Origin of the sequence: Methylobacterium sp. Leaf466, from assembly GCF_001425565.1 — a bacterium.
GTDB lineage: Bacteria > Pseudomonadota > Alphaproteobacteria > Rhizobiales > Beijerinckiaceae > Methylobacterium.
On record NZ_LMRC01000023.1, the window covers coordinates 170,974 to 226,377 of the forward strand.

General features: G+C 70.5%; 54 protein-coding genes (2 of these 54 cut by a window edge). 26 read left to right on the top strand and 28 right to left on the bottom strand.

What is annotated here, in order from left to right; genetic code table 11:
- The 3 genes from ASG59_RS10345 to ASG59_RS10355 all read left to right on the top strand — a co-directional run.
- On the top strand, positions 1-629 hold the 3' portion of the coding sequence (locus ASG59_RS10345) for a transglutaminase family protein (RefSeq protein WP_056408749.1). 292 nt of this gene lie to the left of the window's left edge; 629 of the gene's 921 nt are visible here — the last part of the coding sequence; its start codon lies off the left edge, out of view; it ends in the stop codon at positions 627-629.
- A gap of 75 nt (positions 630-704) precedes the next feature.
- On the top strand, positions 705-1,511 hold the full coding sequence (locus tag ASG59_RS10350) for a transglutaminase family protein (RefSeq protein ID WP_055879639.1): 807 nt from the start codon (positions 705-707) through the stop codon (positions 1,509-1,511).
- A 182-nt stretch (positions 1,512-1,693) separates the two neighbouring features.
- Positions 1,694-3,205: an aspartate ammonia-lyase gene (locus ASG59_RS10355; protein WP_082494291.1), complete on the top strand. Its 1,512-nt coding sequence runs from the start codon at positions 1,694-1,696 to the stop codon at positions 3,203-3,205.
- A gap of 49 nt (positions 3,206-3,254) precedes the next feature.
- On the opposite strand, the gene ASG59_RS10360 is transcribed toward ASG59_RS10355, so the two are convergent.
- Complete coding sequence (locus ASG59_RS10360) at positions 3,255-5,582, bottom strand: glycogen debranching N-terminal domain-containing protein (protein WP_056408751.1); 2,328 nt, start codon at positions 5,580-5,582, stop codon at positions 3,255-3,257.
- A 210-nt stretch (positions 5,583-5,792) separates the two neighbouring features.
- Entirely contained in the window at positions 5,793-6,932 is a 1,140-nt protein-coding gene (locus ASG59_RS10365; RefSeq protein WP_055879644.1) for a glycosyltransferase family 4 protein, read from the bottom strand.
- Between the two features lie 374 nt (positions 6,933-7,306).
- On the opposite strand from ASG59_RS10365, the gene rpmI reads away from it, so the two are divergent.
- The 7 genes from rpmI (at position 7,307) to ASG59_RS10400 (ending at position 13,316) form a co-directional block, all read left to right on the top strand.
- Positions 7,307-7,507, top strand: coding sequence for a 50S ribosomal protein L35 (rpmI, locus tag ASG59_RS10370; RefSeq protein ID WP_055879647.1), 201 nt, complete (start codon positions 7,307-7,309; stop codon positions 7,505-7,507).
- A 45-nt stretch (positions 7,508-7,552) separates the two neighbouring features.
- Positions 7,553-7,936 (top strand): 50S ribosomal protein L20, encoded by a 384-nt coding sequence (rplT, locus tag ASG59_RS10375; protein ID WP_055879650.1) that lies wholly within the window; start codon positions 7,553-7,555, stop codon positions 7,934-7,936.
- 148 nt (positions 7,937-8,084) lie between these two features.
- A complete protein-coding gene (gene pheS / locus ASG59_RS10380) occupies positions 8,085-9,167 on the top strand; it encodes a phenylalanine--tRNA ligase subunit alpha (protein WP_055879653.1) in 1,083 nt (360 codons plus the stop codon).
- A 112-nt stretch (positions 9,168-9,279) separates the two neighbouring features.
- Positions 9,280-9,564, top strand: coding sequence for a hypothetical protein (locus tag ASG59_RS10385; RefSeq protein ID WP_156387506.1), 285 nt, complete (start codon positions 9,280-9,282; stop codon positions 9,562-9,564).
- A gap of 4 nt (positions 9,565-9,568) precedes the next feature.
- Complete coding sequence (locus ASG59_RS10390; RefSeq protein WP_055879661.1) at positions 9,569-10,042, top strand: hypothetical protein; 474 nt, start codon at positions 9,569-9,571, stop codon at positions 10,040-10,042.
- Positions 10,039-12,459 carry a phenylalanine--tRNA ligase subunit beta gene (gene pheT / locus ASG59_RS10395; RefSeq protein ID WP_056408753.1) on the top strand — a complete coding sequence of 807 codons (2,421 nt, stop codon included), beginning with the start codon at positions 10,039-10,041 and terminating at the stop codon, positions 12,457-12,459. Before ASG59_RS10390 ends, pheT begins: the two co-directional genes overlap by 4 nt.
- Before the next feature lie 14 nt (positions 12,460-12,473).
- Positions 12,474-13,316, top strand: a complete 843-nt coding sequence (locus ASG59_RS10400; protein WP_055881113.1) for a DUF1186 domain-containing protein — start codon at positions 12,474-12,476, stop codon at positions 13,314-13,316.
- Between the two features lie 7 nt (positions 13,317-13,323).
- Here ASG59_RS10400 and ASG59_RS10405 read toward each other — a convergent pair whose 3' ends face one another.
- Both ASG59_RS10405 and moeB read right to left on the bottom strand, forming a co-directional pair.
- The gene (locus tag ASG59_RS10405; RefSeq protein ID WP_056408755.1) at positions 13,324-14,637 is read right to left on the bottom strand and encodes a leucine-rich repeat-containing protein kinase family protein; all 1,314 of its coding nucleotides are present in this window, start codon (positions 14,635-14,637) and stop codon (positions 13,324-13,326) included.
- Complete coding sequence (gene moeB, locus ASG59_RS10410) at positions 14,634-15,410, bottom strand: molybdopterin-synthase adenylyltransferase MoeB (RefSeq protein ID WP_055879672.1); 777 nt, start codon at positions 15,408-15,410, stop codon at positions 14,634-14,636. The genes ASG59_RS10405 and moeB overlap by 4 nt, the downstream gene beginning before the upstream one ends.
- A gap of 68 nt (positions 15,411-15,478) precedes the next feature.
- Here moeB and dapE point away from each other — a divergent pair, with 68 nt between their 5' ends.
- The gene (dapE, locus tag ASG59_RS10415; RefSeq protein ID WP_056408756.1) at positions 15,479-16,699 is read left to right on the top strand and encodes a succinyl-diaminopimelate desuccinylase; all 1,221 of its coding nucleotides are present in this window, start codon (positions 15,479-15,481) and stop codon (positions 16,697-16,699) included.
- On the opposite strand, the gene truA is transcribed toward dapE, so the two are convergent.
- The 7 genes from truA to ASG59_RS10450 all read right to left on the bottom strand — a co-directional run bounded on the left by truA (position 16,672) and on the right by ASG59_RS10450 (position 24,060).
- Positions 16,672-17,442, bottom strand: coding sequence for a tRNA pseudouridine(38-40) synthase TruA (gene truA / locus ASG59_RS10420; protein WP_056281115.1), 771 nt, complete (start codon positions 17,440-17,442; stop codon positions 16,672-16,674). The two genes, dapE and truA, sit on opposite strands and share 28 nt — an antisense overlap.
- Before the next feature lie 34 nt (positions 17,443-17,476).
- Positions 17,477-18,391 carry a methionyl-tRNA formyltransferase gene (fmt, locus tag ASG59_RS10425; RefSeq protein WP_200945954.1) on the bottom strand — a complete coding sequence of 305 codons (915 nt, stop codon included), beginning with the start codon at positions 18,389-18,391 and terminating at the stop codon, positions 17,477-17,479.
- 46 nt (positions 18,392-18,437) lie between these two features.
- Positions 18,438-18,956, bottom strand: coding sequence for a peptide deformylase (def, locus tag ASG59_RS10430; RefSeq protein WP_056408759.1), 519 nt, complete (start codon positions 18,954-18,956; stop codon positions 18,438-18,440).
- A gap of 232 nt (positions 18,957-19,188) precedes the next feature.
- Positions 19,189-19,902: an ABC transporter ATP-binding protein gene (locus ASG59_RS10435; RefSeq protein WP_055879688.1), complete on the bottom strand. Its 714-nt coding sequence runs from the start codon at positions 19,900-19,902 to the stop codon at positions 19,189-19,191.
- 123 nt (positions 19,903-20,025) lie between these two features.
- Positions 20,026-21,330 (bottom strand): lipoprotein-releasing ABC transporter permease subunit, encoded by a 1,305-nt coding sequence (locus tag ASG59_RS10440; protein WP_082494292.1) that lies wholly within the window; start codon positions 21,328-21,330, stop codon positions 20,026-20,028.
- 121 nt (positions 21,331-21,451) lie between these two features.
- Positions 21,452-22,777, bottom strand: a complete 1,326-nt coding sequence (gene proS / locus ASG59_RS10445) for a proline--tRNA ligase (protein ID WP_056408761.1) — start codon at positions 22,775-22,777, stop codon at positions 21,452-21,454.
- Between the two features lie 416 nt (positions 22,778-23,193).
- A complete protein-coding gene (locus ASG59_RS10450) occupies positions 23,194-24,060 on the bottom strand; it encodes a formyltransferase family protein (RefSeq protein ID WP_055879696.1) in 867 nt (288 codons plus the stop codon).
- A 132-nt stretch (positions 24,061-24,192) separates the two neighbouring features.
- On the opposite strand from ASG59_RS10450, the gene ASG59_RS10455 reads away from it, so the two are divergent.
- The gene (locus tag ASG59_RS10455; protein ID WP_056408764.1) at positions 24,193-24,927 is read left to right on the top strand and encodes an SDR family oxidoreductase; all 735 of its coding nucleotides are present in this window, start codon (positions 24,193-24,195) and stop codon (positions 24,925-24,927) included.
- Positions 24,928-24,931: 4 nt separating this feature from the next.
- Entirely contained in the window at positions 24,932-26,539 is a 1,608-nt protein-coding gene (locus tag ASG59_RS10460) for a cryptochrome/photolyase family protein (protein WP_156399205.1), read from the top strand.
- Here the strand turns inward: ASG59_RS10460 and bcsS are convergent.
- Positions 26,475-27,224: a cellulose biosynthesis protein BcsS gene (gene bcsS, locus ASG59_RS10465; protein ID WP_244475691.1), complete on the bottom strand. Its 750-nt coding sequence runs from the start codon at positions 27,222-27,224 to the stop codon at positions 26,475-26,477. The genes ASG59_RS10460 and bcsS overlap by 65 nt on opposite strands.
- Positions 27,225-27,555: 331 nt before the next feature.
- On the opposite strand from bcsS, the gene ASG59_RS10470 reads away from it, so the two are divergent.
- Positions 27,556-28,158, top strand: coding sequence for an exopolysaccharide biosynthesis protein (locus ASG59_RS10470; protein ID WP_055879706.1), 603 nt, complete (start codon positions 27,556-27,558; stop codon positions 28,156-28,158).
- An 18-nt stretch (positions 28,159-28,176) separates the two neighbouring features.
- Here the strand turns inward: ASG59_RS10470 and ASG59_RS10475 are convergent, their stop codons facing one another.
- From ASG59_RS10475 to ASG59_RS21430, 3 genes are read right to left on the bottom strand one after another with little or no spacing between them, the layout of a single operon-like run.
- Positions 28,177-29,001, bottom strand: a complete 825-nt coding sequence (locus tag ASG59_RS10475; RefSeq protein WP_156387543.1) for a metal ABC transporter permease — start codon at positions 28,999-29,001, stop codon at positions 28,177-28,179.
- 38 nt (positions 29,002-29,039) lie between these two features.
- Positions 29,040-29,921 carry an ABC transporter ATP-binding protein gene (locus ASG59_RS10480; protein ID WP_056408902.1) on the bottom strand — a complete coding sequence of 294 codons (882 nt, stop codon included), beginning with the start codon at positions 29,919-29,921 and terminating at the stop codon, positions 29,040-29,042.
- A 26-nt stretch (positions 29,922-29,947) separates the two neighbouring features.
- Positions 29,948-30,079, bottom strand: coding sequence for a hypothetical protein (locus ASG59_RS21430; RefSeq protein ID WP_274533812.1), 132 nt, complete (start codon positions 30,077-30,079; stop codon positions 29,948-29,950).
- Positions 30,080-30,302: 223 nt separating this feature from the next.
- Between ASG59_RS21430 and ASG59_RS10485 the strand changes: the two genes are divergently transcribed.
- The 5 genes from ASG59_RS10485 (at position 30,303) to hslU (ending at position 35,815) form a co-directional block, all read left to right on the top strand.
- The gene (locus ASG59_RS10485; RefSeq protein ID WP_082523848.1) at positions 30,303-30,797 is read left to right on the top strand and encodes a Fur family transcriptional regulator; all 495 of its coding nucleotides are present in this window, start codon (positions 30,303-30,305) and stop codon (positions 30,795-30,797) included.
- Between the two features lie 155 nt (positions 30,798-30,952).
- Positions 30,953-31,489 (top strand): ATP-dependent protease subunit HslV, encoded by a 537-nt coding sequence (hslV, locus tag ASG59_RS10490; RefSeq protein ID WP_055879714.1) that lies wholly within the window; start codon positions 30,953-30,955, stop codon positions 31,487-31,489.
- Between the two features lie 82 nt (positions 31,490-31,571).
- Entirely contained in the window at positions 31,572-33,242 is a 1,671-nt protein-coding gene (locus tag ASG59_RS10495; RefSeq protein WP_056408765.1) for a HAMP domain-containing methyl-accepting chemotaxis protein, read from the top strand.
- 165 nt (positions 33,243-33,407) lie between these two features.
- Positions 33,408-34,505 carry a hypothetical protein gene (locus ASG59_RS10500; RefSeq protein WP_056408767.1) on the top strand — a complete coding sequence of 366 codons (1,098 nt, stop codon included), beginning with the start codon at positions 33,408-33,410 and terminating at the stop codon, positions 34,503-34,505.
- Positions 34,502-35,815: an ATP-dependent protease ATPase subunit HslU gene (gene hslU / locus ASG59_RS10505; RefSeq protein WP_056408770.1), complete on the top strand. Its 1,314-nt coding sequence runs from the start codon at positions 34,502-34,504 to the stop codon at positions 35,813-35,815. Before ASG59_RS10500 ends, hslU begins: the two co-directional genes overlap by 4 nt.
- A gap of 21 nt (positions 35,816-35,836) precedes the next feature.
- On the opposite strand, the gene ASG59_RS10510 is transcribed toward hslU, so the two are convergent.
- The 3 genes from ASG59_RS10510 to ASG59_RS10520 are packed head-to-tail and all read right to left on the bottom strand — an operon-like array spanning position 35,837 to position 38,519.
- A complete protein-coding gene (locus ASG59_RS10510; RefSeq protein WP_056280738.1) occupies positions 35,837-37,282 on the bottom strand; it encodes a pilus assembly protein TadG-related protein in 1,446 nt (481 codons plus the stop codon).
- A complete protein-coding gene (locus ASG59_RS10515) occupies positions 37,276-37,926 on the bottom strand; it encodes a TadE family protein (protein WP_244472233.1) in 651 nt (216 codons plus the stop codon). Before ASG59_RS10515 ends, ASG59_RS10510 begins: the two co-directional genes overlap by 7 nt.
- A 50-nt stretch (positions 37,927-37,976) precedes the next feature.
- Positions 37,977-38,519, bottom strand: coding sequence for a TadE/TadG family type IV pilus assembly protein (locus ASG59_RS10520; RefSeq protein WP_056280740.1), 543 nt, complete (start codon positions 38,517-38,519; stop codon positions 37,977-37,979).
- 417 nt (positions 38,520-38,936) lie between these two features.
- On the opposite strand from ASG59_RS10520, the gene ASG59_RS10525 reads away from it, so the two are divergent.
- Complete coding sequence (locus tag ASG59_RS10525) at positions 38,937-40,367, top strand: NAD-dependent succinate-semialdehyde dehydrogenase (RefSeq protein WP_056280743.1); 1,431 nt, start codon at positions 38,937-38,939, stop codon at positions 40,365-40,367.
- 55 nt (positions 40,368-40,422) lie between these two features.
- Here the strand turns inward: ASG59_RS10525 and ASG59_RS10530 are convergent, their stop codons facing one another.
- Both ASG59_RS10530 and ASG59_RS10535 read right to left on the bottom strand, forming a co-directional pair.
- The gene (locus ASG59_RS10530) at positions 40,423-40,626 is read right to left on the bottom strand and encodes a SlyX family protein (RefSeq protein ID WP_082494328.1); all 204 of its coding nucleotides are present in this window, start codon (positions 40,624-40,626) and stop codon (positions 40,423-40,425) included.
- A gap of 20 nt (positions 40,627-40,646) precedes the next feature.
- The gene (locus tag ASG59_RS10535) at positions 40,647-41,399 is read right to left on the bottom strand and encodes a rhodanese-like domain-containing protein (RefSeq protein ID WP_056408772.1); all 753 of its coding nucleotides are present in this window, start codon (positions 41,397-41,399) and stop codon (positions 40,647-40,649) included.
- Between the two features lie 159 nt (positions 41,400-41,558).
- Between ASG59_RS10535 and ASG59_RS10540 the strand changes: the two genes are divergently transcribed.
- A complete protein-coding gene (locus ASG59_RS10540) occupies positions 41,559-43,967 on the top strand; it encodes an EAL domain-containing protein (protein WP_347379689.1) in 2,409 nt (802 codons plus the stop codon).
- Between the two features lie 69 nt (positions 43,968-44,036).
- On the opposite strand, the gene ASG59_RS10545 is transcribed toward ASG59_RS10540, so the two are convergent.
- Positions 44,037-44,759 (bottom strand): DUF4142 domain-containing protein, encoded by a 723-nt coding sequence (locus ASG59_RS10545; protein WP_056408774.1) that lies wholly within the window; start codon positions 44,757-44,759, stop codon positions 44,037-44,039.
- Between the two features lie 264 nt (positions 44,760-45,023).
- Here ASG59_RS10545 and ASG59_RS10550 point away from each other — a divergent pair, with 264 nt between their 5' ends.
- Together ASG59_RS10550 and ASG59_RS10555 are read left to right on the top strand one after the other, a co-directional pair.
- Positions 45,024-45,803 carry an ABC transporter ATP-binding protein gene (locus tag ASG59_RS10550; protein ID WP_055879747.1) on the top strand — a complete coding sequence of 260 codons (780 nt, stop codon included), beginning with the start codon at positions 45,024-45,026 and terminating at the stop codon, positions 45,801-45,803.
- An 87-nt stretch (positions 45,804-45,890) separates the two neighbouring features.
- Positions 45,891-46,400 (top strand): OsmC family protein, encoded by a 510-nt coding sequence (locus ASG59_RS10555; RefSeq protein ID WP_055879750.1) that lies wholly within the window; start codon positions 45,891-45,893, stop codon positions 46,398-46,400.
- Between the two features lie 188 nt (positions 46,401-46,588).
- Here the strand turns inward: ASG59_RS10555 and ASG59_RS10560 are convergent, their stop codons facing one another.
- The 3 genes from ASG59_RS10560 to ASG59_RS10570 all read right to left on the bottom strand — a co-directional run bounded on the left by ASG59_RS10560 (position 46,589) and on the right by ASG59_RS10570 (position 49,571).
- Entirely contained in the window at positions 46,589-48,055 is a 1,467-nt protein-coding gene (locus tag ASG59_RS10560) for a hypothetical protein (protein ID WP_056408907.1), read from the bottom strand.
- Between the two features lie 139 nt (positions 48,056-48,194).
- Entirely contained in the window at positions 48,195-49,145 is a 951-nt protein-coding gene (gene gshB / locus ASG59_RS10565) for a glutathione synthase (protein ID WP_055879752.1), read from the bottom strand.
- Positions 49,146-49,250: 105 nt separating this feature from the next.
- Positions 49,251-49,571 carry a hypothetical protein gene (locus tag ASG59_RS10570; protein WP_055879755.1) on the bottom strand — a complete coding sequence of 107 codons (321 nt, stop codon included), beginning with the start codon at positions 49,569-49,571 and terminating at the stop codon, positions 49,251-49,253.
- Between the two features lie 558 nt (positions 49,572-50,129).
- Here ASG59_RS10570 and ASG59_RS20495 point away from each other — a divergent pair.
- Both ASG59_RS20495 and ASG59_RS10575 read left to right on the top strand, forming a co-directional pair.
- Complete coding sequence (locus tag ASG59_RS20495) at positions 50,130-50,369, top strand: hypothetical protein (protein ID WP_156399206.1); 240 nt, start codon at positions 50,130-50,132, stop codon at positions 50,367-50,369.
- Between the two features lie 152 nt (positions 50,370-50,521).
- Entirely contained in the window at positions 50,522-51,295 is a 774-nt protein-coding gene (locus ASG59_RS10575; RefSeq protein ID WP_156399215.1) for a hypothetical protein, read from the top strand.
- A 220-nt stretch (positions 51,296-51,515) separates the two neighbouring features.
- Here the strand turns inward: ASG59_RS10575 and secB are convergent, their stop codons facing one another.
- Together secB and ASG59_RS10585 are read right to left on the bottom strand one after the other, a co-directional pair.
- A complete protein-coding gene (secB, locus tag ASG59_RS10580) occupies positions 51,516-52,028 on the bottom strand; it encodes a protein-export chaperone SecB (RefSeq protein WP_055879758.1) in 513 nt (170 codons plus the stop codon).
- Between the two features lie 288 nt (positions 52,029-52,316).
- A complete protein-coding gene (locus ASG59_RS10585; RefSeq protein ID WP_056408776.1) occupies positions 52,317-53,252 on the bottom strand; it encodes a ring-cleaving dioxygenase in 936 nt (311 codons plus the stop codon).
- 325 nt (positions 53,253-53,577) lie between these two features.
- On the opposite strand from ASG59_RS10585, the gene ASG59_RS10590 reads away from it, so the two are divergent.
- A complete protein-coding gene (locus tag ASG59_RS10590; RefSeq protein WP_056280751.1) occupies positions 53,578-54,201 on the top strand; it encodes an NAD(P)H-dependent oxidoreductase in 624 nt (207 codons plus the stop codon).
- 114 nt (positions 54,202-54,315) lie between these two features.
- On the opposite strand, the gene ASG59_RS10595 is transcribed toward ASG59_RS10590, so the two are convergent.
- Both ASG59_RS10595 and ASG59_RS10600 read right to left on the bottom strand, forming a co-directional pair.
- The gene (locus ASG59_RS10595) at positions 54,316-54,906 is read right to left on the bottom strand and encodes a HupE/UreJ family protein (RefSeq protein WP_056280753.1); all 591 of its coding nucleotides are present in this window, start codon (positions 54,904-54,906) and stop codon (positions 54,316-54,318) included.
- 101 nt (positions 54,907-55,007) lie between these two features.
- Positions 55,008-55,404: the 3' end of a pitrilysin family protein gene (locus ASG59_RS10600; protein WP_056280755.1), read on the bottom strand. 896 nt of this gene lie beyond the right edge of the window; the window shows 397 of its 1,293 coding nt (coding positions 897-1,293); its start codon lies off the right edge, out of view — the gene reads right to left on this strand; its stop codon occupies positions 55,008-55,010.

The following is a 55,404-nucleotide window of genomic DNA, read 5'->3' on the forward strand; positions in this document are numbered from 1 at the left end:
CCGCGTTCTATCCGTTCGGCTACGGCGTCGACGACATGCCCGATCTCAGCCGCTCGATCGAGCGCCAGCACCCCGACCCGCGCAACGAGGTCGATGCCTGGGCCCGCAGCTTCGTGCCCCCGGAAGGCCGGATCGCGACGCAGGACCTCCTGGCCAACATGACCCGCAGCGTGCGCCGGAACTTCGCCTACCTCGCGCGCTCGGAAAAGGGCGTCCAGGACCCGGTGACCACCCTGCGGCTCAAGCGCGGGAGCTGCCGCGACTTCGCGGTGCTGATGATCGAGGCGGTCCGGGCGCTCGGCATGGCGGCGCGGTTCGTCTCCGGCTACCTCTACAACCCGCGCGACGACCGCGACCGGCACGTCGGCGGCGGCTCCACCCATGCCTGGGTGCAGGTCTACCTCCCCGGCGCCGGCTGGGTCGAGTTCGATCCCACCAACGGCATCGTCGGCAACCGCGACCTCATCCGCGTGGCCGTCGCCCGCGATCCGCGCCAGGCGGTGCCCCTGCACGGCTCCTTCTTCGGATTTCCCGCCGACGACCTCGGCATGACCGTGGAGGTCGACGTGGTCGAGGTCGCCACGCCTGCCCCGGAGACGCGGGGGCCGGATCCGATCCTGTCCCGATGACGAGACGTGAACCCGGGGCGGGCCGCCCCGGTTTCTCCCTGTGACGAGTGTGGCTTCGAGATTCAGGTGAGCGCGATGAAGATCAGGACTGGGTTCGACATTGCCTTCGAATCGGTTCAACCGACCCCGATGATCCTCGAGCTCAGCGTGCATCCCACGCGGATGCCCGATGTCCTGACGCCGCACGAGATCAGGTTCGATCCGCCGATCCCCTGGCAGGAATATCGCGACGTCTACGACAACATCTGCACCCGCATCGTCACGCCGCCGGGGCTCCTGACCATCTCGGCCGACTTCACGGTCCAGGATTCCGGCCTTCCCGACGTCTATGCGCCCTACGCCCAGCAGATCCCGGTGCAGGACCTGCCCCAGGACGTGCTCGTCTACCTCCTCGGCAGCCGCTACTGCGACACCGACAAGCTGTCGGAGACGGCCTGGTCCCTGTTCGGAAACGCGCCGATGGGCTGGGGCCGGGTCCAGGCCATCGTCGACTACGTCCACGACCGCATCCGCTTCGACTACCTGTGCGCCGACGCCACCCGCACCGCCTGGGACGGCTTCATGCAGCGCCAGGGCGTCTGCCGCGACTTCGCGCATCTGGCGGTCGCGTTCTGCCGCTGCATGAACATCCCGGCGCGCTACTGCACCGGCTACCTCGGCGACATCGGCGTGCCGCGGGTGCCCGACCCGATGGATTTCTCGGCCTGGTTCGAGGTCTATCTCGACGGCGGCTGGTACACCTTCGACGCCCGCCACAATACGCCGCGGATCGGGCGCATCCTGATGGCGCGCGGACGCGACGCCACCGACGTCGCGATCACCACGAACTTCGGCTACGCGCACCTCGCCCGCTTCGAGGTGCATACCGACGAGGTCTATTGAGCGGGGCCTATCCACGACGCCGTCGGCGGCCTTCGGCCGAAAACCGGAGTCCCTTTCTGCCGCCGATGCTCTAAGACCGAGGGTGACGTCACGAGCGCCGGGCATGGTGTCCGGCCCAGTGGCCTCGGGGCGCGGGCCGGATGCCGGCGCCCTGGGGCGCGTCGCTGCCGAGGGATCAGCCCATGTCAGGCGAGACGAGCGCGGAGGGCCGGCCCGCCGGGTCGTCCGACAACATCGCGGTGGCCACCGTCCGCACGGTCGAGATGGAGGGTGCCCGCACGCGCACCGAACACGACCTCCTCGGCTATGGCGAAGTCCCCACCGACGCCTATTGGGGCATCCACACCAAGCGCGCGGTGGCGAACTTTCCCATCACCGGCGTGCCGATCGGGCATTTTCCCGACCTCGTGCGCAGCCTCGCCCTGGTGAAGCAGGCCGCGGCCAGGGCCAACCACCGCCTCGGCTACCTCTCGGCCGAGAAGGCAAAAGCCATCGACGACGCCTGCACGCGCATCGCCACCGAGCCGCATTTCGCGGAATCCTTCGTGGTCGACGCGATCCAGGGCGGGGCCGGCACCTCCACCAACATGAACGCCAACGAGGTGATCGCCAACGTCGCCCTCGAAGGCATGGGCAAGGCCCCTGGCGACTACGCCAGCCTGCACCCCAACGACGACGTCAACATGGCCCAGTCCACCAACGACGCCTATCCCACCGCCCTGCGCCTGGCGGTGATCTTCGCGACCCAGCCCCTCATCGCCGCGCTGGACGACCTCGCCTACGCCTTCAAGGGCAAGGCGGTGGAATTCGCCGACGTGCTCAAGATGGGCCGCACCCAGCTGATGGACGCGGTGCCCATGACCCTCGGCCAGGAGTTCGACGGCTTCCACGCCACCATCAAGGAGGACGTGGCGCGCCTGTCCGAGATCGTCGGCCTGTTCCGCGAGGTCAACCTCGGCGCCACGGCGATCGGCACCGGCATCAACGCCGATCCGCGCTACGCCTCCCTGGCGGTGGAGGAACTCTCGCGCTCGGCCGGCCAGCACATGGTGCTCGCCTCCAACCTCATCGAGGCGACCTCGGATCTGGGCGCCTTCGTGCTGTTCTCCGGCGTCCTCAAGCGGGTGGCCGTGAAGCTCTCCAAGATCTGCAACGACCTGCGCCTTCTCTCCAGCGGGCCGCGCACGGGCTTCGGCGAGATCCGCCTGCCCGCCGTCCAGGCCGGCTCCTCGATCATGCCGGGCAAGGTCAACCCGGTCATCCCGGAGGTCGTCAACCAGGTCGCCTACATGGTGATCGGGCAGGACCTCACCGTGACCCTCTGCGCCGAGGGCGGGCAGCTCCAGCTCAATGCCTTCGAGCCCACCATCGGCTACTGCGTCCTGTCCTCGCTCAGGATGCTGACGGCGGCGGTGGACACCCTCACCAAGCGCTGCATCGAGGGGATCGAGGCCGACCGCGAGCGCTGCCGCAGCCTCGTCCACGGCTCCATCGGCCTCGTCACCGCCCTGGTGCCGGCGCTGGGCTACGAGGCCTGCTCGCGGGTCGCCCAGAGGGCCCTGGCCGAGAACCGCCCGGTGGCCGACGTGGTCCTCGAAGAGGGCCTGCTGACCTCGGCACAGCTCGATTCGCTGCTCGAGCTGGAGGCGATGACGCGGCCCTCCCGCGTGCGCCGCGTCGGCCCGGTCGGCTGACCACCCAAAACGCCGGCACGGCGCCGGCGTCTCGGGTGATGCGCGGCGTTCACTTCACCACGGAGACCTGGGCGTCGCCGGTACGGCGCAGGACGTTGACGGTGACGTCGTCGCCGTAGCGCTGCAGGCGCAGGTCGATGCGCGAGTCGCGGATCTTGATGTTGAAGATCGAGACCCCGTCGAGGAAGGCCGGCAGCGTCGGGTTCTTGAGCCGGATGCGGTTGCGGTCGTGCTGGATCTCCAGGCCGATGCACGCGGCCAGGAACGCGAAGGGAGCCGCTGCCGCCCAGGCCTGCGGCGAGCAGGCGACGGGGTAGGAGACGGGCCCGCGCTGGTTGCGCCGCATGAAGCCGCAGAACAATTCCGGCAGCCGCTTCTGGTCCTGGTAGAGCGCGGTGTCGAACATGCCCTCGAAGATCCGCGAGGCCTGGGGCTTGAGGTCGTAGCGGGCGAGTCCCATCGCGATCAGGGCGTTGTCGTGCGGCCAGATCGAGCCGTTGTGGTACGACATCGGGTTGTAGCGGGCCTCGCCGCGGGCGATGGTGCGCACGCCCCAGCCGTTGAACCCGTCCTTGGACAGGAGCGTGGCGGCCACCCGGCCGGCCCGCTCCGGCAGGGCGATGCCGGTGAACAGCGCGTGGCCGGCGTTCGACGAGCGCACCGCGCACGGCCGCTTCTCACCGTCCAGCGCCAGGGCGTAGGTGCCGATCTCCTCGCTCCAGAACGCCGTGTCGAAGGCCGCGCGCAGGGCCGTCGCCTCGGCCTCGAGGCGGCCGGCGAGGTCGCCGTGCCCGAGCATCGTGGCGAGCTTGGCCATGCCGTTCTTGGCGGCATAGACGTAGCCCTGCACCTCGCAGAGCGCGATCGGGCCCTTGGCCATCTGGCCGTCGGCGTGGAAGATCGAATCGTGGCTGTCCTTCCAGCCCTGGTTCTCCAGGCCCTTGTCGGTGTCGCGGGCGTATTCCACGAAGCCGTCGCCGTCGCGGTCGCCGTAGCGGTTCATCCAGTCGAGGGCGAGTTCGAGGGCCGGCCAGATCGCGGCGATGGTCTCGCGGTCGCCGGTAACGGCGTAGTATTCGGAGGCCAGCATCACGAACAGCGGCGTGCCGTCGATGGTGCCGTAGTAATGGCGGAACGGCACCTCGCCGAGCATCGCCATCTCGCCGCGCCGGGTCTCGTGCAGGACCTTGCCGGGCTGGGCGTCGGCGGCGGGGTCGATCGCCTTGGCCTGGGTCGAGGCGAGGTAGCGCAGCACGCCCTTGGCGAAGTTCGGGTCGACCCACAGCGCCATCATCGCGGTGATGATGCCGTCGCGCCCGAACACGGTGGAGTACCAGGGGATGCCGGCGAACGGATAGATGCCCTCCGGGGTGCGGCTCGCCAGCATGTAGAGATCGGCGGTGGCCCGGCAGGCCGCCTCGTTGAACTGGTCGTTCGAGGAGATGATGGTGGTGATGCCCGCCGTCAGCTGCCTGAGGTCGCGGCGGGAATCGCGGTAGGCGCGCGCGAAGATCACGCCCTCGGCGAGGCCGCGGGGATGGCGCGGGCCGGGGCTGCTGCCGGCGGCCCGCGAGAGGCCGGCGGCGGCGTCCTCGCCCACCTGCTCGGCGGCCGGGGCGCTGGTGAAGGCGCGGTGGCACTCGAACACGGTGCGCACGAACAGCGAGGCGCGGCCGCCGGGCGCCAGCGTCACCTCGAAGGTCGCCTGGCCCGGGGCGATGTGATGGGGCTTGGGCCCGAAGTGCAGGCTCGTGGTGCGCACCATCTCGTCGAGGCCGACGTAGCGGAACTGGACCTCGGTCTCGCTGGCCACCTGCACGCTGCGCTTGCCGCGCAACGCGCGGTCCATGCCGCGCACCTCGAACAGGTCGCGGTAGTCGGCGTCGAAGGTCAGGCCGACCCGCAGCTTGCGGGTGCGCGAATCGTAGTTGCGCAGGCCGATCCGGTCGTAGCACGAGCCCTTGAACAGGAACTTGGTACGCTCGATGGCGATGAGTTCGCGCGGGATCGTGGTCTCATCGTGGGCGTCCACCCGGATGTCGGGCGTCGTCATGTCGACGCTGAGCGCGCCGTTGTCGTCCTGCATCACTGAGGACAGCAGCAGCGGGCGCTGGTCCTCGATCGTGAAGTGCAGGCGCGAGAGGTAGCGCGTGTCCTGGAAATAGAGCCCCTCGGGCCCCGGCAGGACACCGATGTCGCCGTAGCTGTCGAGAACGGCGAAGGCCTCGCCGTACTTCAGCGAGCGCAGGGGCCGCTCGACCAGCGAGGTCTGCGCCTCGATGTGGTACTGGGGCAGGACCTCGTCGGCGTCCTGGAACCCCTTGTTCCGCGCGTCCCGCTCCGATTCGGCCGTGGCCGTCACATCGTCTGCCGCCATGCTCGCGCATCTCCTGGACTCGAGGATCCGATCCGCCGGTCACGAATCGAACGGCCGCCCCGACGCGCCGAGCGTCGGGGCGGCCTTTGGTTAGGCAGCGTCAGTGAAGCGATCTCGGCCTCTTCGCAACCCCGCGCCGCGTGGGAAAACACGTGCCGCGTGAGCCGCGTCGCAAGGCGGATGCCGCGTGGGCGGCCGGACCGGGAGCGGTCAGGCCGGCATGGCGGCGGCTGCGGCCAGCGACGGGCGGGCCGAGCCGTTCAGGTCGCCGTAGTGCGGCACGAAAGCCGGCATGCCGTTGGGGACGGTGATCAGGTCCGGCCTGCCGGCGAGCAGCATCTCGTAGGCGGCGACGTACTTCTTCACCATGCGTTCGGCGGTGAAGTTGCCCTCGAAGTGGCGGCGCACGCCGGCGCGGCTCATGGCCTTGACCTTGGCCACCGCGGCGACGGCATCGTCCATCGTATCGCACAGGACGCCGCTGACGCCGTCGGCGATCACTTCCGGCACGGAACCGTTGCGAAACGCGATCACCGGGGTGCCCGAGGACATCGCCTCGATCATCACGAGGCCGAAGGGCTCCGGCCAATCGATGGGGAAGGCCAGGGCCAGGGCGTTGCCGAGAAAATCCTTCTTCTGCTCCTCGTTGATCTCGCCGATGAACTCGACGAGGGGATGATGGATCATCGGCTCGATGACCTCGTCCCAATAATCCTGGTCGGCCTTGTCGACCTTGGCCGCGATCTTGAGCGGCGTGCCCGAACGGATCGCCATCTCGATCGCCCGGTCGGGACGCTTCTCGGGCGAGATCCGGCCGAGGAACGCGAGATAGCCGCCCTTCGCCTCCGGGTAGAAGGTGCAGTTCTCGGGCGGCAGGCCGTGGTGGATGGTGGAGAGCCAGTTCACGGTCTTGGGCATCGGCTCGCGCTGGTTGTCGGAGATCGACACCAGGGGCATGCCCGTGAACGTGCGGTACACCGGCATGAAGTCCGGCACGTCGAGACGGCCGTGCATCGTGGTCAGGCACTTGTGGTTCAAGTCTTCGAACATCGGGTACTGAAGCAGATCGATGTGGAAGTGAAGCACATCGAACTCGTGCGCACGCCGCCTGATCTGATGGAGCATCGCGAGATGGCTCGCGGTATGGTCCCTATAGCCGAGGAGACGCAGGCCTTCCGGCGTGCAGGCGGCCAATTTGGCGGACGTTTCCGAATCGCCGCTCGCGAACAGCGTCACGTCGTGTCCCTGGCGCACGAGCTCTTCGGTGATCCAAGACACGACACGCTCGGTGCCGCCGTAGAACTTGGGAGGAACGGCTTCAGAGAGCGGAGCGATCTGGGCAATGCGCACGAAGTGTCTCCTGTGAGGTCGAATGTTGCGCCGATAAAACGCCACCCGGCCTGAGTGGGACATGAACGAAACCCACGGCCAAGGTTATGGTTCCGCAGTGCACGCGTCCGCCAGGGAATTTTGGTTGTACCTCCGGGATGTCCCCGAAATCCCGCGATTCGCGCGAGCCCTGCGGCCCACCGCGGGTCGGTGGCGCACCCAGCGTCGGCCGCGCCCATTGAAGGCACGTCCCTTTTCTGTCATACGCCCCTCGCGTCGAACCGCCCGGCCGATCAGGGCTGCCGTGGCGGTTCGTGCTGCTCCACCAGAAGCATCAATCGAGCGCATCCTCCGATCCTTGCCCGATCGGACGAAATGCGCGTCAGGAGAGCCAAATGCCCAAGCTGAAAACCAAGTCGGGCGCCAAGAAGCGCTTCAAGATCACCGGGACCGGCAAGGTCATGTACGCCCAGGCCGGCAAGCGGCACGGGATGATCAAGCGGACGACGAAGCAGATCCGCAACCTGCGCGGCACCACCACCCTGTTCGAGGGCGATGCCGCCAACGTGAAGAAGTACTTTTTGCCGAACGGCTGAGAGCCTTCACCGACAGACTGCTTTTTCTAACCCAGGAGATCTCACATGGCCCGCGTCAAACGCGGCGTGACCAGTCACGCAAAGCACAAGAAAGTCCTCAAGGCCGCCAAGGGCTATTACGGCCGGCGCAAGAACACCATCCGCATCGCCAAGCAGGCGGTCGAGAAGGGCATGCAGTATGCCTACCGCGACCGCAAGAACAAGAAGCGCACGTTCCGCGCCCTCTGGATCCAGCGCCTCAACGCCGCGGTCCGCGAGCACGGCCTGACCTATTCGCGCTTCATCAACGCGCTCCTCAAGGCCGGCATCGTCGTCGACCGCAAGGCGCTGTCGGAACTGGCCATCCACGAGCCGGCGAGCTTCGCCGTCGTCGTCGAGAAGGCCAAGGCCGCGATGACCGACACCGCCCAGACGGCCAAGGCCGCCTGAGGGTCGATCACGACGCACGCGACGTTCGCTTGAGAGGCGCGGCCCGACGGGTCGCGCCTTCTCGTTTTCCGGCGCCGATTCGTCTATGGCCCGCGCCAGGAAGCCGTTACCCGTGCCCGACGCCGAGCCCTGAACCGAGTCCTCCCCGATGACCGACCTCGATACCCTCGAAAGCGATCTCCTTGGCCGCGTGGCCGCCGCCGCCGACGAGGCCGCCCTCGACGCGGTGCGGGTTGCGGCCGTCGGCAAGAAGGGCTCGGTCTCCGAACTGCTGAAGACCCTGGGCGCCATGACCCCGGAGGAGCGCAAGGACCGCGGCCCTCTCATCAACGGGCTGCGCGACCGGGTCCAGTCCGCCATCGGCGCCCGCCGGGAGGCCCTCGCCGAATCCGCCCTCGAAGCCCGCCTGTCGGCCGAGCGCATCGACGTGACCCTGCCGGTGCGTGAGGCGCCCGAGGCGCGCGGGCGCATCCACCCGATCAGCCAGGTCCTCGACGAGGTCACCGCGATCTTCGCCGACATGGGCTTCTCGGTGGCCGAGGGGCCCGACATCGAGACGGACGACTACAACTTCACCGCGCTCAACTTCCCGCCCGGCCACCCGGCCCGCGAGATGCACGACACCTTCTTCCTGGCCCCCGACCGCAACGGCCAGCGCAAGGTGCTGCGCACCCACACCTCGCCGGTACAGATCCGCACGATGCGCGCGCAGCAGCCGCCGATCCGGGTGATCTGCCCCGGGCGCACCTACCGCCACGATTCCGACCAGACCCACACCCCGATGTTCCATCAGGTCGAGGGGTTGGTGATCGACAAGGCGGCCAACATCGCCAACCTGAAATGGGTGATCGAGGAGTTCTGCCGCGCCTTCTTCGAGGTCGATGCGGTCACCATGCGCTTCCGGCCGTCGTTCTTCCCGTTCACGGAGCCGTCGGCCGAGGTCGACATCCAGTGCTCGCGCAAGGGCGGCGAGATCCGCTTCGGCGAGGGCACGGACTGGCTCGAGATCCTCGGCTGCGGCATGGTCCATCCCAACGTGCTGAGGAACTGCGGCCTCGACCCCGACGCGGTCCAGGGCTTCGCCTTTGGCGTCGGGATCGACCGGATCGCGATGCTCAAATACGGCATGCCGGACCTGCGCCCGTTCTTCGAGGCCGACGTGCGCTGGCTGGATCATTACGGCTTCCGGCCGTTGGATATCCCGAGCTTGGTGAGTGGGTTGACGGGGTAGTGCGGCCCACGAATCCTCGGGAACGCAGACCTGGATCGAGGACGCAGACCTGGATCGAGGACGCGACGGCGCTCGCGTTTTGCCGGGTTTGCGTAAACCAATGGAGGCTTCGATGACCGACAAGGAAATCCAGGAGGTCGTGTTCTCCGTCCTCAAAAGCCGGGTGCCGGAAGCCGAATTTCAGGGTGCCGACGTTCGTTCGGATATCGATTTCGACGGCGAGTCCATCATTCGGGTCACCGCCCGATACGAACGCAGGCCGGCTGAGCGCCGCGAAGCCTTGATCGGTGCGATTCACGATCTTAGGGACGCGCTGATCGCGAAGGGCGAAGAACGCTTCGTCTTCCTCACGAACCAGGTCGCCAGCGAGCGGCAATCTGAGCCGGACCTCGATTAAGGCAATGGGCACCTATGTTGAACGCCTCCTGGATCTGGCCGATGCACTGATCGACCAGCATCCGCGTAGTTCCGGGGTCAAACGACGGGCGGTCAGCACCGCCTACTACGCTGCCTTTCATGCTCTGATGAAGGCATCTGCCGATGCGCTTCTGCCGGAGGGTAGCCGGGACACCGCGGAATACGAACGCGTTTATCGCGCGCTCGATCATGGTTCGATGAAGAACGCCTTCCAGGCGGCCGGGAGCCCGCTGCGGCAGGACAACAGGCTCAGCAGGATCGGTGAATTGATTGTCCCTCTGCAGAGCGCCAGAATGCAAGCCGACTACGCCCCTCCCAGGGCCAACTTCTACGAGGACGATCAGGCGCGAGATCTCGTCGGTCAAGCGAGAGAAATCGTTTCCAAGCTCGACGCCCTCCCGGTCGAAACAAGACTGGTTCTCGCCATCCATCTGATCTTCAAAGACAGAAGCAAATGAAATTCACCCTCTCCTGGCTGAAGGATCACCTCGACACCGGGGCTTCCCTCGACACGATCGCGCAGACGCTCACGCGGATCGGGCTCGAGGTGGAGGGCGTCGAGGACAAGGCCGCCGCCTTGAAGCCCTATGTGGTCGCGCGCATCCTCTCCGCCGAGCAGCACCCCAACGCCGATCGCCTGCGGGTCTGCAGCGTCGATGCCGGCGACGGCGCGCCGGTGCAGGTGGTCTGCGGCGCGCCCAACGCCCGGGCCGGGCTGGTCTCGGTGTTCGCGCCACCCGGCACCTACGTGCCGGGCAAGGACATCACGCTGGCGGTGGGCACCATCCGCGGCGTCGAGAGCCGGGGCATGCTGTGCTCGGGCGCGGAACTCGGGCTCGGCGACGACCACGACGGCATCATGGAGCTGCCCGACGACGCGCCGGTGGGCCGGCCCTATGCCCTCTACGCCGGGCTCGACGATCCCGTCATCGAGATCAACCTGACGCCCAACCGACCCGATTGCACCGCGGTCTCCGGCATCGCGCGCGACCTGGCCGCCACCGGCCTCGGCAGCCTCACGCGCGAGCCGTCGAAGCCGGTGCGTGGCGAGGGCGCCTGCACGGTGCCGGTCACGCTCGCCTTCGCCCCCGAGGATCGCGGGCTCTGCCCCCTGTTCGCCGTGCGCCTGGTGCGCGGGGTCTCCAACGGCCCCTCGCCCGACTGGATGCAGGCGCGGCTGCGCGCCATCGGCCTGCGGCCGATCAATGCGCTCGTCGACATCACCAACTACCTCACCTTCGACCGCGGCCGGCCGCTGCACGTCTTCGATGCCGCCAAGGTCCAGGGCGGACTCGAGGTCCGCCTGGCCCGCGAGGGCGAGGAGTTGAAGGCGCTGGACGGCAAGACCTACCGGCTCGAGCCGGAGATGGTGATCATCGCCGATGCCGCCGGCCCCGAATCGATCGGTGGCATCATCGGCGGCGAGGCCACTGGCTGCGATGCCGGCACCGTCGACGTGCTCGTCGAGGCGGCCCTGTGGGACCCCGTCAACATCGCCCGGACCGGGCGCCGGCTCGGCATCGTCACCGACGCGCGCTACCGCTTCGAGCGCGGGGTCGATCCCGCCTTCGCCCTGCCCGGCCTCGACCTCGCCACCCGCATGATCCTCGACCTGTGCGGCGGCACCGCCGGCGAGGCGCTGGTCTTCGGCGAGCCGCCCGAGACCGACCAGATCATCGACTTCCCCTGGTCCGAGACCCGGCGCCTGGCGGGGATGGAACTGTCGCGCGCCGAGATGAAGGTGACCCTGGAGACCCTGGGTTTCCACGTCTCCGGCAGCGGCGACCGCGTCAAGGTCCTGCCGCCGTCCTGGCGCCCGGACATCGGCGGCAAGGCCGACCTCGTGGAGGAGATCATCCGCATCGCCGGCCTCGACCAGATCGAGGCCAAGCCCCTGCCGCGCGCGCCCAGCGTCGGCAAGCCCGCGCTCACGGTGCTGCAGCGGCGCACCCGCCACGCCAAGCGGGCCCTGGCGGGCCGCGGCCTCGTGGAGGCGGTGACGTGGTCCTTCATCGGCCACGACGACGCGGTGCTGTTCGGCGGCGGCGGGGCCGATCTGGCCCTGGCCAACCCGATCGCGGCCGATCTCTCGGACATGCGCCCGAGCCTGGTGCCGGGCCTCGCCCGCGCCGCCCAGCGCAACGCCGACCGCGGCAACGGCGACGTCGCCCTGTTCGAGGTCGGCCAATGCTTCGCCAGCGACCAGCCCGAGGGACAGACGATGCGGGCGGCGGCGCTACGACGCGGCACCGCCGGGCACGCGGGCGCCGGCCGCCATTGGGACGGGGCCGCAAAGGCCGTCGACGCCTTCGACGCCAAGGCCGACGCCATGGCGCTGCTGGCCAGCCTCGGCGTGCCGGTGGGCGGCCTGCAGGTGGTGGCCGGCGGCCCGTCCTGGCTTCATCCCGGCCGCTGCGGCACGCTGCAGTTCGGGCCCAAGATCGTGGTCGGGCATTTCGGCGAGCTGCATCCGCGCGCCATGAAGGCCCTCGACCTCAAGGGGCAGGTGGTGGCCTTCGAGATCGTGCTCGATGCGGTGCCGCTGCCGAAGTATCGTCCGACCAAGGTCAAGCCGGCCCTGGCCCTGTCCGACTTCCAGCCGATCTCGCGCGACTTCGCCTTCGTGGTGGGCCGCGACGTGGCGGCCGGCGACATCGTCAAGGCGGCGCAGGGGGCCGAGCGCAAGCTCATCACCGGGATCGACGTGTTCGACCTCTACGAGGGCGTCGGCATTCCGGAGGGCGCCAAGTCCGTCGCCATCGCGGTGCGCCTGCAGCCCTCGGAGCGGACGCTGACCGATGCCGAGATCGAGGCGGTGAGCGGCCGCATCGTGGCGGAGGTCGCCCGCAAGACCGGCGCGACGCTCCGGTCGTGACAGGCGAGGTGAGCATGGTCGATCCGATCCTCGTCGCCGACCTGTCGGCGGAGAACCACCTGCCGGCGGGCGCCCTGCGACGGGCCCTGAAGGCGCCCGCGAGCATCGCCGAACCGGTGCTCGCCGTCCTCGATGCGGCCGCCTCGGAGGCGGAGCTGATCGAGGAGGACGTGAACCTCCTGTTCTGGGGTGTCCACGTGCTCGCCGCCGCCCGCGACAGCCGGGCCTACGCCCCGCTGATGCGCCTGCTGCGCCAGGACGGCGACAGCCTGGAAGCCATCCTCGGCGATGCCCTCACCACGACGCTCGCCAAGGTGGTGGTGAGCGTCTTCGACGGCGACGTCGCCCCGATGCACCGCCTGATTCTGGACAGCACCACCGACGAGTTCGTGCGCTACGAGCTCCTCACGGCCCTGGTCTTCCTCACCCACGCGGGCCGGATCGACCGCGCGCAGACCCACGACCTGCTGGTGCGGTTCGACGACAAGCGGGTCTCGGTGGAGGCCGAGATCGGCTGGACGGGATGGGAGGAGGCGATCGCCCTGCTCGGCTTTGCCGACCTCGCGCCCCGCGTCGAGGCCGCACGCAAGGATGGCCGCATCACCGACGAGATCAGCGACCTGCCGTGGTTCAGGACGACCCTGCGCCAGGCACTGGCCAAACCCGACGACCCGAGCCGCTTCGACCCGCGCCGCTACGGCCCCCTCGACGATCCCATCGCCGAGCTCGCCTGGACGGCCGAGGATGCCGGCCAGCCCCTGCGCAACCCGCTGAAGGACGTCGGCCGCAACGATCCCTGCCCCTGCGGCAGCGGCAAGAAGTTCAAGAAATGCTGTCTGGGCGCCACGCCGGCCTAGCCTCGCGTCAGGCTCGGGCACCTGCCAGGGCCGCCGCGACCGCGTCCATCGGCGGGCGGACCGCCGGATCGGGCTGGGTGCAGGCCCGCTCCAGGTCGCGAAGGCCCGGCGGATCGCCCGCACAACGGTCGAGCAGCTCGCCGAGCAGCAGGCCGTAGGCCCTCACGTCGAAGGCCGTCCACGGATGGTCTCCGGCATCCGACGGTAGCAGGCCGGCCGCCCCGAAATCGCCGAGCACCGCCCGGCCGGCAGCGCCGTCCCACAGGACGTTGTGGGCGTAGAGATCCCCGTGCACGAGGCCCCGGGCATGGAGATGCGCCGCCCCCGCGGCGACGCCGGCGGCGATCGCGACGGCGACGTCGGGCTCGAGGCGAAGGGCCGGGTCGTAGACGTCGCGACTGCAGCTCTCCAGGCTCGGCGGTCCGGCCAGGGCTCGCCAGTGAGCCGGCAAAAGAGGCATCAGCAGGCCCTGGCGTCCCTCCGGGCGATCGCACGTCCGACCGAGCGCGCCGGTGAGGTTGGGATGCGCGCCGGCCCGGAGGCAGGCCGCCATCTCGCGCTCGGGCAGACCGTCGCTGGTCATGGCTCCCTTGAACAGCTTGAGCGCCACCGCGGTCGCCGGCCCTGTCCCGTCTTCGCGCCAATCGGCGCGGTGGATCCATCCCGATGCACCTTCGCCCAGACGCTCGCCGAGGGCGAGCTCGTTCCAGGGCACCTCGCGGACGAGGCCTGGCATCGACCCCACATCGAATGAATTGCCGGCAAACGAGAGCCAGGCTAGGCGTGGAAGGGTGTCGATCCAGGCGGGCAGTCGATCGAAGCGGTTGGCCGACAGGCGCAGCAGTTCGAGGTTCGAGGCTCCGGCCAGCGTGTCCGGCAGGGCCGACAGGCGGTTGCCGGCCAGCATCAGCTTCTGCAGGAGCGGCCGCTGCCCGATGGCGGCGGGAAGCGTCTCGATCCGGTTGTCGGTGAGGGTCAGCCAGCGCAGCAGCGGCGGCAGCGCCTCGCCCGGCACCTCGCGCAGGCCCGTGCCGCGAAAGCCGACCTGGCTCAGCGCCGGACAATCCCCGAGCACCGGCGGCAATCGTGAAAAACGGGTGCCCGAGCAGAACAGCACGCGCAACCGCGTCAGGCGGCCGAGATCGTCGGGCAGCCGGTCGAGGGGACCGTTGCCGAGATCCAGGATCTCGAGGGTCTCGGCGAGCCCAAGGATCTCGCGGGGGAATTCCGCCACGCCCGGCAGCCGCAGTTCGCGGGTGCCGGCGAGGTCGCCCCGGCGCAGGGCCGCGAGCCGCGCGAGGGTGGGATCGGGACCCGTCACGGGCCCGTGCCGGAGAGCGGGTTCGCCTCGTCCCAAGCGTAGCTCAGGGTCTCGAACCGCATCGCGGCGGCATCGACCATCAGCAGGCGACCGACCAGGGACTCGCCGAACCCGGTCACCGCGCGGATCACCTCCATCGCCATCAGCGAACCCATCACCCCGGCGAGCGCCCCGAGCACGCCGGCCTCGGCGCAGGGCAGGACGCTGCCGGGCGGCGGCGGGTTCGGGAACAGGCAGCGATAGGTCGGGTTCGGCCGTCCGTCAGGACCGGTCTCGTGGGCGCGGATCGTGGTCAGGGTTCCGTCGAACCGGCCCAGCGCCGCCGTCACCAGGGGGCGCCGGGCATGGAAGCAGGCGTCGGAGACGGCGTAGCGCGTGGCGAAATTGTCCGAGCCGTCGGCGACGACGTCGTAGCGGGCGATGAGATCGGCGGCGGTCTCCTCGCTCAGGCGGATCGGATGCGCCTCCACGACCACATGCGGGTTGAGCCGGGCGACGGCGTCGGCCGCGCTCTCCACCTTCGGGCGCCCGAGATCGGGGGTGCCGTGGATCACCTGCCGCTGCAGATTGGACAGCGAGACCGTGTCGTCGTCGACGATGCCGATGGTGCCGACTCCGGCCGCGGCGAGATACTGGATCAGCGGCGCCCCGAGCCCGCCCGCGCCGACCACGAGCACGCGGGCCGCCTTGAGCCGCCCCTGGCCCGGCCCACCGACCTCGCGCAGGACGAGGTGGCGGGCATAGCGTTCGATTTCGTCGCCGGAGAGAGCCATGGATGCCCGCTTAAACGCTGGCGGGCGTCGCCGGAAGACATGGGTTTGCCGGATACCCGGGTCACGCTATGCCCGGGGCACCACTCGAAGGGCCGTTTCCCGTGCTTGACCCGATCATCGCCCCCTCTCCCCTCGCCCTCGCCCAGGCCCTGATCCGCTGCCCGTCCGTGACGCCTGCGGAGGGCGGCGCCCTCGGCCATCTCGCGACGGTCCTGGGTGCGGCGGGTTTTCACGTGGAACGTCCGGTGTTCTCCGAGCCGGGCACGCCGGACATCGAGAACCTCTACGCCCGCTTCGGCAGTGGCCGCCCGTACCTGCTGTTTGCCGGCCATACCGACGTGGTCCCGACCGGCGACGTCGCGGCCTGGCGTCACGGGCCGTTCGCGGGCGTGGTCGAGGACGGACTGCTCTACGGGCGCGGCGCCGTCGACATGAAGGGCGGCATCGCTTGCATGCTGGCCGCCGCCCTCGCCCACCTCGCCGCCCACGGCGAGGCCTTCACCGGCTCCATCGGCTTCCTCATCACCGGCGACGAGGAAGGGCCGGCCGTGAACGGCACCGTCAAGCTCCTCGACTGGGCACGGGCGCGCGGCGAGCGGTTCGACCATTGCCTGCTCGGCGAGCCGACCAATCCGGGCCGGCTGGGCGAGATGATCAAGATCGGGCGGCGCGGCTCGCTCACCGGCCACCTCAAGGTGCACGGCCGCCAGGGCCACGTCGCCTATCCGCACAAGGCGGAGAACCCGATCCCCGGCCTGTTGCGCCTCGCCTCGGCGCTGCTGGCCGCGCCCCTCGACGGCGGCACCGCGCATTTCGATGCCTCGAACCTCGCATGGACGACGCTCGACGTCGGCAACCCAGCCACCAACGTGATCCCGGCCGAGGCTCGCGCGACCTTCAACGTGCGCTTCAACGACCTCTGGACCGCGCAGACCCTGGGTGCCGAGATCCGCCATCGGCTCGACGCGGCGGCGGGGAGCGAGGTGCGCTTCACCCTCGACCTGCTGCCGTCGAACTCACCGGCGTTCCTGACGACGCCCGATGCCTTCACGACACTGGTCTGCGCCGCCATCGAGGCCGAGACCGGCCTCGTGCCGGCGCTCTCCACCACCGGCGGCACCTCGGACGCCCGCTTCATCAAGGACGCCTGCCCGGTGATCGAGTTCGGCCTCGTCGGCGAGACCATGCACCGCACCGACGAATGCGTGGCGGTGGCGGATCTGGAGAGGCTGACGGCGATCTACGGCCGGGTCCTGACCGCCTATTTCGGTGCGGCGTCCTCGTCGTAATCCACCCCCACGAACGTCAGCCCCTGGGCCGGGGCCATCGGCCCGCATCGGCTGCGGTCGCGGCCGGCCAGGATGGCGGCCACGTCGGCCGGGCTGAACCGGCCGCAGCCGGCCATCATCAGGGTGCCGGTCATGGCGCGGACCTGGTGGTGCAGGAACGAGCGGGCCGCGGTGGTGATGACGATCTCCTCGAACAGGCCCATCGTCGTCACCGCCACGTCGAGGCGTTCGAGGGTGCGCACCGGGCTCTTGGCCTGGCATTCGGCGGCGCGAAAGGCAGTGAAGTCGTGGCGGCCCAGGAGCGTCTGCGCGGCCTCGTGCATCGGCCCGGCATCGAGTTTCCAGGGCACGTGCCAGACGTGGGCGCGGGTGAGGGCCGCCGGGCTGCGCCGGTTGAGGATGCGGTAGCGATAGTGCCGGCGGATCGCCGAATGGCGGGCGTCGAAGCTCTCGGGCACGACCTGCGCACTCACCACCGCGACGGGATGCGGCCGCAGGTGGGCGTTGAGGGCGTCGCGCACGGTGTCGGTGCGCCAGGCCTTCGTCAGGTCGAGGTGGGCGACCTGATGGATGGCATGGACGCCGGCATCGGTGCGCCCGGCGCAGGTGAGGCGTGACGCCTCCCCCGAGAACCGCGTCACCGCCGCCTCGATCGTGCCCTGGACGGTGCGGTCCTCGGCCTGGCGCTGCCAGCCGCAGAACGGGGCGCCGTCGTATTCGATCACGAGCTTGTAGCGCGGCATCAGCGACACGCCGCCGCGACGGCCGGGTGTCGGGTCACGGCAGCCGGAATCCGGGCGCCAGCCGGGCGCCGCCGACGAACTCGGGCCCGGTGGACACGCCGCCCTTGCCGGCGCGGCGCAGTTCCAGCAGCTCGACGGCACCCTCGCCGCAGGCGACGGTGCAGACCTCGTCGAGCAGGGTCCCCGGCGCCCCCGCCCCCGGCGCGACCCTGGCGCGCAGCACCTTCACCCGCTCCGGGCCCTTGCCGAGGTCGGCTTCGAAGAACGCGCCGGGGGCGGGCGACAGCCCGTTGATGTGATGGGCGACCTCCTCGGCCGGCAGGTCCCACCGGATGCGGCTCTCCGCATTGGTGATCTTGTGGGCGTAGACGACCCCGTCCTCGGCCTGTGGTGTCAGGGCGAGGCCGTCCCGGGCCAGGACCGCGAGCGCACGGGCCATCAGATCGGCGCCCGCCGGCATCAGGGCGTCGTGCAGGGCGCCGGCCGTCGTGCCCGGAGCGATGGGGATGCGGTGCTCCATCGCCACGGGGCCGGTGTCGAGGCCCGCCTCCATCCGCATCACGCCGACGCCGCTCTCGGCATCGCCCGCCATGATGGCCCGCTGGATCGGGGCGGCCCCGCGCCAGCGGGGCAGCAGGGAGGCATGCAGGTTGAGGCAGCCGTGGCGGGGAGCGTCGAGGATCGCCTGCGGCAGGATGATGCCGTAGGCCACCACCACACCCACGTCGGCGTCGTGGGCGCGGAAGGTCTCGGCCGCCTCCTCGCCGCGCAGGCTCGACGGGGTCAGCACCGGCAAGCCGAGGCGGTCGGCCAGCGCATGCACCGGCGATGGGGTGAGGGCCATGCCGCGCCCGGCCTTGGCCGGCGCGCGGGTGTAGACGGCGGCGACCGTGTGGCCGTCGGCCGCCAGCCGTTCGAGGGTCGCCGCGGCGAAGGCGGGGGTGCCCATGAAGACCAGTCTCACGCGCGCTTCCCCTCGGGCGGTCGCGGCACGCTCAGGCGGCCTCGCCGCGCTTGGCCGCCTTGGCGAACTTCTTGGTGACACGGTCGCGCTTGAGCTTCGACAGGTGGTCGATGAACAGCACCCCGTTGAGGTGGTCGATCTCGTGCTGGATGCAGGTGGCGAGCAGCCCGTCCGCCTCGATCTCGCGCGTCGCGCCGTCGAGGTCGCGGAAGGCCACGCGGACCCGGTCCGGCCGCTCGACCTCGCCGTAGAACTCGGGGATCGACAGGCAGCCCTCGTCGTAGATCCGCTTCTCCTCGGACGACCACACCACCACGGGGTCGAGGAAGACCTGCGGCTCGCGGGCGTTCTCGTCCTTCGAGGTGTCGATGGTGACGATGCGCTTGGCCACGCCGATCTGGATGGCGGCCAGCCCGACGCCGGGGGCGTCGTACATCGTCTCCAGCATGTCGGCGACGAGGGCGCGGACCTCGGGGGTGACCGCGCCCACGGGCTCGGAGACCAGACGCAGGCGCGAATCCGGCAGGATGACGAGGGGACGAATGGCCATGACGTAACCGGACTGGAAAAAAGGGGTCGAACCGCGGGATCGCGGGCCGTCGCCGTCCGCCGTCGCGTCCCTGCCGCAGATAGGGTTTGACGGATCGCCGGTCAAATCGACCGCCGCGCGGAGCGGGCTTTGTAGGATATCCGTCCTATAAAGCGTCGAGCGGAGCGATAGCCAAGGCCGCGGAGGCGGCCGCCGGCGCCTGAGGCCAGTCAGAAACCCAGGGCACCGCCCCTCAGGCCAGTTGCTCGATGAGACCGTCGCGGATGGTGACGCGCCGGTCCATGCGGGCGGCGAGATCGAGGTTGTGGGTGGCGACCAAAGCGGCGAGGCCCGAGGCCCGCACCAGCGAGAGCAGGATGCCGAACACGTGGGCGGCGGTGTGCGGGTCGAGGTTGCCGGTGGGCTCGTCGGCCAGCAGCAGGCGCGGCCCGTTGGCCACGGCGCGGGCGATGGCGACGCGCTGCTGCTCGCCGCCCGAGAGTTCGGCCGGGCGGTGGATCAGGCGGTCCTTGAGGCCGAGGAAGCTCAGGAGCTCGGTGGCGCGGGCCTTGGCGTCCTTGCCGCTCAGGCCGCGGATGAGCTGGGGCATCACCACGTTCTCCAGCGCCGAGAACTCCGGCAGCAGGTGATGGAACTGGTAGACGAAGCCCATCTGCTCGCGGCGCAGGCGCGTGCGCTCGGAATCGGCGAGCGTCGCGGTGGGGGTGCCGCCGATGTAGACCTCGCCCCCGTCGGGCCGCTCCAGCAACCCGGCGATGTGCAGCAGCGTCGACTTTCCGGCGCCCGAGGGCGCCACCAGGGCGACGAGTTCTCCCGGCCAGATCGCCAGGTCGGCGCCGCGCAGGATCTCCAGGGCGCCATGGCCCTGGCTGTAGCGACGCACGACCTGCGAAAAGAACAGGGCCGGGACCGGCTGGTCGCCGGCCGCCTCGGCTGATGGGGGCATGGGAAGTGTCCTCTCGTCCACTCGGCGGGCAAGGCGTCGGCAAACCGACACCTCGCCCGCTCAAGTTTTTGGTTTGGCGCAGGTTCTGATCGCAAAACCGCGGGGCACTTTTGCGGACCCTGCTCAGCCGTAGCGCAGGGCCTGCACCGGATCGAGCCGGGCGGCGCGCCACGAGGGATAGAGCGTCGCGATCAGCGACAGGGCGATCGAGGTGACCACCACGACGGTGATCTCGTTGGCGTTCATCTCCGCCGGGATCTCGGCGAGGAAGCGCACCGTCGGGTCCCAGGCGGTGGGAAACAGCACCCGCTGGATCGGCTTGATGTTGAGGGTGATGAGCGTGCCCAGCGCCAGCCCGCCCAGCGTGCCAACCACGCCGATGAGCGCGCCGTTGATGAGGAACACCCGCATCACCGTGCCCGGCGTGGCGCCCATGGTGCGCAGGATCGCGATGTCGCTCGACTTGTCGCGCACGAGCAGGATCAGCCCGGAGACGATGTTGAGGGTCGCCACCACCACGATCAGGCTGAGGATGAGGAACATCACGTTGCGCTCCACCTCCAGCGCCCCGAAGAAGGTGCGGTTGCGCTGGCGCCAGTCGGTGAGCACCACCGGCCGCTCGGCGGCCATCTCCAGGTCGGAGCGCAGGGCGCCGACCGCGTCGGCGTTGTCGACGTAGACCTCGATGAGGCTGACGTCCCCCTCGCGGTTGAAGTAGGCCTGGGCCTCGGCCAGCGGCATGAAGACGAAGGTGGCGTCGAACTCGGTCATGCCGATCTCGAACACCGCCTTGATCGTGTAGGCCTTGGTGCGCGGGGCCGTGCCGAACGGGGTGGTGGCGCCCTTCGGGGTCGAGAGGGTGATGTTGTCGCCGGCCTGCAGGCCCAGCGCCTCCGCGAGGCGGCGGCCGACCGCGACGCCGGTGCCGTCGTCGAAGCCGGCGAGCGTTCCGGCGCGCAGGTTCTTGGCGATGGCGCCGATCTTGTCGATGTCCTCCGCGCGGATGCCGCGCACCAGCACACCGCTGCCGCCATAGGGCGAGGAGGCGAAGGCCTGGCCCTCGACGAGGGGAATCGCCGAGCGCACGCCGGCCACCTTGGACAGGCGGTCGGCGAGATCGGCGTAATCGGTGAAGGCGGTGTCCACCGGCGTGACGAAGACGTGGCCGTTGATGCCGACGATCTTGGACAGGAGCTCGCTGCGGAACCCGTTCATCACCGAGAGCACGATGATGAGGGTGGCGACCCCGAGGGTGATGCCGAGCACCGAGAAGAACGCCACCACCGAGACGCCGCCGCCGCGGCGGCGCGCCCGCAGGTAGCGCCCGGCGAGGATCCACTCGAACCCGGCGAAGGGGGGCGTGTCGCCCCGCTTGAAACGGGACGGCAGGTCCTTGAGGCGGGCCGTGACCTTGGCGAGCGCGCTCATGCCGATCCCGTCGTCCCGGTCGAACGCCGCGAAAGCCGCGACGTGCGCGTTCCGGAGGTCATCGGGAACGCGGCGAGCCGCTCCCCGTCTTCGCGCGTCGCGTCCTGATCCTGCGCTCGCATCAGACCCGCTTCAGGCGAGCGAGCAGGTCGATCGGGGCCAGGGTCTCGCGCTCGCCGCCGGCGCGGCGCTTGACCTCGACCTTGCCCTCCGCGAGCCCGCGCGGGCCGACGATGACCTGCCAGGGCAGGCCGATCAGGTCGGCGGTGGCGAACTTGGCGCCCGGCCGCTCGTCGCGGTCGTCGTAGAGGACGCTGAGGCCGCCGGCCTCGAGCATCGCCTGGATCTCGGCGCAGGCGGCGTCGGTGGCCCCGTCGCCGGTCTTGAGGTTGATGAGCGCCACGTCGAAGGGCGCCACCGCGTCCGGCCAGACGATACCGGCCTCGTCGTGCGAGGCCTCGATGATCGCCGCCACCAGACGGCTCGGGCCGATGCCGTAGGAGCCCATGTGGACCGGCCGGTCGACGCCGTCCGGCCCCGTCACCTTGGCGCCCATCGCCTCGGAGTACTTGGTGCCGAAATAGAAGATGTGGCCGACCTCGATGCCGCGGGCCGCCATCCGGCGCTCGTCGGCGACCTCGGCGAAGGCCGCCGGCTCGTGCATCTCGCTGGTGGCCGCGTAGAGGGAGGTCCAGCGGTCGACGGTCCCCTGCAGGCCGGCCACGTCCTCGAAGTCGGTGGTGGCGGGAGGGATGTCGAAGGCGAGGTAGTCGCGGTCGCAGAACACCTCGCTCTCGCCGGTCTGGGCGAGGATGATGAACTCGTGGCTGAGGTCGCCGCCGATGGGGCCGGTGTCGGCCCGCATCGGGATCGCCTTGAGGCCGAGCCCGGCGAAGGTGCGCAGGTAGGCGACGAACATGCGGTTGTAGGCGTGGCGTGCCGCCGCCTGGTCGATGTCGAAGGAATAGGCGTCCTTCATCAGGAACTCGCGCGAGCGCATGGTGCCGAAGCGCGGGCGGACCTCGTCGCGGAACTTCCACGAGATCTGGTAGAGGTTCTTGGGCAGGTCCTTGTAGGAGCGCACGCTGCCGCGGAAGATCTCGGTGACGACCTCCTCGGCGGTGGGGCCGTAGAGCATCTCGCGGTCGTGCCGGTCCTTGATGCGCAGCATTTCCTTGCCGTAGGCGTCGTAGCGGCCGGACTCCTTCCACAGCTCGGCCGATTGCACGGTGGGCATCAGGAGTTCGATCGCCCCGGCGCGGTCCTGCTCGGCCCGCACCACGTCGCAGACCTTGTTGAGGACGCGCAGGCCCAGCGGCAACCAGGCGTAGATGCCGGCGGCTTCCTGGCGGATCAGCCCGGCGCGCAGCATCAGGCGGTGGGAGACGATCTCCGCTTCCTTGGGCGTCTCGCGCAAGGTCGGCAGGAAGTAGCGGGACAGACGCATGGACGGCCTTGACGAGAAAAGCTCGCGACGGCCCGGAGGGCGCACGCCGGCGCACACAACACATTGCCCTGGAAAAACACAAGCGTAGACGGGCAACGGTTTCGGTTTGCGGCCGGCTCGGCGCCGATGCCGGGGCCCTCCCCCGTCCGCGACCGATGCCGGCGACCGGGCATGACAGTTTGTCGCGTCCGTTGCAGAAAAACGCAAGGAACCTTCTCTGCCCGCGTGACAATACGAATTCTTGTTCCTATAAGCGGCGCCGCGATGGTCGCGTTGCTGTCCAGAGGCAATGCGCGGTCCGAGTCTCGGGAGGAACAGTCAGCCGCCGCGCCAGCAAGGCGTGAGATAATTCAAGGCTGAAACGAGAGCACCGTCTTAAAAAGCAAGGCATTCGCCTTGCTTTTTTTATTGTCCGCTCACCGACCGATCTGGCCGACGTCGCTCGCCGCCACCGGGCTCCAGCGCAGGATCTGGACGTAGCCGTCCCTGGCGGCCACCACCACCTGCCGGCGGTAGCGGTTGACGATGGTGCCGGGCGTATGGCGATGCGCCTCGTGCCAGCCCTCGGCCTGCGCGACGTAGACGCGGCCGTCGCCGAGGCGGGCGATGGTCTCGATGGTGCCGAAGGCCCGGACCCGGCGCAGGACCGCGTCGACCCCCGCCCGGAAGTCGAGGGTGCGGTCGGCATCCGTCACCCGCGCCCAATAGGAGCCCTCCCCCTGCGGCTCGGCCGCCCGCCAGCGGGCGGGCAGCTCCCGGGCGACCGGCCCGAGCGCGATCCGCCGCGCCGCCATCTGGCATTTGGCCAGCAGGGTCTCGTGGGTGTCGGCCGGCGTGAGCGGGAAGTGGTCGCGGGCCAGGATGTCGCCGGTGTCGAAGCCGGCCTCGCCGAGGACATGGGCGGTCACCCCCCAGCGCTCGTGGCCGTCCGCGATGGCGCGGAACAGGGGATAGGGTCCGCGCCCGACCGGCAGCGGCGACGGGTGGACGTTCAGGGCGTAGGCCGCCCGCCCCTGCCAGCCGGTCACCAGCCAGGGATAGCCGGCCACCACCAGGGCCCAGTCCCGCCCGTGGACCTGGGCCAGGGCGTCCAGATCGGCGACCTTGAGGCGGGAGAGCTGCATCGGCACGCGGTGGCGCCGGGCCTGGGCCACCACCGCCTCGTTGTGGTCGTAGAGCCCGTCGCAGGGCCGGGTGAACAGCTTGATCGGTGTCCAGCCCGTCTCGATCAGCGCATCGAACACGCCCCCGAGGAAATCGATGCCGGCGAAGGCGAACTTCATGAGGTGTCTCGATCGGTCGATGGAGGGTGGCCGTCGCCTGCGACGCCGCAACCGGGTGTCGCGGCGCGGGGTGGGGTCCCCAGCGGACGCTTGCGCCTTACCTAGCCTGTCTGGACGGGAATGGGAGCGGGCATGAAGCGAGTGGTGATCTACGGGGGCACCGGAGGCATCGGCGCCGCCACCGCGCGGGCCCTGCGCGCCCGCGGCGTTCCGCTCCACCTCGCGTCCCGCGATGCGGCCCGCCTCGCCGAGCTCGCCGAGGCACTCGGGGACACCACCGTCACGGCCGGCGACGTCACCGATCCGGCGTTCTTTTCGCGGGTGACCGAGGAGGCGGGCGGCGAACTCGGCGGCCTCGTCTATGCGGTGGGCACCATCACCCTGCGCCCGCTGGCACGGCTGACGGCGCAGGACGCGGAGACCGACTTCCGCATCAACGCGCTGGGCGCCTTCCTGGCGGTCCAGGCCGCGGCACCCGCCCTCAAGGCCGGGGCCGGCGCGGCGGGGGCCGGCGTCGTCCTGTTCTCCACCGTGGCGGTCTCGCAGGGCTTCACGGCGCACGCCTCGGTGGCGATGGCCAAGGGTGCGGTCGAGGGGCTGGCCCTGTCGCTGGCCGCCGAGCTCGCGCCGCAGGTGCGCATCAACGTGGTGGCGCCGTCGCTGACGCGCACGCCGCTGGCCACGGCCATCACCTCCAACGAGACCCTCGCCTCGGGCATCGCCGCGATGCACGCGCTCCAGCGCCTGGGCACGCCCGAGGACGTCGGTGCGCTGGCCGCCTTCCTGGTCTCGGAGGAGGCCGGTTGGATCACCGGGCAGGTGATCGGGGCCGACGGCGGCCGCTCCACCCTGCGCACCAAGGGCTGAGCCCTTGGGGACCCTGCGCTTCGTCCTTGGCGACCAGCTCCATCGCCGGGTGTCGACCCTGACCGATTGCGACCCCGACCACGACGTCGTCCTCATCGTCGAGGTGATGGCGGAAGCGACCTACGTCCGCCACCACAAGCAGAAGATCGCCTTCCTGTTCTCGGCCATGCGCCATTTCGCGGCCGAGCTCGAGGCCGAGGGACTGAGGGTCGACTACGTCCGCCTCGACGACCCCGGCAATAAAGGATCCTTCACCGGCGAGCTGGAGCGCGCGCTCGCACGCCACGCCTGCGACCGCGTGGTGGTCACCGAGCCCGGCGAGTGGCGGGTACTGTCGATGATGGAGGCCTGGCGCGAGGACCTCGCCGTGCCGGTGGAGATCCGCCCCGACAACCGCTTCCTGTGTCCGCGCGCCGAGTTCGCCGAGTGGGCCGGCGACCGCCGCAGCCTGCGGATGGAGACGTTCTATCGCGGCATGCGCAAGCGCACCGGCCTCCTGATGGAGAACGGCGAGCCGGCGGGCGGGCAGTGGAACTTCGACCATGACAACCGCAAGCGCCTGCCCAAGGGCCACCGCCCGCCCGAGCGCCCGCGCTTTGCCCCCGATGCCGTCACCCGCGAGGTCCTGGCGCTGGTCGAGGCCCGCTTCCCCGAGCATTTCGGCGACCTCGACGGATTCGGCTGGCCGGTGACGCGGCAGGACGCCTTGAGTGCGCTGGCGCATTTCATCGCCGACTGCCTGCCGACCTTCGGCGACTACCAGGACGCCATGAAGACCGGCGCGCCGTTCCTCGCCCATTCGCTGATCTCGCCGGCCCTCAACGCCGGCCTGCTCACGGCGGAGGAGGTCTGCCTCGCGGCCGAACGCGCCTACAAGGAGGGTGCGGCGCCCCTCAACTGCGTCGAGGGCTTCATCCGCCAGATCCTCGGGTGGCGCGAGTACGTGCGCGGTCTCTACTGGGCGCGGATGCCCGAGTACGCGGCCACGAACGCCTTGGCCGCCAAGCGCGACCTGCCGTGGTTCTACTGGTCCGGCGAGACACGGATGAACTGCCTCGCCCAATGCATCGGCGAGACCAGAGCCCACGCCTACGCCCACCACATCCAGCGCCTGATGGTGACGGGCAACTTCGCGCTCCTGGCCGGGATCGCGCCCGCCCAGGTCGAGGAATGGTACCTCGTCGTCTATGCCGACGCCTACGAATGGGTGGAACTGCCCAACGTCCACGGCATGGCGCTCTGGGCCGACGGCGGCGTCATGGGCTCGAAACCCTATGCGGCGTCGGGCGCCTACATCAACCGGATGTCCGACTACTGCGGCACCTGCACCTACGACGTATCCGCCAAGGCCGGGCCCGAGGCCTGCCCGTTCAACTATCTCTACTGGAACTTCCTGATCGAGAACGCGGAGCGCCTCGAACCCAATCCGCGCATGGGGATGCCCTATCGCAACCTCGCCCGGATGGACGAGACGCGCCGGGCCGAGATCGTGGCCGATGCGCAGAGGTTCCTCGACGGCCTCGAGAGCCGGCCGCCCCCGGGAGACCTCACAGCGGCCTCCAAAGGGTCAGCGACACGTAGGGGCCGGCGCTCGCCCGCCCGCTCTCCATGAGGACGCCGGCCGAGACGCGGCAACGCAGATCGCCGACTTCGAGATCGGTGGCGTGGAGGCCGAGGCTGGTCTTGCGGTAGCCGGTCTCGTCGACGTAGAGCGCCGCCTCCGGCCCGACGGAGGCGCCCCAGGCGCGCCACCCGTACGACAGCCGGCCCCAGGCATGGCCGCGGGCCGAGCCGAGGATCAGCGTGGCGGTGAGCAGGGTGTCCTCGCTCGGACGGGCCCAGACCTCGCCGTGGATGCGCAGGCCCGGCCGGGCCGGCAGGAACGCGGCTCCTCCCGGACCCGACAGGCTCTCGATCGACCCCTCCGGTCCGGCGAAGAGTGCGACGACGCCCCAGTCGGCGACCCATTGATACCCGGCGAGGGCCGCTCCCAGCATCGTCCAGCGCGTCAGGATGGTCGGCCGAGCCCCGGCGAGAGAGGGTCCGCGCTCGCCTCGGCGCCCGGTCCCGAGGCTGGCGAGGGCCACGAACCCGTCGCGGTCGATCCGGTCCGCGGCGACCTTGGCGCCGACCGTGACGAATCCCGACGGCCCGGCCTCGAGGCTCCCGAAGATCACCGTCGACAGGGGATACTCCCCGGCCCGGGCCGAGGCCGCCCCGCCGAGGACGGGGGCGACGATCAGGAGAGTCCTCAGGGCCCGGCGGCGGGATCGGCGACGGACCGTCGGTGCGGCCACGGGAACGATGCTCCTGGCAGAGGCCGCCGCGGGACGGCCGACCTCCAGATTGCATCGTATTTCTCGTTGCAACTCAATCGATATCGCGTTTTTCTGCGGTACACGCTGTGCCGAACCGGCGGACCGCAGACAAACTCACCGCCTTTATTGACCTGATCGATATTTGTCTTGTTTCTATACCTCAGGTTGCGTCACCCGGTTCCAATGACCGCCCGGTCCCGGATCGCCCGCCGAATCGGTACCGGGCATGGCCGACCGGCGGCCGCCGCTTGGCGTCGGGGCCCGACTAGGATAGAGCCCGCGCCGGGACAGCAGCCGATGGCCGATCTTCTTGACTTCAGGCGCACGAACATCCGACGTCCTCACCGTCCTGGCGGCGCAGGAAGGTGACAGGCTGACCGTCGGCGACATCGTCGCCGTCCTGCGGGACCGCGCCTTCGCCCTCCTCATCGTCATCCTCGGCCTGCCCAACTGCCTGCCGATGCCGCCGCCGATCCCGCTGGTGTGCGGTCTGCTGCTCCTCCTCGTGGCGTTCCAGATCATGATCGGCATGGCCGCGCCGTGGCTGCCGAAGATGCTGCTCGGGCGCTCGGTGGCGCGCAGCGACGTCGAGCGCGCAGCCAAGCGGGCGGTGCCGCTGCTGCGGCGGCTGGAGCGGTGGTCGCGGCCGCGCCTCAGCCTGTTCGAGACGCCGCTGGGCATGCGCACTGTCGGGCTGATCGTCCTGACGCTGTCGCTGGCCTTGATCGTGGCCGCACCCTTCATCGGCCAGATCCCGCTGGGGATCGCGATCTGCCTCGTGGGCCTCGGCCTCGTCGAGCGCGACGGCCTCGTGGTGATGGTCGGCCTCGGGGTCGGCGTCATCGGCGTGCTGTTGAACGCCGGCTTCGTCTACGCCATCGTGACCGGGATCATGGAACTGCTCAGCCTGTAGCGATCGGACGCCGGGCCCTCAGGCCTCCAGGTGGCGCCGGCGCAGGAGCCTGAGGAGCAGGCCGCCGCGGGTGCCCACCAGCAGCGAGACGAGGTAGAGCGCCCCGGCCGACAGCACGATGGCCGGGCCGGTGGGAAGGTCGGCGTGGTACGACAGGCTCAGGCCCGTCAGGCTGGCGATCATCGCGAGACCCATCGAGACCGGGATCAGGCCGCTGAGGTCCGCCGCCCAGAGGCGGGCGGTGATCGCGGGCAGCAGCATCAGCCCCACCGCCAGCAGCGTGCCGAGCGCCTGGAAGCCGCCGACGAGGTTCATCACCACGAGGCCGAGGAAGGCGTAATGCACCGGCCCGCCGGCGCGGCTGACGCTGCGCAGGAACAGCGGGTCGACGCATTCCATCACCAGCGGCCGGTACAGGGCGGCCAGCGCGAACAGCGTCACCGTGGCGATGCCGCCCAGCAGCAGCAGCGCCGGGTCGTCGAGCGCCAGCACCGTGCCGAACAGGATGTGCAGGAGGTCGATCTGCGAGCCCCTGAGCGACACGAGCAGGACGCCGGCGGCCAGGGAGATCAGATAGAAGGCGGCGAGACTCGCGTCCTCCTTGATCACGGTGGAGCGGGTGACGAACCCGGCGAGCAGCGCCACCGCGAGGCCGGCGGCCAGCCCCCCGAGCGTCATCGCCGGCAGCGACAGGCCGGCCACCAGGAAGCCCACCGCCGCCCCGGGCAGGATCGCGTGGCTCATCGCCTCGGTCATGAGGCTCATGCGCCGCAGCATCAGGAACACCCCCACGGGGGGGGCCGACAGCGACAGGGCGAGGCAGCCGACCAACGCGCGGCGCATGAACGCGAATTCGAGGAACGGTCCGAAGACGAGGTCGATCACGCGGCGTGCCCGTGGTCGTGCCCGTGGTCGTGCCCGTGGTCGTGCCGATGCGGGCCGTGCCCGTCCCCGTGTGAAGGCCCGTGCGAATGGCCGTCTCCGGCGGCGCCGGGGGGAAGCGGGCCGTGGCCGTGGTGGTCGTCGCGCGCGCAGATCGCCGCCCCCTCGTCCCAGGCCTCGGACAGGCTCTGGGCCCGGGCGAGGTTGCGGGGGGTGAGGACGCTGGCGGTGGGCCCCCAGGCCACGGGCTCGCGGGCGAGCAGCAGGGTGGTGGGAAAATGCGCCGTGACCTGGCCGAGGTCGTGCAGGGCCGCGACGATGGTGCGGCCCTGGCCGTGCCAGGTCCGGATCAGCGCCAGCAGGTCCTGCGTCGTGCGACCGTCGACCCCCGAGAACGGCTCGTCGAGGAGGATGACCGAGGCCTCCTGCAGGATCAGCCGGGCGAACAGGGCGCGCTGGAACTGCCCGCCCGAGAGCGTCCCGATCGGGCGATCGGCGAAGCCGTCGAGGCCGACCGCCGACAGGGCGGCGAGCAGGTCCGGCCGGTGCCGACGCAGGCTCCGCCACGGGCCGAAGCGCCGCCACAGGCCCATGGCGGCCAGATCGAGCACCGAGAGGGGAAAGCTGCGGTCGATCTCCGCCGCCTGCGGCAGATAGGCGATGGTGTCGGCCCGGCCCGGCCGCGCGATCGCCCCGTCGAGGCAGGCGATCTCGCCGACGATGCCCTTCAGGAGCGTCGACTTGCCGGCCCCGTTGGGGCCGACGAGGGCGAGCAGGGCGCCGCCCGCAACCGTCCCGTCGAGGTGATGCACCGCCGGGTGCCGGTCGTAGCCGAGGGTGACGCCCCGCAGCACGATGTCGCCGGGGGGCGGACGCGACATCGGCGCGCCGCTCGTCACCGTCCGCGTCATTGCCAGGCCCAGACGATCGCGACCCAGAGCAGGCCGCTCAACAGGCCCGCGGCGGAAAACCGCGCGAGGGCGCTGGCCTGGAACAGGGAACGGCGCGGAACGGTCATGCGGTCACGGGTTCGGATCATGAGGTCGGGTCTTGGGGTCGGGTCTTGGGGTCGGGTCGCCGGTTCGGGTCTTGGGAGGTCGTTTGCCCGAACGGGAGCGTCGGATTATGGTTCAGGGCTGATACACTGTAACACCCGCCGGGTTCAATCGGCCCGGGGCCGCGCTCCCGGCCGGTCGGGGATGGGGTGCTCCGGCGGGACGGGTCCGAGGACGACGGCGAGAACAGAGGCTAGGGACAACGGGATGCACGACCACGCCACCGGATCATCGGACGGTGCCGGGCATGGCGCCTGCGGCGCGAACGTGGTGGCGCGGGCCGAGCGCCTTTGCCGGGACCGCGACCTGCAGTTCACCCGCCTGCGCCGCGACGTCCTCGAGACCGTCGCCGCCCAGACACGGCCGATGGGTGCCTACGACATCGCCGAGCGGCTGAGCGCCCAGGGCCGCCGGGTCGCGGCGGTGTCGGTCTACCGCGCCCTCGACTTCCTGGGCGAGCACGGCCTCGTCCACCGGATCGCCAGCCGCAACGCCTTCGTCTCCTGCGGCCACGAGCACGGCGAGTCGGCCAAGCTCGTCTTCCTGATCTGCCGCACCTGCGGAGCCATCGACGAGACCACGGCCCCGGCCGTCGAGACCGCCCTCGACCGCACCCTGGTGCAGGCCGGCTTCAAGCCCTCCGGTCGCATCCTCGAGGTCGAGGGCGAGTGCGGCGCCTGTCAGGAGCGGACCGCGGCCTGAAGCGGCCGCGATCGAGTCCGGAGGCGCTGGGGGCGTGGTGCCCGCGAACTGGACGAACGGCCCGCGCACGCCCACCTACCGCCGATCTCTTCCCGCCAGCCCTTCGATCCGCCACGGAGCGATCCTTGCCCCATTCCGAATCCGGCCCGCCGCAGATGCACGCCACCACCATCCTCATGGTCCGCAAGGGCGGGCGCGTGGTCATCGGCGGCGACGGCCAGGTCAGCCTCGGGCAGACCATCGTCAAGGGCAACGCCCGCAAGGTCCGGCGGCTGGCCAAGGGATCGGTGATCGGGGGATTCGCCGGGGCGACGGCGGACGCCTTCACGCTGTTCGAGCGGCTGGAGGCCAAGCTCGACCAGTACCCGGGCCAACTCACCCGCGCCTGCGTCGAGCTGACCAAGGACTGGCGCACCGACCGCTACCTGCGCCGGCTCGAGGCGATGATGCTGGTGGCCGACAAGGACGTGAGCCTGCTGCTCTCGGGGGCCGGCGACGTCCTCGAGCCGGAGCGCGGCGTCATGGCGATCGGCTCGGGCGGAAACTACGCCCTGGCCGCGGCGCGGGCCCTGGAGGACGGCGAGCACGACGCCGAAGCCATCGTGCGAAGGGCGATGGGTATCGCAGCCGAAATTTGCGTTTACACAAATGAGAATCTCGTGATCGAATCCCTGAGTAGCGAATCCGTTTGAGCGATCTCTGTCTTCGTTAACCCTGTCGCAAAGCCTCTACCTTTATGTCGGTCCATCGAATGGTGCCCGATGGAGAGCGGCGATGCGGATCCGGTCTAAAATCTTGGTGTTCGTCGCTGCTTGCAGCTTGATGACGGTGGTGATCGCCGCGATCAGCTTGTCGACCCTGAGCACCTTCAACACCGCGATCACCGAGGCCAAGCAGGCCTCGCAGCGCGCCCTCAACGCGGCCAACCTCAACCGCCTCGTCACCGGCGTGGTGGTTGAAGCCCGCGGCATCTACGCGGCCAAGGACACCGCCGACGCGAAGAAGTACGCCGAGCGCCTGCTCAAGAACCTCTCGGCCATGAACGCCCTGCTCACCGAATGGGCGCCCACCGTGCCCGACAGCGAGCGCGTCCTGTTCGACCGTGTCGTCACGGGTGCGGCCGACTTCACCGTCCTGCGCAAGGAGACGGCGCGCCTGGGCACCGAGGTCGCACCGGCGGCGGCGGCGGCACAGGGCTTCAACGAACTCAACCGCGCCAACCGGCAGGCCTTCCAGGACAGCATCGACGCCCTGGTCACGAGCGGCCGGGCGACGGTGGACGCGATCGACCGCCAGACCGACGTGCTCTACGACCAGCGCTTCATGCTGCTGGTGGGGATCACGATCGCCGGCGGCCTCGGCAGCCTTCTCATCGGCGGCATCGTCGGCAACCGCATGATCGCCCGGCCCCTCACCCAGGTCTCCCAGGCGATCGGGCGCCTGTCGGCGGGCGACCACGACCTGCCGCCGGTCAAGGCCGGCAAGGACGAGATCGGGGCGATCTGGGCGAGCATGGCGGTCTTCGCGGCGACGATGCGCGAGAGCACCACCCTGCGCGCGCACCAGGACCAGGTCACGGCCTCCGCCCAGGACCGCCGCCGCACCGAGATGTCGTCCCTGGCCGACGGCTTCCAGGGCAGCGTCGGAGAGCTGGTGCGGACGCTGGCCACCGCCGCCACCGAGATGGAACGCACCGCCCAGGCCATGGCCGCCGATGCCGACCAGACCAACCGCCAGTCGAACGCCGTGATGTCGGCGGCCAACGAGACCGCCATGAACGTCCAGTCGGTGGCCGCCGCCACCGAGGAGCTGGCCGCCACCGCCAACGAGATCGGCATGCAGGTCGCCCAGACCTCCGCCGCCGCCGCCGGTGCCGTGGAAAGCGCCAAGCGGACCAACGCCCGCGTCCAGGCCCTGGCCGACAGCGCCTCCCGGATCGGCGACGTGGTCGCCCTCATCTCCAACATCGCCGGCCAGACCAACCTGCTCGCCCTGAACGCCACCATCGAGGCGGCCCGGGCCGGCGAGGCCGGGCGCGGCTTCGCGGTGGTGGCCGCCGAGGTGAAGGAACTCGCCTCGCAGACCGCCAAGGCCACCGACGAGATCGGCACCCAGATCGCCGCCATCCAGGAGGCCACCCGCGAGACCGTGAACGCCATCGCCGAGATCGGCTCCACCATCGGCACGGTCCACGGCATCGCCATCGGCGTCGCCGCAGCGGTGGAGGAGCAGCAGGTCGCCACCCAGGAGATCGCCCGCAGCGTCAGCGACGCGGCCCGCGGCACCCAGGCCGTCACCGAGACGATGAACCAGGTGCAGGAGGCCGCGGTCCAGGCCGGCGCCCGCGCCTCCCAGGTCCTCGACGCGGCCCGCGGCCTCGTGCGGCAGTCGAAGGCGGTGGCCGGCGAGGTCGACCACTTCGTGGGCGGCGTGCGCGCGGCCTGAGAGCGGCCGGTTCGACGGGCCGGATCGAGCGCAGCCTAACGAGCAGAGCCTGGAAAGCCGGCGCCGTCGGGCTTAAGTCCCGGTGGTGCGACGCCAACCAGCCCCGTTTCCGTCCGTCCCCCACGCCGCCGTCACGGCTCGGCCGTCCCTGCCCGGGGGCGGCCGATGATCGAGACGGCGCTCCTCGACCGGGCGGTGGCCCGCGGAATCATCACCCAAGCCCAGGCGCACGACCTCGCCGGCCTGTCGCGGGAGACCGTCGACGACCCGGCGCTCCCCGCCGAGGCGGCACGGGACGACGAGCAGCTGCGGCTCGTCACCGGCTTTGCCGACATCTTCGTCACCATCGGCCTCGTCCTGTTCCTCGGCACCGCCGCCTACATCGGCACCGAGGTCGCCGGGGCGCTGGTCGGCCATGTCCTCGTCGCCGCGATGGCCTGGGGTCTGGCCGAGTTCTTCACCCGCCGCCGGCGGATGGCGCTGCCCAGCATCGTCCTGCTGCTGGCCTTTGCCGGAGCCAGCTTCTCGGCGCTGGCCTTCGCCTTCGGTGACGGAAGCGGGCTCGGCGGCTGGGTTCCGGCCCTCGACCTCTTCGGCTCCGGCGCCGCGAACCCGGGCGGACTGGCCATCGCCGGGCTCGGGACGCTGGCCCTCTGCGCCCTGCACTTCCGGCGCTTCGCCGTCCCCGTCACCATCGCGGCGGGAACGGCCGCCCTCGCCGCCACCCTGCTCGGGCTGGCCTTCGCCGCGGCGCCGGAGGCTGCGGCGCGCCACAGCGACGCGCTGTTCGTCGTCGCGGGCCTGGCGGTCTTCGCCCTGGCGATGCGCTACGACCTCGCCGATCCGCACAGGTCCGGCCGCAAGACCGACATCGCGTTCTGGCTGCATCTTCTGGCCGCGCCGCTGATCGTCCATCCGGTGCTCTCGAACCTCGTCACGGTCACGCAAGGGGCGACGAGTTCCACGGCGGCGCTGGCGGTCCTCGCCATCGTGCTGATCCTGGCCCTCGTGGCGCTGATCACCGACCGGCGGGCGATCCTGGTGGCGGCGATGGTCTACACCGCGGTCGCCTTCGGCACCCTGATCCGCGACGCGGGCCTCGCCAGCCGCTCGCTCCCCTTGAGCCTCCTGGCGCTGGGCGCCTTCGTGCTCCTTCTGAGCGCGGGCTGGCATCCCTTGCGCGGGCTCGTCCTGCGCCTCCTTCCGCGCGGCCTCTCCGCCCGGCTGCCCCATCCTCTCGCCCACCTTCCCGGAACCCGATGACCACCTTCTCTCCCCGCGAGATCGTCTCCGAACTCGACCGCTACATCGTGGGCCAGCACAACGCCAAGCGGGCCGTCGCCATCGCGCTGCGCAACCGCTGGCGCCGCCAGCAGCTCACCGGGCCGCTGCGCGAGGAGGTCGCCCCGAAGAACATCCTGATGATCGGGCCGACCGGCTGCGGCAAGACCGAGATCGCGCGGCGCCTCGCCCGGCTGGCGGGCGCGCCCTTCCTCAAGATCGAGGCGACCAAGTTCACGGAGGTCGGCTACGTCGGGCGCGACGTCGAGCAGATCGTGCGCGACCTCGTCGAGATCGGCATCGGCCTCAAGCGCGAGGATCGCCGCCGCGGCGTCCAGGCCAAGGCGGAGGCGGCCGCCGAGGCCCGCATCCTCGACGCCCTGGTCGGCCCCACCGCCAGCCAGGCGACGCGCGACAGCTTTCGCAAGAAACTGCGCGCCAGCGAGCTCGACGACAAGGAGGTCGAGATCGAGCTGTCGGGCGCGGCGGCCTCGGGCATGCCGATGTTCGAGATCCCGGGGATGCCCGGCGCCGCCATGGGCGCGGTCAACCTCGGCGACATGCTCGGCAAGGCTTTCGGCGGCGCCAAGGGCAAGCCGCGCCGGATGACCGTGCGCGAGGCCTATGCGCCGCTGCTGGCCGAAGAATCCGACAAGCTGGTCGATGCCGAATCCCTGACCCAGGACGCGATCCGCGAGGTCGAGGAGAACGGCATCGTCTTCCTCGACGAGATCGACAAGATCTGCGCACGCGAGGGCCGTTCCTCGGCCGACGTCTCGCGCGAGGGCGTGCAGCGCGACCTGCTGCCGCTCATCGAGGGGACCACGGTGGCGACCAAGCACGGGCCGGTGAAGACCGACCACATCCTGTTCATCGCCTCGGGCGCCTTCCACGTCTCGAAGCCCTCCGACCTGCTGCCCGAACTGCAGGGCCGGCTCCCGATCCGCGTCGAACTGCAGCCGCTGACGGTGGAGGACTTCAAGCAGATCCTCACCACCACCGAGGCGAGCCTGATCAAGCAGACCGTCGCGCTCATGGCCACCGAGGGCGTCACCCTGGAGTTCTCCGACGACGCCGTCGACGCGCTGGCCCGCGTCGCCGTGGACGTCAACAACTCGGTCGAGAACATCGGCGCCCGCCGGCTGCAGACGGTGCTGGAGCGGGTGATCGACGAGATCTCGTTCACGGCCACCGACCGGTCCGGGGAGACCGTCCCGATCGATGCGGACTACGTGCGCGAGCGTGTCGCGAGCCTGGCCGCCGACACGGATCTCAGCCGCTTCATCCTGTGACGCGGCCGAGGGGCGTCGGCGCTACTGCGTGATGTGGGCGACCTGGACGGCCTGGTCGAACATGGCGTTCAGCGCGGCGGTGATGTCGGCCGGCGTGTTGGCCGTCCGGAAGAAGCCGGGCGAGGCGCAGGCCTTCAACGGCACGTCGAGGGTCGGGCTGAACCCGTTCACGATCCCGTTCTCCCAAGCCACTCCACCGCCGCGATCGACGTAAGCGATCTGGTTGTAGGGAATATGCAGGATCGAGATCGTGGCACCGTCGTCCTTCAACGCCTGGCATTCCTTCGGGTCCATCTTAGACGGCTTGGAGCCGTCCCACCAGGCATCGCCGTGACCAGGGAAAGTGGAAGGCCTGCCGGGGTAAGAATAAGGGCTGCTGCTGTTTTTCTTCACAAAATAGTGCTGATCGTTCTGCATCCCGTCCGTGATCACGAAGATAAATGACTTCGGCACCGACGCGGTCGAGCCGTCGCCGAACTTCGAGACCGTCGTGCGCATCTTCTTGAACGCATCGTCGAAGTGGGTTCCTCCACTTCCCGTCCCGGTGGTCGGATCCCCCGCCGTGAAGAGTTGCGTGGTTCCGGTGTCGAGCAGGTTCGTGAACGCGAGCGGCCATGACGAACCACATTGGGCTGCCGTATTCAGGGAGGAGATGTTGCTCGTCAGCGGCGACAGCGTCGCCAGCTGATTGATGAACGGATAAATCCCGACGCGATATTGATCGGTGACGCTGGAAGTGGCTGCGCGGGCGAGGAGCGAGCAGACCGCCGAGTTCACGGCGTCGGATCGCAGCTGGATCTTGCCGGCCGCCAGGGTCCAACCCTTCCTGTCCGGAAAGTGACAGGCGAACTGGCAGCCCTGCTTGTAGTCGTCGTACATATCGTCGTTCTTGCTGGCCAGGGTCGTCATGCCGGCGGCCGTCGTCGGCAACCCCATCGAGCCGGACACGTCGACCATCAGATAGAAGTCCAGGTAGCTCGACACGTCGGCGGCGGCGGACGTCGTGTTCTGGAGGTTCACGGTCGGGACGTTGAAGATCCGCCCGAAGCTGTTCTGCACGACGGCCGTGTAGGTGACCGTCGATCGGAACGTCTGCCCCGTGCGCGTCAATTGAGGCGTCTGCAGCTGGTACGTGCCGAGCGAGATGTTGCCCGCGTTGACCTTGAAGACACTGGTGGCCTGGGCGATCCCGGCGGCGATCGCCTTGGTCGTCACGCCGGTTTGGGTGGGATTGTTGGCGAGATACGTCTTCGCCGTCACGACCGCGGCCACCGCCGCGGCATCGGCCGCACGATCCAGTTTCGCCTTGTTGCTGGTGGCGACGCCGTAATCGATGCCGAGCCCGACGATGCCGATCACGGGGATCAGGGTGAACGCGAAGATGATCCCGACACTACCCTCGATCCTGCTCCGGATCGACGACGAGCGAGATCTGGCGGATGCGGTCCGACCCGGAAGCTTCAGCATTTCGAACCGATCCCGTCGCTGTTCGTCGTGTCGTAATTGATGAGCGTCGCATAGCGCGGCTGCATGTAGGCCGTGCGAGCGATCTTGATCGCAGGCACGAAGTTCTCGCCGAACGTCGGCTTGAAGGTGAACACGACATCGACCACGACGATGGAGGCGGCCCCGAAGATCGACCGCGGCAGGGTCGTCGCCGAGGGAGGATTCGTGTCGTCGACCGGCGTCTGCTTGGGCGTGCAGGTCCGAAAGCCCCCTCCATGGACACCGGTACTGGTCCAGACCACGGAGGCTTCCCGGCAGGAGCTCGGATCGGCCGACGCCTGGCAGTTTCCCGAGACCGGGGTGAAGCGGATGCTGGCGAAGTTGATGGCGATGTTCTGCCACCACTGGACGCCCTTTTGCTTGGCGTCGGCCATCACGTAGGGAAACGTCACCAGGGCCGCGTCGTAGGCGAAGTGCAGGTCGAGGGCATTGACGGTGGCCTCCGACGCCCCGGCCGGGGGAACGGCCTGGGAGATCATCTCGCCGATGGATCGGGCGAGGAGATCCACCCGCCGCGCCGCGTTGGTGTAGGAGACGACCTGGATCCCCCCCAGCATGATCGCGAAGAGGATCGGCATGATGAGCGCGAACTCGATCGCGGCCATCGCCTTGCGATCGCGGAGGAAGGCTCCGATCGGTATCGCCCGGCCGGCCATCAGTATTTTTCGTTTCTGAAAACGGCGGTCGACACGGCGAGATAGGCGGGAGACCCCTTGTACTGGGTACTTCCGAGCATCGTCGTCATGAAGGACGGCAGCACCCGGATCGGATAGATGACCTGCAGATACTGGTAGTCGCCCTGTACGCCCATGTTGAATGTCCCCGCGCCGGGGGTCAGGTCCGGGATCTTGAGACCGCTCACATCGTCTTTCACGAAGGTGTAGTATCCGCCGGGCCCTCCCGACTTGGGAACGATGTAGAGGTTGACGATCAGGTCGGCGCAATCCATCGCGCTGGGAAGCCGGCCGCAGATGTTGCTGGTCAACGTGCTCTGGGTCATGGACGATGCCTGGGCCGAACCGGTCATGATCGACCGCGACGCCTGCGCCGTGGCGTTGTCGAGTTCCTGGTTGAGGTACAGCCCAGTTCCCACCACCATGACGAAGACGATCGTCAGGAGCAGCATCGGAGCCACGAGCGCGAACTCGACGGCGGTGCTTCCGCGGTTGCAGGCGATCCGTCTTGCGATTCGATCCATCGGTGTCGGCGGCGATCTGGCGTTGGTTGTCGGCCGGGCTCGTGCCTCGCGCGGACCCGCCGAGAGCCGACACCGGAGGGACGCTCGCCGGCAGGCAAGCTTGGACTGCGCAGTCCGATCACTAGCGATCAAACCTTAACTTACGATAAAAAACTCGCCGATATCCCGCGATGCTGTCGAATGAGTCGTGCACCAAGTCATTCCCGCAGTTCGAACAAGGATAGTCTGTCGGGCCCATGTCAAAAAGCGCCCGTCATCGGGCCCATCGTGGTTTCGACGCGATGGCGAAGCCTGCCCCGGCCTTGCCGTGGGCACCGGTGTGCGGCACCGGCGACATCCGGCTTGCCGCCCGGCGCCTCGGGGATCACATGGGGCGGGTCGGCGCGCTGGCCGGCGCAGCGAGGGTCACCGCTCATCATGTATCCGGACATCGATCTGCATATCGCGGGCGCCTGGACGCCGGGCTCGGGCGGCCAGACCCTGCCCGTCCTCAACCCGGCCACCGGCGACGCGCTCGGTCGGCTGGCCGTGGCGACGACGGACGACCTCGACAGGGCGCTGGCCGCGGCCGAGCGCGGCTTTGCCGCCTGGCGGACGGTCAGCGCGTTCGACCGCGCCAAGATCATGAGGCGCGCGGCCGAGACCCTGCGCGAGGGCGTCGAGGACATCGCCCGGATCATGACGCTGGAGCAGGGCAAGCCCCTGGCCGAGGCGCGCATCGAGACCCTGGCCGCCGCCGACGTGATCGACTGGTTCGCGGAAGAAGGAAAGCGGGCCTACGGGCGGGTGATCCCCTCGCGCCTGCCGCAGGTGCAGCAGGTGGTGCTGCGCCAGCCCGTGGGCGTGGTGGCGGCCTTCACCCCCTGGAACTTTCCGATCAACCAGGCGGTCCGCAAGATCTCCGCGGCCCTCTGCACCGGCTGTTCCGTCATCCTCAAGGGGCCCGAGGACACGCCGGCGAGCTGCGCCGCCCTGGTGCGCGCCTTCCTGGACGCGGGCGTGCCGGGGGACGTGCTGTCCCTGGTGTTCGGCGATCCGGCCGCGATCTCGTCCTACCTGATCCCGCATCCGGTGGTGGCCAAGATCTCGTTCACGGGTTCCACCGCGGTGGGCAAGGAACTGGCCGCCCTTGCCGGCCGCCACATGAAGCGGGTGACGATGGAACTCGGCGGGCACGCCCCGGCCCTGGTGTTCGACGACGCCGACGTCGAGCGCGCGGTGGAGGTGCTGGCCGCCAACAAGTTCCGCAACGCCGGGCAGGTCTGCGTGGCCCCGACGCGCTTCCTCGTCCAGGATCGCGTGTTCGCGGCGTTCCGCGACCGCTTCGTCGAGCGGGCCCGCGGCCTCGTCGTCGGCGACGGCCTGGCGCCCGAGACCACGATGGGACCGCTGATCCACGGCCGGCGCCTGGAGGCGATGGAGGCCCTGTGCGCCGATGCCGTGGCGCTGGGCGCCGGCGTGGCGACGGGGGGTGGCCGCATCGGCAACCGCGGCCATTTCTTCGCCCCCACCGTCCTCACCGAGGTTCCCCGCGAGGCCAGGATCATGAACGAGGAGCCGTTCGGGCCGGTGGCCCTCATCCAGCGGTTCTCCGACGACGAGGAGGCCTTCGCCGAGGCCAACCGTCTCCCCTACGGCCTGGCGGCCTATGCCTACACGCGCTCGGCCGCGCGGGCCGCGCAGGTGGCGGCGCGGGTCGAGAGCGGCATGATCGGCATCAACCACCACGGCATCTCCCTGCCGGAGACGCCGTTCGGCGGCATGAAGGATTCGGGCTACGGCAGCGAGGGCGGGTCCGAAGCCCTCGACGGCTACCTCGCCACGAAGTTCGTGACGCAATCGTCCTGAAGCCACCGGCGAGACCGTGAACCGTCCGCAGCCCGCCCCGGGGGCACCCTCGACGTCAGTAATGCGGCGGCGGCGGCTCGGGCGCGCTGCCGGAGGCCCGGCTGCCGGCTTCCTCGACCCGCTCGGTGAGGGCGGCGACCTGGCGCGTCAGGCGGTCGATCAGTCGCCACTGCTCGGTGATGGTGCGGTTGAGGTCGTCGAGCATGCGGTCCTGCTCGGTCAGGCGCATCTCCAGGGTGTCGATCCGGGCCGGGTCGATGGCGTTCACCGCGACAGCACTCACCGCAACGTCTCCGGGGCGTGGTCGGGCCGCTCGACGAGGCCGGGCCCCAGGGCGATCCGGTCGTCGAACACGAAGCAGTCGCCCCTCCAGCGGCTGTGCGCCTCGGGCACCGTCTCGAGGTAGCGCAGGATGCCGCCGGCCAAGCTGTAGACCTCGCCGAACCCGCGCGCGCGCAGGTAGGCGCCCGCCTTCTCGCAGCGGATGCCGCCGGTGCAGAACATCGCCACCGCCGGATGGCGCGCGGGATCGAGGGCGTCGGCATAGGCGCGAAACCCGGAGAACCGGGTCATGCCGGGGTCGATCGCGCCGGGAAAGCTCCCCAGCGCGACCTCGAACCGGTTGCGGGTATCGATGAGGAGGAGGTCCGGCCGGTCGAGGAGCGCATTCCAATCGCTCGCCGCCACGGGCCGGGCGCCCCCGGCGGCGGGGTCGGTGCGGCCGCCGTCGAAGGCCACGATCTCGCGCTTCACCCGCACCTTGAGCCGGCCGAACGGCGTCGCGCGTGCACCCGACAGCTTGCAGTCCATCTCGTGGAGCCGCCCCCCGAACAGCGGGCCGTGGCGCAGGGCGCCGAGGAAGGCGGCCATGTCGTCGCCCGCGCCGGCCACCGTGCCGTTGATGCCCTCCTGCGCCAGGAGGATCGTGCCCGAGATGCCATGGGCGAGGCAGAGCGCCTCGAGGCCGGGCCGGAGGTCCACGGCATCCGGAAGCGGGACGAACCGATAGAGGGTGGCCACGGCGAGGGTCATCGCGGCATCCCTACCAAACACATGCGGGCACACCAAACCGGCGCGCGCGTCGCAGCCGCACGATCCCCGGCGAAACGGACGCCCGGGGCGCCAGGAGCGAATAATGCATACATAAGTTGTTGACGGCCGCCTTTAACGCTTTTTTGGGGTGCCGTTACCATGGTGCGTCCAGTGGTGGTGCGGACGTTCGACATGCTCTCGGTCCTCGGCTGTCTAGCCGACCAACACGATCCTTTGCTGGTCGCCGTCGCCTCCGTGATCTGCGCCCTGTCGGCCGTCACCGTGATCGGACTGCTGCGCCACGCCCAGGCCTCCGACGATCGCGGACGAAGCTTCTGGCTGGCCGTCGCGGCGCTCGCGGGCGGCTCGGGCATCTGGGCGACGCATTTCGTCGCGCTGATGGCCAATGCGTCGGCGCTGTCGAGCACCTACGCCATCGTTCCCACCGCGGCCTCCCTCGTCTTCGCGGTGGCACTCACCTGGGCGGGGCTGACGATCGCCCTGATCTCGGACCTGCGCGGCAGGGCCTGGATCGGCGGAACGATCCTGGGCGCCGGCATCGCGGCCATGCATTTCGCCGGCATGGTCGCCTTCGAGATCGGCGGTCGGTTCTCCTGGTCCGCCGACCTCGTCGCGGTCTCCATCGCCGCCGGCATGGTGTTCAGCAGTCTGTCCCTGTCGCTGGCCCTGCGGCGCGGCGCGGTCACGTTCCAGCTCGCGAGCGCCGGGCTTCTCGTGTGCGCCATCTGCGGCCACCATGTCACCGCGATGACCGCGCTCGCGATCGTACCCGTCGCGGATCTCGCCGGGCCGACGGCCGCGATCCAGCCGGAGTGGATGGCGGCGGCCGTGGCCGTCATCAGCGCCATGGTCCTCGCCATGGCCTGCGCCGCCCTCACCCTCGACATCCGGGACCGGCGCCAGGCCGGCCTCCAGGGCGAGCGCCTGCGCAGCCTCGCCAACGCGGCGGTGGAATCCCTGGTGATCTGCCGGGGCGACGTGATCGTGAGCGCCAACGACAGCTTCGTCGCCATCGCGGGCGTGGACGCCGACCGGCTGGTGGGATCGCACCTGTCGGAGCTTCTGCCGTCCGACGCGATCCACCTCGCCCTCGACCGGTCCGGGGGCACCCCCGTCGAAGCGCGGATGCGCGGTGCCGACGGCCACGACATCCCGGTCGCCCTGGTCGGGCGCGGCCTCGACTACGCCGGCGAACCGCACGTCGCCTTTTCCATCGGCGACCTGCGCGCCCGGCATCGGGCGGAACGCCGGATCGAGTTCCTGGCGCATCACGACGCCCTGACCGGGCTGCCCAACCGCACGCGCTTCCACGCCCGCCTCGACCAGGACATGCGGGTCGCCGATGCGCTGTGCGGACGGCTGGCGGTCCTCTCCCTCGACCTCGACGGCTTCAAGGAGATCAACGACCTCTTCGGCCAGGCCGGCGGCGATGCGGTCCTCCGGCGTGTCGCCACCGTGGTGTCGGGCCTGCTCGACGGTGCGATGACCATGGGTCGCCTCGGGGGCGACGAGTTCGGCATCATCTGTCCCTGCCACCAGGCGGTGGCGGCCGGGCGGCTCGCCGAGCGCATCATGGCGGCGCTGCGCCAGACCAAGTGCACCGGCGCCAACGCCAGCATCGGCATCGCCCTCTTTCCCGACGACGCCACCGGGCGGGAGGACCTGATGAACGCCGCCGCGACGGCGCTGAGCCGCGCCAAGGCGCAGGCGCGCGGCGGCTACCGCTTCTTCGAGGCGCAGATGGGCTCCGAGGTCCGCGAGCGGCGCTCGATCGAGCACGACCTGCGCCACGCCATCGCCCGGGGCGAACTGCGGGTGGTCTACCAGCCCCAGACCGACGTTCAGACCGGCGTCACCACGGGCTTCGAGGCGCTGCTGCGCTGGGTCCATCCCGAGCGCGGGACGGTCTCGCCGGGGATCTTCATCCCCATCGCCGAGGAATGCGCCATCATCCTCGAGATCGGCGACTGGGTCCTGCGCGAGGCCTGCCGCGAGGCGGCGCGCTGGACCAACCCGCTGGGAATCGCCGTCAACGTCTCCGGCGTGCAGATCCATACGCCGGGCTTCGTCGGGAGCGTCCGCGAGATCCTGGCCGAGGCCGGCCTCGATCCGGCCCGCCTGGAGATCGAGATCACCGAGACGGCGCTGATCCGCGATCCGGCCCATGCGCTCTCGGCGCTCCTCGAACTCAAGGCGCTCGGCATCGGCATCGCCATGGACGATTTCGGCACCGGCTATTCGTCGCTGTCGAACCTGCGCAGCTTCCCCTTCGGCAAGATCAAGATCGACCGCTCGTTCATCCACGGGGTCGACCTCAACCGGCAGGCCGCGGCCATCGTCCGGTCGGTGCTCGGCCTCGGGCGCGGGCTCGGCCTGCCGGTGCTGGCCGAGGGCGTCGAGACGGCGGGGGAGTTGCGGTTCCTCCAGGCGGAGAACTGCGATTCCGCGCAGGGCTACCTGATGGGCCGCCCCGGCGAGATCGCGCTGTTCTCGGAGGCCACCCACGGCACGCCGGAACGGACGGAGATCCCGGCGAAGGCGGCCTGAGGATTCCGAACGAAAAGGGCCGCCCCGGATGGAGCGGCCCATTTCGCATGGTCGGAGGGTCGGCGGGATTCAGCCGCCGATGCGGCCGGCGAGCCGGGCCGAATGGCCGTGCTCGTTGGCGATGTAGGGCAATGCCTGACGGGCGAACGCGCGGCCCTGGCTGTCGTCGCCGTTGCGGGCGTAGGCATCGTAGAGGCCGAGCGTCCGGGCGTCCGAGCGCGCCTGCTGGCTCACGTAGGTCCGGTCGAAGTCGCGTCCGCCGCGGGCGGTCTTGAGGCGGTCGATGCGGGCCTGGCCCTCGGCGCCGATGGCGACGCGACGGCCGGGCTCGGCCGGGCTGTTGTCGATGATGCCGACGCCGCCGAGCACGCCGCCGACGATCGTCTGCGCGATGGTGGCCGAGATGGTCACCGGCGCCAGCACCACGCCGATCGGGTTGTCGAGGCGGGTCTCGAAGGGCTGCACGTCGGACACCACGGTGCCGCCGGCGGTGAGCGAGGTGCCGGCCGGCAGCAGCGCATCGGTGGTGGCCTTGCGCTCCACGAGGACGTTCTTGGCGTAGGCGCGGACGTTCGGGTTGCGCGACCGCTCGAGGGCGATGCGGCTCGACTCGATGCTCACGGCGTCCGAGCGCAGGGCGGCGCCGCGGAAGGCCTCGGTGTCTCTGGCCTCGGGCGCATCGGCGTCGAACTGCGGCGCCACGCGCACGGACAGCGCATCCTGGGCGAAGGCCGGCGTGGCCAGGGCGGCCACGGACAGGCCGAGGGCGGCGATGAGGCGAAGGTTGGACATGGGGGAGTTGTTCCTCGTGCGCCTTTGCGGCGCTTGGTTGAACGTGTCGTGCTGCATGAACGGTCGGTTAACGGGCCCGTTCCTGCGCTCACGGCATGGCTGGGGTGCGAGCCGCCGCCCGCAGCCGCGGTGACCGGCGAGGCTGGCCGCCATTCCCTCTCGCATGCGGACCAGCGCCACGGGGGCTTCTCCCGACCGGCACACCGCCGCCGGTCCATCCCCGCTTCACAAGTCCCGTCTTTCCTGGCACGTCCAAAAACGACCATGCTGATCCTCGATGCCCTCTCCAAAACCTACGCCGACGGGACCCGGGCCCTGTCCGGCATCACGCTCTCGGTGGAGAAGAGCGAGATCGTCGCGCTGATCGGCGGATCGGGCTGCGGCAAGACCACCCTGCTGCGCCTCGTGGCCGGGCTCGACCGGGCCAGCGAGGGCACGATCAGCCTCGACGGCGAGGCCATCGCCGGGCCGCACCCCGGCGTCGGCCTCGTGTTCCAGGAGCCACGCCTGCTGCCCTGGCTCGACGTGGCCGACAACGTCGGCTTCGGTCTTTCCGAGGTCCCCAAGGCCGAGCGCCGCGAGCGGGTCGCCCATGCCCTCGACCGGGTCGGCCTCGCCGAACACGCCGCCCGCTGGCCACGGGAACTCTCGGGCGGACAGCAGCAGCGGGTCGCCATCGCCCGCGCCTTCGTGGCCAATCCGCGGGTGCTGCTCCTCGACGAGCCGTTCTCGGCCCTCGACGCCTTCACCCGCAAGGACCTGCACGGCCACCTCCTCGCCCTGTGGGAGGAGGTGCGCCCCACCGTGCTGATCGTCACCCACGACGTGGCGGAGGCCGTGGCCCTGGCCGACCGGGCGGTGGTGATGCGGCCCAAGCCCGGGCGCCTCGACGACACCATCGCCCTGCCGCTCGCCCGCCCGCGCAACCCGACCTCCACCCGCAGCGAGGCGGCCACCCGCCAGATCCTCACCGCCCTCGACCGCTCCCTGCGCCCGCGCCAGGACAAGGACGACACCCCCAACGACGCCGCGCTGTGGTGGTAGCGTGCCGGCGGTAGCCTCGGGCCGCCGCCCGGGTTAGACGCGGGACCGCTCCTCACGTCCGCATCAGACACGGGAAAACCGACGCCCATGGACGCCACCACGCTCCGCTCGCTCCAGGCCCCGCTCAAGGACCGGTACCGCAGCGCGCCCGATTCCGCCGTCATCACCCTGAAGGCCAGGGGCACCCTCGACGACTCCTCCATCGCCTGCAAGGTCGAGACCGGGCGGGCTCTCGCCATCGCCGGCCTGCACCCGGCCACGGGCGGCTCGGGCGCCGAACTGTGCTCGGGCGACATGCTGCTCGAGGCCCTGGTGGCCTGCGCCGGCGTCACCCTCAAGGCCGTGGCCACCGCCCTCGAAATCGAGCTGCGCGCCGGTACCGTGAGCGCGGAGGGCGACCTCGATTTCCGCGGGACGCTGGGCGTCGACAAGGAGGCGCCGGTGGGCTTCCGGGCGATCCGCCTCGCCTTCGCCCTCGACACCGACGCGCCCCAGGAGAAGCTCGACCAGCTGCTCAAGCTCACCGAGCGCTACTGCGTCGTGTTCCAGACCCTCAACCACAAGCCCGAACTCGCGGTGACCGCCAACCGGGGCTGATGCCGAGGGAGATCGCCGGCCGCCATACGCATCCCCTCCCCCTTGCGGGCCCTCCCCCTTGCGGGGAGGTCTTCGGGGCGGGGGTGGCCGGGCGACCCGCAGCAGAGGCAGGCCTATCCACCCCCGTCCAACCCCGTCCCGTCGAGGAAGAGGGGCGCCTTCCGCGCGCGGGCGGCGAAGCGAACGGCCTAGCGATCCCGCATATAGACCGCCGCGACGGGGTCGCGGTGCAGCAGGGTCCAGCCGTCGAGGGCGCTCAGATGCCCGGCCTCGGCGCCCTGCGCCCGCACCAGGGCCCAGGTGACGCCGTGGCGTCGCAGCAGGGCGTCGAAGGGGGCGTGGTCGGCGGCGTCCACGGCGCGGTGGAGGTCGTTCATGAAGCCGCCGAGGAAGATCTGGTCGGCGCGCCCGTCGATGAAGGTCGGGACTCCGGCGCCGATCAGGAAGCCGCCGAAGTCGTAGTCGTTGTAGACCGGCCCGGTGAGGCCCTTCGCCCGCGCCGCCTCCAGGGCGGCCACCGGCGTCATGGTCGGGGCGGGCTGTGGTGCCGCCGTGGCGGCCAGGACGAGGACGACGGCGGCGAGCGCGATCACCGCGCCCCATTCCCGTCCCGTCGCCGGCGCGAGGGACGTCGCTGCGGTCCTCAGGGCGGAGAACCGCCGCGCGGCCGGCCCGGCCACGAGGAAGGGCGCCACCAGGACGAAGAGGTCCATGAAGCGGCTGTGCCGGACCATCATGGCGGCGAGGATCAGGACTAGACCGATCCGGAAGGCGTTGGCGCGGGGCTCGGCGGCGAGCACCCACAGCGCGACCGCGCAGGCGCCGAGGGCGGCGAGGCCCGGCCCGTCGAGCCGGATCGGCTGCCATTCGGCGATGAAGCGCAGGGATTCGCCCCCGCCTCCGAACAGCGTGAGGTTCACGAGCAGCGGCCGGATGCCGTAGGGCGTCGCCAGGGCGGCGGCGGCCGAGGCGGCGAGGAACAGGCCCCAGGCCGCGGCCCGGCTCCGCCAGAGCGCGCGCGGACCGTCGACCACGCCTTCGCAGGCGATGAGGCCGGCCAGGACGAGGCCGATGGGATAGCTGCCGTGGAGGTTGGCCCAGGCCGTCATCGCCAGCGCCAGCCACAGCGGCGGCGCGAGCCCGCGCTCGCGGGCGCCGACGAGACCGATCGTCCAGGCGACGATCACCGGCAGGGTGAAGATGTGCGGCCGCGCCAGCAGGTGGGGAGCCAGCACGACGAAGGCGAGCACCACGCCGACGAGGGCGGCCATCGGCCCGACGCGGGCCCGCAGCCAGCCGTGCATCACGGCGAGCGCCACACCGGTCGACACGATCGCCACCACGGCGACCCCCCACCATCCCGCCCCGCCGTGGGCGCCCGCGAAGATCACCTGCGAGGCCCATTCCTTGGCGATCCAGGGCCGGCCGGCGAAGGTGTGCGAGAACAGGTCGGTCCAGGGCAGGGTGCGGTGGTCGACGATCCAGCGCCCCACCGCCACGTGCCACTGCGAATCGGGATCGTTGAGGAGGGGATCGGCCGCCGCGAGCAGGGTCGCCGCCAGGGCCAGGAACACGACGAGGGACGAGACCGGGACCGCCCGCGACCCCGCCCGGACGGAGGCCGCAGGGTCGGTCATGACTGGTGCGAGGGTCATCGGCGACTCGGTCACGATCCATCGGCCGCCTGCGGCCGCCTGGGGATCATGACCACGCTGCGCTTAAGGCGCTCTTACGGCCTCGGGGCGCGAAAGGGCGAACGATCCCGACCGAGAGGTCGTCGCACGTTTGCGCGGATCACGCTCGGGCGGCTCGGCGGGCCTCGATCGCGTCCCAGGTGGCGGCGGCGAGATCGGGGCCGCCGAGGCGGCGGATCGCGCGGATGCCGGTGGGCGAGGTGACGTTGATCTCGGTGAGGTGGCCGTCGATGACGTCGATGCCCACCAGGATGAGACCGCGCCGCTTCAGCTCGGGGCCGATGGCGGCGCAGATCTCGCGCTCGCGCTCGGTGAGCTCGGAGGCGTTGGCCGCCCCGCCGCGCACGAGGTTGGAGCGGATGTCGTTGGCCGCCGGCACCCGGTTGACCGCGCCCATGGCGACGCCGTCCACCAGGATGATGCGCTTGTCGCCCTCGGTGATCCGCGGCAGGAACTTCTGGATCACCCAGGCCTCGCGGAAGGTCACCGCGAACAGGTCGAACATCGAGCCGAAGTTGGCGTCCTCGGGGGCGACGCGGAACACCGCCGCGCCGCCGTGGCCGTGCAGCGGCTTCATCACCACGGTGCCGTGCTCGGCGCGAAACGCCTCGATCTCGGCCTTGTCGCGGCTGATCAGGGTCGGCGGCATCAGGTCGGGATATTGCAGGACGTAGAGCTTTTCGGGCGCGTTGCGGACCTCGACCGGGTCGTTGACCACCAGCGTGCGGGGGTGGATCCGCTCCAGCATGTGGGTGGCGGTGATATAGGCCATGTCGAAGGGCGGGTCCTGGCGCATCAGCACCACGTCGACCTGCGACAGGTCCATGCGCGCGGCGGCGCCGAGCGTCGCATGCGCGCCCTCCACGTCCTGGACGGTGAGGGGCTGCACGCTCGCCGTCACCCGCCCGCCCTGGAGGGAGAGCCGGTCGGGCGTGTAGTACAGGAGGCTGTGCCCGCGGGCCTGCGCTTCGAGCAGGAGGGCGAAGGTGGTGTCCCCCGCGATCCGGATCGCCTGGATCGGGTCCATCTGCACCGCGACGGTCAGGGCCATGGCTCTTGGCAACTCCGGTGCTTTGCCGCTGGTGCGGACCCGCGCTGGTGCGACGGGCCGCCCCCGACGCGACCGCGTCGAGGGTTCGGGGACGATGGCCGACGATCAGTCGTCGGCGCCACGCTTGGAGGACTTGCCGCCGGTGCGGCGGTCGTAGTCGCCGATGGCGTTGCGGCACTCCGGCGAGAGCCGGCTGCGGTTGCGGTCCATGCACTTCTCGGCATCGGAACTGTTGGGATCGACGCCGGCGCAGAGCCGGAAATAGTCGTTGGCGCAACCGAGCTGCAGCCCCTGGTCCTCCCGCTGGGCAAGGGCCGGCGATGCGGTGAGGACGAGGAAGGCGAGGGGTGCCAGCGCCAGGAGCGCGGGACGGCGCCGTCCCGGGATGGAGGCCGGGCTCGAGGATCGTGCGGTAACCACGCGCATTCTGCGGTGTCCTTCGCTTGTGTACATGACGGGTCGAGGGCGGGTGGCCGGGTGCTCGAAGGTCGGGATATCGGGCAGCCGCACCGGGTTAGCAAGCGCCCTCGTTGCGGGCGGGAGCCGGATGCAGGCAGGGCGCGCTCACGGGGCCACACCTGGCGACCGCCGATCCGAAGCTCCCCCGCCCCAAAGCCCCGGCGCACCCGAAGTTCCCGGCTCCGGCATGGAAGAAGCCCCGTTCGCCGGGCGAACGGGGCTCAAGTGAAAGGGAGGAAACGCCCGCCATGGGCGACTAACTGAAATGCAATATACAAGCCAGACGGGCCGACGACGGCCGGAGTCCGCGGGCCGCGGGCGCCTCCTCCCTGTGACCGGGAGGGCGATATCCCCCGGCAATCCGCACGATCTCCCTCGGGCGGCGGCGCCCGAAACGATCCGTTAACCACCCCGTGATGATCTGGCCCCCGCCGCCGACGGTCGGAGGGTCCACCGCGACAACGTCCCTGCACCGGGGCGGCGCAGCGACACGGACGAGGTGAACGATTGACGGGATCGCCAGCGATGAATGCTGACCCTAGGCCAACCCAGGACAGTCCCGAGCGGCCATCGCCGCGCTTCGGGGCGATGATCCTGCCGTTTTCGGTGCGGCCGAGCCGGCGCCTCCGGCGCGAGGACGAGGACACCGCGCCGCGGGGCGACATCCTCCTGTTCACCGGGGTCCGCTACGAGCGGATGGCGCCGGACCTCGGCGCCGCGGACGAGACGCCCGCCGCCGACGAACGGCGACGCCAGCCGTCCTGACCCCGCGGACGGATCGGGTCCGCATCGACGTCCGGGGCGTCGACCCGCCGGACGACGCGTGAATCGCACTCGTGACTTCAAAAGCGGTGCCCGAGGGCGCCACGGGGATCGCCATGCCGCCCGCCCGCTCGCAAGGACGCCGCCGCCGGACGATGGCCGTGATCGTGGCCGTGGCGGCGCCGCCGGCCGTGCTCACGGCCTGTGTCCAGGAAGGCGACTTCGGCCGCCGTGCGCCCAGCGCCTGGAACGGCCTCGTGGACAGCACCGGGTCCCTGGCGGCCGAGATGCGCGGCGAAGCCGCCCCGTTCCCCTACACCGACGACGAGCGCACCCTGCGCGACCGGGCCTGGCGCTACCTGATGCCGGCGGCCGGACGCGATGCCTTCACCGACGTGCTCGCCAACCTGACCCGCAGCCGCGTGCTGCCGCCGAATTGGCGGGCGGACGACGACACGGCCTATCACGAGACGCTGGTGGCCGAATCGTTCCGCTCGCCGGTCTCGCGCTATCGCCGGCTCGGCGAGGATGCCAGCGCCGACGCGCGGCTGATGCCGGCCTTCGCGGCCACCGCCGCGCGGGTGCGGGACGCGGATTCGCTGCGCCTGCGCGGGCTCCCCTCGCTGCGCACGCTCAACGACGCGGTGGTGCGCGACGCCGCCCTGCGGGTGGCCGAGAACCGCTGCCTCGTCGCCTGGGTGCGGCTGGAGACGGCGGCCCGGGTCGCGCGCTATCGCTACGCCCTGTCCCATCTCCTGGTGGAGATCCCCGATGCCGCCGAGGCGGTGTCGGCCGAACGCAGCATCGTCTTCCTCGACGGGCGCCGTGCCCTCCTCGACCCGCTGCTCGCCCGCGACGCCGAGGCGCGGTGCGGACTGCTGACCCCCGAGGGCGCGCCCATGGCGGGGCCGCTGGTGCGCAAGGGCTGATACGGTTTTCGCTCGAATCAAGCGGGACGCGTATCGGCGAGCCCGCGCGGCGCCTGAGCGAAGCCCATGTTCGCGCCACGACGTGATCGACCGGATATGGGATGACGCCACGATCCCCTGGATTTGTCGCGCACGAACGACGACGCCGGAGCGGGCGGCCGTTTCCCGTGAAACAGCTGCCCGCTCCGGCGTGGAGCCGACCTCGACGATGGGCCCGGGATCAGGACGCCAGCGGCGCGCCCTCGGTCTGGCCCTGCGCCTCGAAGGCCTTCTGGCGGTAGAGGCCGACGAAGTCGATCGGGTCGATGTAGAGCGGCGGGAAGCCGCCGTTGCGCACCGATTCGGCGATGATCTGGCGGGCGAAGGGGAAGAGCAGGCGCGGGCACTCGATCATCACGGCCGGGTGGAGCTGGTCCTGCGGGATGTTGCGCATGCGGAACACACCGGCATAGGTCAGCTCGAACGCGAACAGCACTTCGCCGTTGATCTTGGCGTCGCCCTCGAGGGTCAGCTCGACCTCGAAATCGGCCTCGGCGATCTGCTTGGCGTTGACGTTAACCTGGATGTTGATCTGCGGCCCGCCGCCTTCCTGGGGCTGGAGCGAGCGCGGGGCGTTCGGATTCTCGAAGGAGAGGTCCTTGGCGTATTGCGCCAGCGCGTTGATCGCCGGGGTGAGGTCATCGGCCTGCGCCGTGGCGCCACCGTTGCCGTTCGGTGCCGGAGTGTCGGCCATGGCGTGTCGTCCTCTTTCGGGAAGGGTCTGTTCTGGCACGGCCCGCGAAAAGCCGCCCGTCCGGACGGCCGAACCGGCGACCGTCGTGACATCCGTCTGTCGTGCGAGAGCGCGCTATCACGGCGGATCGGCCCGAACAAGCCGATGTGCCCGATCCCCCGATCACGCGCCCGTGGAGGGGCAAGGCCCGCACTCGTACCGCCCGCCTTCGCACCGCCCGTGATCGAGACGGCCCGGCGCTCGGCACGCGAAACGATGCCGCCCGCTCCGGGCCGGTGCGCCGCCACGCTACAGCGGCTTCAGTCCCGCCTCGATCTGCGCCCGGCGCGGCTCCAGGAACGGCGGCAGCGCGAGGCGTTCGCCCAGGGTGTCCAGGGGCTCGTCGGCGGTGAAGCCGGGACCGTCGGTGGCGATCTCGAACAGGACGCCGCCCGGCTCGCGGAAGTACAGGCTGCGGAAGTAATAGCGGTCGATCGGCCCGCTCGAGGGCATCCGCCGCTGCTGGAGGCGGTCCGCCCAGGCGCCATAGTCGGCATCGGGGATGCGGAAGGCGACGTGGTGGACGCCGCCAGCCCCCTGCCGGGCCGGCGCCCGGCCGGGCTCGGACAGGAGATGGAGTTCGGCGGCGGGCCCGCCCTCCCCCATCGCGTAGACCGAGACCTCGCCCTCGGGCAGGTCGTAGGAGCGCTCCCGGCGCATCCCCAGCACCTCGACGAGCACCGCCCCGGTGCGGGCCGCGTCGGCCAGGCTCAGGGTCACGGGGCCGAGACCGCGGATCTGGTGCTCGGCCGGCACGGGGCTTCGCGACCAGGGGTGGGCCTCCCCCGCACCGCCGTCGTCGACCAGGGCGAGGCGCTGGCCCTCCGGGTCCTCGAACGCGAGGGTGAGGCGCCCGTCGACCTCCCGCGGCGCGCCGACCGTGCCCCCGTTCCGGGAGAGGCGGTCGTGCCACCAGGCGATGGCGCCGGGGCCGGCGACCCGCAGGCCGGTGCGCGCGATGCTGCCGGTGCCCCGCGTCTCGCGGGGTGCGGGCCAGTCGAAGAAGGTGACGTCGCTACCGGGCGAGGCGAGGCCGTCGGCGTAGAACAGGTGGTAGGCGGAGACGTCGTCCTGGTTCACCGTCTTCTTGACGAGCCTGAGGCCCAGCACCCGCGTGTAGAAGGCGTGGTTGGCGCTCGCCTGGGCGGTGATCGCGGTGAGGTGGTGGAGACCGGTGAGCTGCATGGAGGATGTCCGGCGGCGGGCAGGATCGCTATCGGCTCAAATGGGGCCTCGGCGGGCCGTTGGCAAAGCGCCCCTGCGCGGGGTTCCTGGCGCGTGATACGGGTTCCGCTTGAATCAAGCGGGAACCGTTTCACCGAGCCCGCGCGGCGCCTGAGCGAAGCCCATGTCCGCATCACGAAGTGATCAACCGGATATGGCATGAAACGTCCGGACGGGGCATCACCCGCTTGGCCGGCCAAGTCCATCGCCATAGGCCAGGTCCATCGCCATAGCATGTCCACCGCCATAGGTTGAGGGGCGACCCTCACCCTCGGAGCCCTGACGGATGCCGCACCTGCTCTACGTCGAATCCTCGCCGCGCAAGGAACGCTCTGCCTCGATCGAGGTGGCGGGGGCCTTCCTCGACGCCTGGCGTGCCCGCCACCCGGACGGCAGCGTCGATACCCTCGACGTCTGGAACACCGATCTGCCCGCGTTCGACGGCGACGCGCTCGACGGCAAATACGCGGCCCTCGCCGGCGAGCCCTCGAGTCCGGCGCAGGACGAGGCATGGCGCACGATCCGCGTGCTCGCCGACCGGTTTCGCGCGGCGGACCTGATCCTGTTCGGCGTGCCGATGTGGAACTACGGCATCCCCTACAGGCTCAAGCACCTGTTCGACCTGGTGTCGCAGAAGGACCTGTTGTTCACCTTCGACGAGCGCGGCCAGAACGGGCTGCTCGACGCCAGGGCCGTGGTGGTCAATGCCCGCGGCGTCGCCATCGGCGCGGATTTCCCGGCCGCGATCTACGACCATCAGGCGACCTACATGGCGACGTGGCTTCGCATGGTCGGGATCACCGACGTCCACCAGATCCTGGTCGAACGGGGCCTGATGGGCGCCGATCTCGATGCGGCCGCCCGCGCCGAGGGACGGGCACAGGCCGCGTCGCTGGCGGCGACGATGTAGGGCGAGGGGCGGGACCGGGGATCGCCCCGCCACCGTCACGCGGGACCAGGAACGCCAGGGCGGGTTCGCGGTTTCACGTGAAAACGCAAGGCCGGCTCCACCCGGTCCGTCCCTTCAGAACGCCCCGGCCAGGAGACCGAGGCCGGCCACGGCAAGCCCGGCGCCCGCGTAGCGCAGGCGGTTCGCGCCGCCGGCGGCGAAGCCGAGACCCAGGCCCGTGGCATGAAGAAGGGCCGTGGCTGCGAGGAAGCCGAGCCCGTAGACGATGCCGCCGGCGGCATCGGGCATCTCGGCGCCGTGGGCATGGCCGTGGAACAGCGCGAAGCCTCCCACCACCGCCATCGCCACCGCGACCGGCAGGGCGGACCGCAGCATCAGAATCGCCCCCAGCACGGCCACCGAGACGGCGATGGCGATCTCCACCATGGGCATGACGAACCCGGCGGCACCCATCGCTCCCCCGAGGGCCATCATCGCCAGGAAGGCCGCCGGCACCAGCACGACGGCACGCCCCCCGATCCGCGCCGCCAGGAGGCCGACGCCGACCATGGCGAGGAGATGGTCGAGCCCCATCAGCGGATGGAGGAACCCCTGCGCCAGGCCGTGAGCCTCGCCCTGCCCGGTGTGCGCCAGGGCCGGGCTCGCGCCGAGGGCGAGGACGATGGCAAGGACGAGGGCGGTCGGCAGGCGCGGGGCGAGGGTCATGCGGCGGTGGCTTCCAGGCTTAGGGGGGCCGGACTGGCGTGCAGGCAGCCCGGCCTCGATCTGTCACGTCCGCCGCCATAGGCAAGGACGCGGCCAGCCGATCAGAAATCCGTCGGGCGGCCGGCGGCGACCACCAGCATCCGGCCGTCGGCCACGGTGCGGGCGGCGGCGCGGCGGATGTCGGCCTGGGTCACGTCGGCCACCAGCGTGTTGCGGCGGGCGATGTAGTCCATGCCGAGCCCCTCGAAGGCGATCTGCACGAGCTGGTGGGCGATCTTGGTGGAGGTGTCGAAGCCGAGCGCATAGGAGCCGGTGAGGTAGTCCTTGGCCTTCTGCAGCTCCTCGTCGGACGGGCCTTCGGCGATGAGGCGGTTGAGCTCCTCGGAGATCACGGTCATCGCCTCGCCAACCCGCTCGTTCTTGGTGGCGGTGTAGCCCCAGGTGATGGCGCTGGCGCGGTGGCTGACGAGCGAGGTGCCCACCGAATAGGCGAGCCCG

Bases quoted from the DNA above. Each gene is read 5' to 3' on its own strand.
- ASG59_RS10350 (WP_055879639.1), top strand. From the start codon at position 705: ATGAAGATCAGGACTGGGTTCGACATTGCCTTCGAATCGGTTCAACCG.
- ASG59_RS10355 (WP_082494291.1), top strand. From the start codon at position 1,694: ATGTCAGGCGAGACGAGCGCGGAGGGCCGGCCCGCCGGGTCGTCCGAC.
- ASG59_RS10360 (WP_056408751.1), bottom strand. From the start codon at position 5,582: ATGGCGGCAGACGATGTGACGGCCACGGCCGAATCGGAGCGGGACGCG.
- rpmI (WP_055879647.1), top strand. From the start codon at position 7,307: ATGCCCAAGCTGAAAACCAAGTCGGGCGCCAAGAAGCGCTTCAAGATC.
- rplT (WP_055879650.1), top strand. From the start codon at position 7,553: ATGGCCCGCGTCAAACGCGGCGTGACCAGTCACGCAAAGCACAAGAAA.
- pheS (WP_055879653.1), top strand. From the start codon at position 8,085: ATGACCGACCTCGATACCCTCGAAAGCGATCTCCTTGGCCGCGTGGCC.
- ASG59_RS10385 (WP_156387506.1), top strand. From the start codon at position 9,280: ATGACCGACAAGGAAATCCAGGAGGTCGTGTTCTCCGTCCTCAAAAGC.
- ASG59_RS10390 (WP_055879661.1), top strand. From the start codon at position 9,569: ATGGGCACCTATGTTGAACGCCTCCTGGATCTGGCCGATGCACTGATC.
- pheT (WP_056408753.1), top strand. From the start codon at position 10,039: ATGAAATTCACCCTCTCCTGGCTGAAGGATCACCTCGACACCGGGGCT.
- ASG59_RS10400 (WP_055881113.1), top strand. From the start codon at position 12,474: ATGGTCGATCCGATCCTCGTCGCCGACCTGTCGGCGGAGAACCACCTG.
- moeB (WP_055879672.1), bottom strand. From the start codon at position 15,410: ATGGCTCTCTCCGGCGACGAAATCGAACGCTATGCCCGCCACCTCGTC.
- dapE (WP_056408756.1), top strand. From the start codon at position 15,479: ATGCCCGGGGCACCACTCGAAGGGCCGTTTCCCGTGCTTGACCCGATC.
- truA (WP_056281115.1), bottom strand. From the start codon at position 17,442: ATGCCGCGCTACAAGCTCGTGATCGAATACGACGGCGCCCCGTTCTGC.
- fmt (WP_200945954.1), bottom strand. From the start codon at position 18,391: ATGGGCACCCCCGCCTTCGCCGCGGCGACCCTCGAACGGCTGGCGGCC.
- def (WP_056408759.1), bottom strand. From the start codon at position 18,956: ATGGCCATTCGTCCCCTCGTCATCCTGCCGGATTCGCGCCTGCGTCTG.
- ASG59_RS10435 (WP_055879688.1), bottom strand. From the start codon at position 19,902: ATGCCCCCATCAGCCGAGGCGGCCGGCGACCAGCCGGTCCCGGCCCTG.
- ASG59_RS10440 (WP_082494292.1), bottom strand. From the start codon at position 21,330: ATGAGCGCGCTCGCCAAGGTCACGGCCCGCCTCAAGGACCTGCCGTCC.
- proS (WP_056408761.1), bottom strand. From the start codon at position 22,777: ATGCGTCTGTCCCGCTACTTCCTGCCGACCTTGCGCGAGACGCCCAAG.
- ASG59_RS10450 (WP_055879696.1), bottom strand. From the start codon at position 24,060: ATGAAGTTCGCCTTCGCCGGCATCGATTTCCTCGGGGGCGTGTTCGAT.
- ASG59_RS10455 (WP_056408764.1), top strand. From the start codon at position 24,193: ATGAAGCGAGTGGTGATCTACGGGGGCACCGGAGGCATCGGCGCCGCC.
- ASG59_RS10475 (WP_156387543.1), bottom strand. From the start codon at position 29,001: ATGCGCCGCGCGTTGGTCGGCTGCCTCGCCCTGTCGCTGTCGGCCCCC.
- ASG59_RS10480 (WP_056408902.1), bottom strand. From the start codon at position 29,921: ATGTCGCGTCCGCCCCCCGGCGACATCGTGCTGCGGGGCGTCACCCTC.
- ASG59_RS21430 (WP_274533812.1), bottom strand. From the start codon at position 30,079: ATGATCCGAACCCGTGACCGCATGACCGTTCCGCGCCGTTCCCTGTTC.
- ASG59_RS10485 (WP_082523848.1), top strand. From the start codon at position 30,303: ATGCACGACCACGCCACCGGATCATCGGACGGTGCCGGGCATGGCGCC.
- hslV (WP_055879714.1), top strand. From the start codon at position 30,953: ATGCACGCCACCACCATCCTCATGGTCCGCAAGGGCGGGCGCGTGGTC.
- ASG59_RS10495 (WP_056408765.1), top strand. From the start codon at position 31,572: ATGCGGATCCGGTCTAAAATCTTGGTGTTCGTCGCTGCTTGCAGCTTG.
- ASG59_RS10500 (WP_056408767.1), top strand. From the start codon at position 33,408: ATGATCGAGACGGCGCTCCTCGACCGGGCGGTGGCCCGCGGAATCATC.
- hslU (WP_056408770.1), top strand. From the start codon at position 34,502: ATGACCACCTTCTCTCCCCGCGAGATCGTCTCCGAACTCGACCGCTAC.
- ASG59_RS10510 (WP_056280738.1), bottom strand. From the start codon at position 37,282: ATGCTGAAGCTTCCGGGTCGGACCGCATCCGCCAGATCTCGCTCGTCG.
- ASG59_RS10515 (WP_244472233.1), bottom strand. From the start codon at position 37,926: ATGGCCGCGATCGAGTTCGCGCTCATCATGCCGATCCTCTTCGCGATC.
- ASG59_RS10520 (WP_056280740.1), bottom strand. From the start codon at position 38,519: ATGGATCGAATCGCAAGACGGATCGCCTGCAACCGCGGAAGCACCGCC.
- ASG59_RS10525 (WP_056280743.1), top strand. From the start codon at position 38,937: ATGTATCCGGACATCGATCTGCATATCGCGGGCGCCTGGACGCCGGGC.
- ASG59_RS10535 (WP_056408772.1), bottom strand. From the start codon at position 41,399: ATGACCCTCGCCGTGGCCACCCTCTATCGGTTCGTCCCGCTTCCGGAT.
- ASG59_RS10540 (WP_347379689.1), top strand. From the start codon at position 41,559: ATGGTGCGTCCAGTGGTGGTGCGGACGTTCGACATGCTCTCGGTCCTC.
- ASG59_RS10545 (WP_056408774.1), bottom strand. From the start codon at position 44,759: ATGTCCAACCTTCGCCTCATCGCCGCCCTCGGCCTGTCCGTGGCCGCC.
- ASG59_RS10550 (WP_055879747.1), top strand. From the start codon at position 45,024: ATGCTGATCCTCGATGCCCTCTCCAAAACCTACGCCGACGGGACCCGG.
- ASG59_RS10555 (WP_055879750.1), top strand. From the start codon at position 45,891: ATGGACGCCACCACGCTCCGCTCGCTCCAGGCCCCGCTCAAGGACCGG.
- ASG59_RS10560 (WP_056408907.1), bottom strand. From the start codon at position 48,055: ATGACCCTCGCACCAGTCATGACCGACCCTGCGGCCTCCGTCCGGGCG.
- gshB (WP_055879752.1), bottom strand. From the start codon at position 49,145: ATGGCCCTGACCGTCGCGGTGCAGATGGACCCGATCCAGGCGATCCGG.
- ASG59_RS10570 (WP_055879755.1), bottom strand. From the start codon at position 49,571: ATGCGCGTGGTTACCGCACGATCCTCGAGCCCGGCCTCCATCCCGGGA.
- ASG59_RS20495 (WP_156399206.1), top strand. From the start codon at position 50,130: ATGAATGCTGACCCTAGGCCAACCCAGGACAGTCCCGAGCGGCCATCG.
- ASG59_RS10575 (WP_156399215.1), top strand. From the start codon at position 50,522: ATGGCCGTGATCGTGGCCGTGGCGGCGCCGCCGGCCGTGCTCACGGCC.
- secB (WP_055879758.1), bottom strand. From the start codon at position 52,028: ATGGCCGACACTCCGGCACCGAACGGCAACGGTGGCGCCACGGCGCAG.
- ASG59_RS10585 (WP_056408776.1), bottom strand. From the start codon at position 53,252: ATGCAGCTCACCGGTCTCCACCACCTCACCGCGATCACCGCCCAGGCG.
- ASG59_RS10590 (WP_056280751.1), top strand. From the start codon at position 53,578: ATGCCGCACCTGCTCTACGTCGAATCCTCGCCGCGCAAGGAACGCTCT.
- ASG59_RS10595 (WP_056280753.1), bottom strand. From the start codon at position 54,906: ATGACCCTCGCCCCGCGCCTGCCGACCGCCCTCGTCCTTGCCATCGTC.